Origin of the sequence: Pseudochelatococcus sp. G4_1912 (assembly GCF_047501465.1) — a bacterium.
Taxonomy (GTDB): Bacteria; Pseudomonadota; Alphaproteobacteria; order Rhizobiales; family Beijerinckiaceae; genus Pseudochelatococcus.
In genome coordinates, this window is record NZ_JAZDRL010000001.1 from 173,015 (window position 1) to 230,685 (window position 57,671).

52 protein-coding genes and 1 tRNA gene (2 of these 53 running past the window's edge) are annotated in these 57,671 nt (G+C 53.9%); 32 read left to right on the forward strand and 21 right to left on the reverse strand.

Annotated features, from left to right (window positions below):
* The 13 genes from VRZ32_RS00780 to VRZ32_RS00840 all read left to right on the forward strand — a co-directional run.
* Nucleotides 1–176, forward strand: partial view of a DUF3168 domain-containing protein gene (locus VRZ32_RS00780; protein ID WP_414523537.1) — the final stretch only. It extends 250 nt beyond the left edge of the window; 176 of the gene's 426 nt are visible here — the last part of the coding sequence; the start codon falls outside the window, past its left edge; its stop codon occupies nt 174–176.
* 11 nt (nt 177–187) lie between these two features.
* Nucleotides 188–598, forward strand: a complete 411-nt coding sequence (locus tag VRZ32_RS00785; RefSeq protein ID WP_414523538.1) for a phage major tail protein, TP901-1 family — start codon at nt 188–190, stop codon at nt 596–598.
* A 7-nt stretch (nt 599–605) separates the two neighbouring features.
* Nucleotides 606–947 carry a gene transfer agent family protein gene (locus VRZ32_RS00790; protein WP_414523539.1) on the forward strand — a complete coding sequence of 114 codons (342 nt, stop codon included), beginning with the start codon at nt 606–608 and terminating at the stop codon, nt 945–947.
* 59 nt (nt 948–1,006) lie between these two features.
* Nucleotides 1,007–1,177, forward strand: coding sequence for a phage tail assembly chaperone (locus tag VRZ32_RS00795; protein ID WP_414523540.1), 171 nt, complete (start codon nt 1,007–1,009; stop codon nt 1,175–1,177).
* Nucleotides 1,178–1,195: 18 nt separating this feature from the next.
* Nucleotides 1,196–1,831: a TIGR02217 family protein gene (locus VRZ32_RS00800; RefSeq protein ID WP_414523541.1), complete on the forward strand. Its 636-nt coding sequence runs from the start codon at nt 1,196–1,198 to the stop codon at nt 1,829–1,831.
* A 12-nt stretch (nt 1,832–1,843) separates the two neighbouring features.
* A complete protein-coding gene (locus tag VRZ32_RS00805) occupies nt 1,844–2,725 on the forward strand; it encodes a DUF2163 domain-containing protein (protein WP_414523542.1) in 882 nt (293 codons plus the stop codon).
* Nucleotides 2,722–3,171 (forward strand): peptidase P60, encoded by a 450-nt coding sequence (locus tag VRZ32_RS00810; RefSeq protein ID WP_414523543.1) that lies wholly within the window; start codon nt 2,722–2,724, stop codon nt 3,169–3,171. The genes VRZ32_RS00805 and VRZ32_RS00810 overlap by 4 nt, the downstream gene beginning before the upstream one ends.
* A gap of 14 nt (nt 3,172–3,185) precedes the next feature.
* Nucleotides 3,186–7,043 (forward strand): baseplate multidomain protein megatron, encoded by a 3,858-nt coding sequence (locus VRZ32_RS00815; RefSeq protein ID WP_414523544.1) that lies wholly within the window; start codon nt 3,186–3,188, stop codon nt 7,041–7,043.
* A gap of 87 nt (nt 7,044–7,130) precedes the next feature.
* Nucleotides 7,131–8,114: a DUF2793 domain-containing protein gene (locus VRZ32_RS00820; protein ID WP_414523545.1), complete on the forward strand. Its 984-nt coding sequence runs from the start codon at nt 7,131–7,133 to the stop codon at nt 8,112–8,114.
* A gap of 17 nt (nt 8,115–8,131) precedes the next feature.
* Entirely contained in the window at nt 8,132–8,521 is a 390-nt protein-coding gene (locus VRZ32_RS00825) for a hypothetical protein (protein WP_414523546.1), read from the forward strand.
* Complete coding sequence (locus VRZ32_RS00830; protein WP_414523547.1) at nt 8,514–10,136, forward strand: hypothetical protein; 1,623 nt, start codon at nt 8,514–8,516, stop codon at nt 10,134–10,136. Before VRZ32_RS00825 ends, VRZ32_RS00830 begins: the two co-directional genes overlap by 8 nt.
* A 2-nt stretch (nt 10,137–10,138) precedes the next feature.
* The gene (locus tag VRZ32_RS00835; protein WP_414523548.1) at nt 10,139–10,678 is read left to right on the forward strand and encodes a hypothetical protein; all 540 of its coding nucleotides are present in this window, start codon (nt 10,139–10,141) and stop codon (nt 10,676–10,678) included.
* A gap of 104 nt (nt 10,679–10,782) precedes the next feature.
* Nucleotides 10,783–11,433, forward strand: a complete 651-nt coding sequence (locus VRZ32_RS00840) for a lysozyme (RefSeq protein ID WP_414523549.1) — start codon at nt 10,783–10,785, stop codon at nt 11,431–11,433.
* A gap of 5 nt (nt 11,434–11,438) precedes the next feature.
* Here VRZ32_RS00840 and VRZ32_RS00845 read toward each other — a convergent pair whose 3' ends face one another.
* From VRZ32_RS00845 to VRZ32_RS00875, 7 genes are all read right to left on the reverse strand, one after another.
* Entirely contained in the window at nt 11,439–13,091 is a 1,653-nt protein-coding gene (locus tag VRZ32_RS00845) for an AMP-binding protein (RefSeq protein ID WP_414523550.1), read from the reverse strand.
* A 108-nt stretch (nt 13,092–13,199) separates the two neighbouring features.
* Nucleotides 13,200–14,492, reverse strand: coding sequence for an OmpP1/FadL family transporter (locus VRZ32_RS00850; RefSeq protein WP_414523551.1), 1,293 nt, complete (start codon nt 14,490–14,492; stop codon nt 13,200–13,202).
* Between the two features lie 116 nt (nt 14,493–14,608).
* Nucleotides 14,609–14,923: an SCP2 sterol-binding domain-containing protein gene (locus VRZ32_RS00855; RefSeq protein WP_414523552.1), complete on the reverse strand. Its 315-nt coding sequence runs from the start codon at nt 14,921–14,923 to the stop codon at nt 14,609–14,611.
* 29 nt (nt 14,924–14,952) lie between these two features.
* Nucleotides 14,953–16,743, reverse strand: a complete 1,791-nt coding sequence (locus VRZ32_RS00860; protein WP_414523553.1) for an acyl-CoA dehydrogenase C-terminal domain-containing protein — start codon at nt 16,741–16,743, stop codon at nt 14,953–14,955.
* Between the two features lie 70 nt (nt 16,744–16,813).
* Nucleotides 16,814–19,156, reverse strand: coding sequence for a 3-hydroxyacyl-CoA dehydrogenase NAD-binding domain-containing protein (locus tag VRZ32_RS00865; RefSeq protein WP_414523554.1), 2,343 nt, complete (start codon nt 19,154–19,156; stop codon nt 16,814–16,816).
* Complete coding sequence (locus VRZ32_RS00870) at nt 19,156–20,292, reverse strand: thiolase family protein (protein WP_414523555.1); 1,137 nt, start codon at nt 20,290–20,292, stop codon at nt 19,156–19,158. The genes VRZ32_RS00865 and VRZ32_RS00870 overlap by 1 nt, the downstream gene beginning before the upstream one ends.
* Before the next feature lie 179 nt (nt 20,293–20,471).
* A complete protein-coding gene (locus VRZ32_RS00875) occupies nt 20,472–20,933 on the reverse strand; it encodes a MerR family transcriptional regulator (RefSeq protein WP_414523556.1) in 462 nt (153 codons plus the stop codon).
* Between the two features lie 314 nt (nt 20,934–21,247).
* Here VRZ32_RS00875 and VRZ32_RS00880 point away from each other — a divergent pair, with 314 nt between their 5' ends.
* The 3 genes from VRZ32_RS00880 to VRZ32_RS00890 all read left to right on the forward strand — a co-directional run bounded on the left by VRZ32_RS00880 (nt 21,248) and on the right by VRZ32_RS00890 (nt 23,004).
* Entirely contained in the window at nt 21,248–22,222 is a 975-nt protein-coding gene (locus tag VRZ32_RS00880) for an NAD(P)H-dependent flavin oxidoreductase (RefSeq protein WP_414523557.1), read from the forward strand.
* 100 nt (nt 22,223–22,322) lie between these two features.
* A complete protein-coding gene (locus VRZ32_RS00885) occupies nt 22,323–22,772 on the forward strand; it encodes a SufE family protein (protein WP_414523558.1) in 450 nt (149 codons plus the stop codon).
* A gap of 145 nt (nt 22,773–22,917) precedes the next feature.
* Nucleotides 22,918–23,004, forward strand: a tRNA-Leu gene (locus VRZ32_RS00890).
* Between the two features lie 1,503 nt (nt 23,005–24,507).
* Here the strand turns inward: VRZ32_RS00890 and VRZ32_RS00895 are convergent.
* From VRZ32_RS00895 to VRZ32_RS00910, 4 genes are all read right to left on the reverse strand, one after another.
* Nucleotides 24,508–25,284 (reverse strand): EAL domain-containing protein, encoded by a 777-nt coding sequence (locus tag VRZ32_RS00895; RefSeq protein ID WP_414523559.1) that lies wholly within the window; start codon nt 25,282–25,284, stop codon nt 24,508–24,510.
* A 109-nt stretch (nt 25,285–25,393) separates the two neighbouring features.
* The gene (locus VRZ32_RS00900) at nt 25,394–26,356 is read right to left on the reverse strand and encodes a glycosyl hydrolase family 18 protein (protein WP_414523560.1); all 963 of its coding nucleotides are present in this window, start codon (nt 26,354–26,356) and stop codon (nt 25,394–25,396) included.
* 14 nt (nt 26,357–26,370) lie between these two features.
* Nucleotides 26,371–27,783, reverse strand: coding sequence for an exopolysaccharide biosynthesis polyprenyl glycosylphosphotransferase (locus VRZ32_RS00905; protein WP_414523561.1), 1,413 nt, complete (start codon nt 27,781–27,783; stop codon nt 26,371–26,373).
* A gap of 130 nt (nt 27,784–27,913) precedes the next feature.
* Nucleotides 27,914–28,312: a hypothetical protein gene (locus tag VRZ32_RS00910; protein ID WP_414523562.1), complete on the reverse strand. Its 399-nt coding sequence runs from the start codon at nt 28,310–28,312 to the stop codon at nt 27,914–27,916.
* Nucleotides 28,313–28,548: 236 nt separating this feature from the next.
* Between VRZ32_RS00910 and VRZ32_RS00915 the strand changes: the two genes are divergently transcribed.
* From VRZ32_RS00915 to VRZ32_RS00930, 4 genes are all read left to right on the forward strand, one after another.
* A complete protein-coding gene (locus VRZ32_RS00915) occupies nt 28,549–29,883 on the forward strand; it encodes a lipopolysaccharide biosynthesis protein (RefSeq protein ID WP_414523563.1) in 1,335 nt (444 codons plus the stop codon).
* A 449-nt stretch (nt 29,884–30,332) separates the two neighbouring features.
* Nucleotides 30,333–32,486 (forward strand): GumC family protein, encoded by a 2,154-nt coding sequence (locus VRZ32_RS00920; RefSeq protein WP_414523564.1) that lies wholly within the window; start codon nt 30,333–30,335, stop codon nt 32,484–32,486.
* Nucleotides 32,477–33,244 (forward strand): polysaccharide biosynthesis/export family protein, encoded by a 768-nt coding sequence (locus VRZ32_RS00925; protein WP_414523565.1) that lies wholly within the window; start codon nt 32,477–32,479, stop codon nt 33,242–33,244. The genes VRZ32_RS00920 and VRZ32_RS00925 overlap by 10 nt, the downstream gene beginning before the upstream one ends.
* A gap of 156 nt (nt 33,245–33,400) precedes the next feature.
* Nucleotides 33,401–34,747 carry a hypothetical protein gene (locus VRZ32_RS00930; RefSeq protein ID WP_414523566.1) on the forward strand — a complete coding sequence of 449 codons (1,347 nt, stop codon included), beginning with the start codon at nt 33,401–33,403 and terminating at the stop codon, nt 34,745–34,747.
* Nucleotides 34,748–34,821: 74 nt separating this feature from the next.
* Here VRZ32_RS00930 and VRZ32_RS00935 read toward each other — a convergent pair whose 3' ends face one another.
* Entirely contained in the window at nt 34,822–35,277 is a 456-nt protein-coding gene (locus VRZ32_RS00935; RefSeq protein ID WP_414523567.1) for a DUF2141 domain-containing protein, read from the reverse strand.
* A 197-nt stretch (nt 35,278–35,474) separates the two neighbouring features.
* Here VRZ32_RS00935 and VRZ32_RS00940 point away from each other — a divergent pair, with 197 nt between their 5' ends.
* On the forward strand, nt 35,475–36,131 hold the full coding sequence (locus VRZ32_RS00940) for a MarC family NAAT transporter (RefSeq protein WP_414523568.1): 657 nt from the start codon (nt 35,475–35,477) through the stop codon (nt 36,129–36,131).
* 130 nt (nt 36,132–36,261) lie between these two features.
* Nucleotides 36,262–36,393, forward strand: coding sequence for a hypothetical protein (locus VRZ32_RS00945; RefSeq protein ID WP_414523569.1), 132 nt, complete (start codon nt 36,262–36,264; stop codon nt 36,391–36,393).
* Between the two features lie 111 nt (nt 36,394–36,504).
* Here VRZ32_RS00945 and VRZ32_RS00950 read toward each other — a convergent pair whose 3' ends face one another.
* Together VRZ32_RS00950 and VRZ32_RS00955 are read right to left on the reverse strand one after the other, a co-directional pair.
* A complete protein-coding gene (locus VRZ32_RS00950) occupies nt 36,505–37,938 on the reverse strand; it encodes an NAD-dependent succinate-semialdehyde dehydrogenase (protein ID WP_414523570.1) in 1,434 nt (477 codons plus the stop codon).
* Nucleotides 37,939–38,146: 208 nt separating this feature from the next.
* A complete protein-coding gene (locus VRZ32_RS00955; protein WP_414523571.1) occupies nt 38,147–39,118 on the reverse strand; it encodes a rhamnosyl transferase in 972 nt (323 codons plus the stop codon).
* A gap of 469 nt (nt 39,119–39,587) precedes the next feature.
* Here VRZ32_RS00955 and VRZ32_RS00960 point away from each other — a divergent pair, with 469 nt between their 5' ends.
* Together VRZ32_RS00960 and VRZ32_RS00965 are read left to right on the forward strand one after the other, a co-directional pair.
* Complete coding sequence (locus tag VRZ32_RS00960) at nt 39,588–40,397, forward strand: ABC transporter permease (RefSeq protein WP_414523572.1); 810 nt, start codon at nt 39,588–39,590, stop codon at nt 40,395–40,397.
* Between the two features lie 6 nt (nt 40,398–40,403).
* Nucleotides 40,404–41,204 carry an ABC transporter ATP-binding protein gene (locus VRZ32_RS00965; RefSeq protein ID WP_414523573.1) on the forward strand — a complete coding sequence of 267 codons (801 nt, stop codon included), beginning with the start codon at nt 40,404–40,406 and terminating at the stop codon, nt 41,202–41,204.
* A gap of 73 nt (nt 41,205–41,277) precedes the next feature.
* On the opposite strand, the gene VRZ32_RS00970 is transcribed toward VRZ32_RS00965, so the two are convergent.
* Nucleotides 41,278–42,729 (reverse strand): mannose-1-phosphate guanylyltransferase/mannose-6-phosphate isomerase, encoded by a 1,452-nt coding sequence (locus tag VRZ32_RS00970; RefSeq protein ID WP_414523574.1) that lies wholly within the window; start codon nt 42,727–42,729, stop codon nt 41,278–41,280.
* 294 nt (nt 42,730–43,023) lie between these two features.
* Between VRZ32_RS00970 and VRZ32_RS00975 the strand changes: the two genes are divergently transcribed.
* From VRZ32_RS00975 to VRZ32_RS00990, 4 genes are read left to right on the forward strand one after another with little or no spacing between them, the layout of a single operon-like run.
* Complete coding sequence (locus VRZ32_RS00975) at nt 43,024–44,514, forward strand: ABC transporter substrate-binding protein (RefSeq protein ID WP_414523575.1); 1,491 nt, start codon at nt 43,024–43,026, stop codon at nt 44,512–44,514.
* A 37-nt stretch (nt 44,515–44,551) separates the two neighbouring features.
* Nucleotides 44,552–45,499: an ABC transporter permease gene (locus tag VRZ32_RS00980; RefSeq protein ID WP_414523576.1), complete on the forward strand. Its 948-nt coding sequence runs from the start codon at nt 44,552–44,554 to the stop codon at nt 45,497–45,499.
* Nucleotides 45,496–46,305, forward strand: coding sequence for an ABC transporter permease (locus VRZ32_RS00985; protein WP_414523577.1), 810 nt, complete (start codon nt 45,496–45,498; stop codon nt 46,303–46,305). Before VRZ32_RS00980 ends, VRZ32_RS00985 begins: the two co-directional genes overlap by 4 nt.
* Nucleotides 46,302–47,903 (forward strand): ABC transporter ATP-binding protein, encoded by a 1,602-nt coding sequence (locus VRZ32_RS00990; protein ID WP_414523578.1) that lies wholly within the window; start codon nt 46,302–46,304, stop codon nt 47,901–47,903. Before VRZ32_RS00985 ends, VRZ32_RS00990 begins: the two co-directional genes overlap by 4 nt.
* Here the strand turns inward: VRZ32_RS00990 and VRZ32_RS00995 are convergent.
* Nucleotides 47,884–48,450 (reverse strand): L,D-transpeptidase family protein, encoded by a 567-nt coding sequence (locus VRZ32_RS00995; protein ID WP_414523579.1) that lies wholly within the window; start codon nt 48,448–48,450, stop codon nt 47,884–47,886. The two genes, VRZ32_RS00990 and VRZ32_RS00995, sit on opposite strands and share 20 nt — an antisense overlap.
* Nucleotides 48,451–48,571: 121 nt before the next feature.
* Between VRZ32_RS00995 and VRZ32_RS01000 the strand changes: the two genes are divergently transcribed.
* Together VRZ32_RS01000 and VRZ32_RS01005 are read left to right on the forward strand one after the other, a co-directional pair.
* Nucleotides 48,572–49,258, forward strand: a complete 687-nt coding sequence (locus tag VRZ32_RS01000) for a response regulator transcription factor (RefSeq protein ID WP_414523580.1) — start codon at nt 48,572–48,574, stop codon at nt 49,256–49,258.
* Nucleotides 49,259–49,307: 49 nt separating this feature from the next.
* The gene (locus VRZ32_RS01005; RefSeq protein WP_414523581.1) at nt 49,308–49,751 is read left to right on the forward strand and encodes a cyclic nucleotide-binding domain-containing protein; all 444 of its coding nucleotides are present in this window, start codon (nt 49,308–49,310) and stop codon (nt 49,749–49,751) included.
* A gap of 59 nt (nt 49,752–49,810) precedes the next feature.
* Here VRZ32_RS01005 and VRZ32_RS01010 read toward each other — a convergent pair whose 3' ends face one another.
* The 3 genes from VRZ32_RS01010 to tesB form a co-directional block, all read right to left on the reverse strand.
* Nucleotides 49,811–51,286: an ammonium transporter gene (locus VRZ32_RS01010; protein WP_414523582.1), complete on the reverse strand. Its 1,476-nt coding sequence runs from the start codon at nt 51,284–51,286 to the stop codon at nt 49,811–49,813.
* Between the two features lie 17 nt (nt 51,287–51,303).
* A complete protein-coding gene (locus VRZ32_RS01015) occupies nt 51,304–51,642 on the reverse strand; it encodes a P-II family nitrogen regulator (RefSeq protein WP_414523583.1) in 339 nt (112 codons plus the stop codon).
* A gap of 219 nt (nt 51,643–51,861) precedes the next feature.
* Complete coding sequence (tesB, locus tag VRZ32_RS01020; RefSeq protein WP_414523584.1) at nt 51,862–52,734, reverse strand: acyl-CoA thioesterase II; 873 nt, start codon at nt 52,732–52,734, stop codon at nt 51,862–51,864.
* A 252-nt stretch (nt 52,735–52,986) separates the two neighbouring features.
* Here tesB and VRZ32_RS01025 point away from each other — a divergent pair, with 252 nt between their 5' ends.
* Nucleotides 52,987–54,264, forward strand: coding sequence for an FAD-dependent monooxygenase (locus VRZ32_RS01025; RefSeq protein ID WP_414523585.1), 1,278 nt, complete (start codon nt 52,987–52,989; stop codon nt 54,262–54,264).
* A 69-nt stretch (nt 54,265–54,333) separates the two neighbouring features.
* Here VRZ32_RS01025 and VRZ32_RS01030 read toward each other — a convergent pair whose 3' ends face one another.
* Nucleotides 54,334–55,959: a phosphoenolpyruvate carboxykinase gene (locus tag VRZ32_RS01030; protein WP_414523586.1), complete on the reverse strand. Its 1,626-nt coding sequence runs from the start codon at nt 55,957–55,959 to the stop codon at nt 54,334–54,336.
* 152 nt (nt 55,960–56,111) lie between these two features.
* Nucleotides 56,112–56,915, reverse strand: coding sequence for a HugZ family protein (locus tag VRZ32_RS01035; protein ID WP_414523587.1), 804 nt, complete (start codon nt 56,913–56,915; stop codon nt 56,112–56,114).
* A 207-nt stretch (nt 56,916–57,122) separates the two neighbouring features.
* Here VRZ32_RS01035 and VRZ32_RS01040 point away from each other — a divergent pair, with 207 nt between their 5' ends.
* Nucleotides 57,123–57,671 carry the 5' portion of a response regulator gene (locus VRZ32_RS01040; RefSeq protein WP_414523588.1) on the forward strand. The gene runs 153 nt beyond the window's last position, so the window shows 549 of its 702 coding nt (coding positions 1–549); the start codon lies at nt 57,123–57,125; its stop codon lies off the right edge, out of view.

Sequence of the window (57,671 nt, forward strand, 5' to 3'; positions counted from 1 at the left end):
AGGTGGCGGCGCGAATTGAGATGTTGCTGCATGACGCGGCGTTGGTGCTCGATGGGCATCGGCTGGTGAATCTGCAGTTGACAGCCTCAGAGGTACGCAGGGATGAGCGCGCCAATCGATCGCGCGTCATTATGCGGCTGCGGGCTGTGACGGAAGTCGTTGTTTCAGATATTTGATGGAGGATCGGATGGGTGCCCAGAAAGGCAAAGACCTGCTGCTGAAAGTGCGCAATGAGCTGGGTGCATTCGTCACCGTGGCTGGCCTGCGTGCGCGGCAGATTGCTTTCAATGCAGAGACAGTGGATGTGACACATGCTGAATCTGCCGGAAGATGGCGTGAGCTGCTTGCCGGAGCGGGCGTGCGCCGGGCCAGCGTGACCGGATCTGGCGTTTTCAAGGATGATGTTTCTGATGCACTTGTGCGCCAGAGCTTCTTCGATGGAACTATCGAAACCTGGCAGGTGATCGTGCCCGATTTTGGCCGGATCGAAGGAGCGTTTCAAGTGACGAGCCTTGAATATCGCGGCGATCATGCGGGTGAGGTTACGTTTGATCTGGCGCTGGAATCTGCCAGCTCTCTCATCTTTACAGCGGCGTGAGGTTGATATGGCCAATCGCAGACGTGGAGAGATTGAAGCCGTTCTTGGCGGTGAAAAATACACGCTTGTGCTGACGCTGGGTGCGCTGGCTGAGCTGGAGAGCGCCTTCGGTGTGGCCGATCTCGCGGCATTGGGCGAGCGGTTGTCATTAGGCAAGTTGTCTGCGCGCGATATCATTTGCATCTTGCAAGCAGGATTGGCGGGCGCCGGTGCTGATGTTGATGTGGCGCGCCTGCCGGTGGCAGCCGCTCTGCCGGAATATGCACGGGCAGTAGCGGATCTGCTGGCGGCGACATTCGGGGTTGTGGAGGCTGCCAGCTCTACGCCGGATTTTACTGCAAACCCCTAGACGTCGCAGACGTAAATGCCGTCAGAACCGGGCCGCGTCCCTTCCCCTGGGAGGAGGCGATGCAGCTCGGTTTTGGCGTTCTGCGGCTGTCTTCACGGGCATTCTGGTGCATGACGCCACGCGAATTGGCGGCTGCATCTGCAGGCGTTTACGGCGTGCCGCGTCAGCCGCTGACACAGACTGATCTTCTTGCGCTCATGGGCGCTTTTCCCGACGATTTTACAAGCTGATACGCAATGAGGTGAGCCATGCCGGCCAGTTTCCATGAAGTGCGCTTCCCGCTCGATGTTGCGCGGGGCAGTCGCGGGGGGCCAGAATGGCGTACCGATATCGTGACGCTCGGCTCCGGGGCTGAGCACAGAAATGCCCGCTGGGGGCAATCACGCCGCCGGTATGATGCGGGCTATGGCATCAAGACGCTCGATGCGCTGCATGCCGTGCTTGCCTTTTTCGAGGAGCGGCGCGGACGACTTCATGGCTTTCGCTGGCATGATCGACTGGATTGCCGCTCGGGAGCGCCGTTGCAAGAGCCAACCTTTGGCGATCAGCAGATTGGTATCGGCGATGGTGAGACGCAAACGTTTCAGCTTGTGAAGCGATATGGCGCGGGCTTCGCGCCATATATGCGGCGTATCGCCAAACCGGTCGCGGGTTCTGTGAAGGTTGGTGTGACAGATACTGAAGTTGCTGCGGAGGCCTTCAGCGTTGATGACAGCACTGGCCTGGTAACGCTTGCGACTGCGCCATTGCCGGGGGCGGTAGTGACGGCGGGCTTTGCTTTCGATGTGCCTGTGCGCTTCGATACTGATGCGCTCGATGTTGATCTTGCGGCTTTTTCCGCCGGCGTCATTCCGACAATTCCACTCATCGAAATCATTGATTGAGGAGAGGCTGCCATGCGCGCTTTATCTGAAGGCTTCAGCTCGCATCTGGGAGAGGGGGTTACCACGCTCTGCCGATGCTGGAAGGTGCTGCGCCGCGATGGTGTGGTTGCAGGCTATACCGATCACGATCGCGATCTGACATTTGCAAATGTGACGTTTCTTGCGCGCTCCGGGCTTGAGGCGGCTGAGGCTTCGAGCGAGCTGGGCTTTGCTGTCAGCGGTGGCGATGTTGCGGGTGTACTTGCCTCTGCCAGTATTTCCGAGGACGATCTGACGCGTGGCAAATATGATGATGCCAGTATTGAGACGTGGCTCGTAAATTGGAGCAATGTTGAAGAACGTGTGCTGCTTGATTTGTCATCGATTGGTGAGATCAAGCGTAGCGAACATGCATTCACCGCTGAGTTGCGCGGGCTGATGCATCGCTATGACGAGGAACGTGGCCGGATTTATCGCGCGGATTGTACGGCTGATCTGGGTGATCAGCGGTGCAAGGTGGTGCTCAATACGCCGGCGCTACGCGCTGATGGTGTGGTAGAGGCGACCGATGGGCGGCTCGGGTTTTCAGCCGCTGTACTGGGTGGTTATGCCAACGGGTGGTTTACTGGAGGTGCGCTCACGTTTGTGACAGGCGCTAATGCCGGGACGACTGTTGAGGTGAAATCGCATGGCGGTGCAACGCTGCAGCTGTGGGTGCCCGCTGTGAAAGAGATCGCTGTGGGTGATCAGTTTGTTGTTACGGCTGGTTGCGACAAGAGCGTGGCGACGTGCCGGGCGAAGTTCTCTAACGTTGTGAATTTTCGCGGCTTTCCGCACATGCCGGGCAACGACTTCATCATTCGCTATCCCCTGCAAGGCGAGCCAGGGCTTGATGGCGGGAGCATGTTCCGATGATTACGCGCGAACTAATCTGCAGGGAAGCGCGCGGGTGGATCGGCACACCTTATCTGCACCAGGCCTCAATCAAGGGTGTGGGGTGCGATTGCCTTGGGCTCGTGCGCGGGGTTTGGCTCGCGCTGTATGATGTTGCGCCGGAAGTGCCGCCACCATACAGGGCCGATTGGGCTGAGGCGGGGGGCATGGAGACCTTGCGCGATGCTGCGACCCGCCATCTCGTGCCAATCCTGCTTGATGAGATTGGGCCGGGGGATGTGCTGTTGTTTCGCTGGCGTGCGCATGTGCCTGCCAAGCATCTCGCTATCGTAACACACGCTGACGCTGATGACGTGCGGATGGTGCATGCCCACGATGGGGCATCGGTGTGTGAGGTGGCGCTTTCTGGCTGGTGGCGGCGACATCTTGCTTACGCTTTTTCATTTCCAAATATTCTTGATCAATAAGAAGGAATACGTCCATGGCGACTTTGGTGCTTCAGGTAGCAGGGGCTGCGGTGGGCGGACTCGTCGGCGGGCCGATCGGTGCCATTGCCGGGCGGGCAATTGGTGGGCTGGCTGGTGCTGTCATCGATAGCCAGCTGTTTGGCGGAGGCGGTGGCACGCAATATCGCGAGGGGCCGCGCCTGACGGATATGGATGGCTTGAGCTCAACAGAAGGTGCACCTGTGCCGCGCGTATATGGACGCGCGCGTATTGGTGGACAGCTGATTTGGGCTACGCGATTTGAAGAGGTCGTGGAGCATGAGATGTCGCGTGCGAAGCGTGGCGGTAAGGGTGGTGTGGTCAAGGGGCCGAAAACCATTACCACGACCTACAGCTATTACGCCAACCTCGCTATTGGCCTGTGCGAGGGGCCTATTGCGCAAGTGCGAAGGATCTGGGCTGACGGCAAGGAACTGAAGCCTGAGATCGATTATCGGGTTTATAAAGGTACTGAAGATCAGTTGCCGGACCATCTGATCATCGCAAAGGAAGGCATGCAACATGCGCCAGCTTATCGTGGATTGGCATATGTTGTGTTTGAACACCTGCCGCTGGCGGAGTTCGGCAATCGGGTGCCGCAGTTCACGTTTGAGGTAATACGCCCAGCAAATGGGTTGGGCGAGCGCATCCGGGCTGTTGAGGTTATTCCTGGCGCGTCTGAGTTTGCCTATGAAACGGCAACCGTGATGCGGATGCTGGGGCCTGGGGTTTCGGCACCGGAAAATCAGCATCAGGGCCAACGCGGCACAGATATGCTGGCATCATTTGATGCGCTGGCTGCTGTATGCCCTAACCTGCAACGGGTGGCGATTGTAACAAGCTGGTTTGGGAATGATTTACGTGCCGGTCAATGCACGATCAAACCGCGCGTGGAGTATAATAATAAACATACATTCGGCGGCACGTGGTCTGTTGCCGGGCTGTTGCGACATCAGGTGGAAGAGGTAAGCCGTATCGATGGCAATCCGGCTTATGGCGGTACGCCTTCTGATGCTTCAGTGCTGGCTATTATTCAGGAAGCCAAGGCGCGTGGATGGCAGGTAACGCTTTATCCATTCGTGATGATGGATGTGCCTGCCGGCAATACCCTGATCGATCCGCGTACGGGAGCCGTTGGGCAACCGCCTTATCCATGGCGAGGGCGCGTTACCTGTGATCCTGCGCCGGGACGCCCGGGAACAGTGGATGGAACGTCTGCGGCGACTGTACAGGTTGCAAGCCTGTTCGGAGCCGCTGATGGCTGGGGATTGCGACGGCTTGTGCGCCATTATGCTGGTCTGGCGGTGCAGGCTGGTGGGGTGGATGCCATCGTGCTTGGGTCCGAGATGATCGGGCTGACGCGGGTGCGTTCAAGCTCTGGCGTTTATCCGGCGGTTGAAGAGTTCAGAGCCTTGGCCGCTGAGGTGCGCGGGATTGTTGGTGGAGATACTTATCTCACTTATGCTGCCGATTGGACGGAGTATGGTGCGCATGTGCTCAATGGTGGGCAGGAAGTGCGCTTTCCGCTCGATCCATTATGGGCTGATCCTAATATTAATGTCATTGGCATTGATTTTTATGCGCCGCTTTCAGACTGGCGCGATGGCACAACTCATCTTGATGCGTCGGATGTAGCTTCAGTTTATGACCTTGATTATCTCACACGAGGGGTAACATCGGGAGAGGCATTCGATTGGTATTATGCGGATGATGCAGCGCGGGCTGCTCAGGTGCGTATGCCTATCATCGATAATGATTATGGCAAGCCATGGATTCACCGCCAGAAAGATTTAGCCGGATGGTGGAGCAATCCGCATATCGAGCGCATGGATGGCCTGGAGATTGGTGCAACCCCCTGGGTGGCGTATAGCAAGCATATCTGGCTGACGGAAATCGGCATTCCAGCAGTTGATCGAGGCACCAATGGGCCGAATGTTTTTCCTGATCCGAAATCTTCTGAATCGGCTTATCCGCCATTCTCGCGGGGGATGCGCGATGATCTTATTCAAAACCGGGGATTGCGCGCGCTGATCAATGCGTATGGATCGGGGCATACGGCAGCTAATCCGCTATCGCCTTTCGATGGGCAGCCGATGGTTGATGCAAGCCGGCTTTATGTCTGGACCTGGGATGCACGGCCTTATCCGGCATTTCCGAGCCTCACCAGCATCTGGCGCGATGGTGACAATTGGGAAACGGGCCATTGGCTAACAGGCCGCCTTGAAGGGCTGACGCTGGAGGCGCTGGTTGCTGCTATCGTTGCCGATTGGGGGCTGGAGGCTGCTGATATCAAGCTTGATGGGGAGCTTGATGGGTATGTGGTGGATCGCCCATTGTCAGCACGGCAGGTGCTGGAACCGCTGGCTGGCAGTTTTGGCTTCCATGCTGTTGCAAGTGCGGGCGTCGTGCGCTTTCGGGGAAATGCAGGACCTGCTGTGCTCGCTGTGACGGCAAATGAGATTGTGCCGGATCGCGATGGCGCAGGTATCACGCTGCGGCGTGCGCAGGAAACCGATCTGCCATCGGAAATCCGTTTGGGCTTTACGGACAGCTATCGGGATTATCGTCGCTCGGCGGCGCTTTCCAGGCGTCTGGCCGTGGGGAGCAAGCGTTCGGAGGGGCGTGATCTGGCGGCCGTCATGCGGCCGGGGCTTGCGCAGCATTTAGCTGATATTGGCCTTCAAGCAATCTGGGTGGGGCGGGAGACAGCAAGTTTCACACTCTCACCACGCCATGCAGGGCTTGAGCCTGGCGATATCATTGCACTGCCGGTTGGGGAGGAGATGCGTCCTTTCCGGGTGTCGCGGATATCGGATGGAGTTGCGCGGCAGGTGGAGGTGCATGCTGTGGCGCCTTCACTTGAGCGTGATGCGGTGCCAGATTTGCCGCGTCCGCTGCCGAGCATTCCACAAGTGCCAGGACCGCCAGCGGTTACGGTGCTGGATCTACCGATCAGTGTTTCTGATCCGCAGCCGCTGCAGGTGATGGCGGTATTTGCTGATCCGTGGCCCAGCGCTGAGGGTATATGGCGCTCAGCTGATGGGGCAAGCTACGATCTGCATACCATTGCTGATCTGCGCTCGATTGTGGGTGAAACAATCACCGTTCTGGGACCGGGGCCAGTCTGGCGTTGGGATGTTGGTAACAGTGTCGATGTGCGTTTGCGCGGCGGGCTTTTGAGCAGCATTTCCGATGCGGCGACATTTGCTGCTGGCAACGCAATTGCGGTGCAGGGAGCAGATGGCCGCTGGGAGGTGTTGTGTGCAGCGCATGCGGAGCTCGTTGGCGATGGTGTTGTGCGTTTATCGCGCTTGCTGCGTGGGCTTGGCGGATCGGAACCCGAGGCCGCGCGTAGCGTGCCAATCGGCGCAAAGGTTGTGGTGCTCGATAGTGCACTGGTGCCGCTGACAACGGAGGTGAGCGATATCGGGCGTCCATGGCGCTACCGTGTGGGGCCAATCGCTAGCGATCACGCAGGGCCGATGGTGGTGGAAGTGACTGCGGCTGCAACTACAGAAACGCTGAAGCCGCTGATGCCTGTACATCTGCGGGCGCGCCGCGAAGGAAGTGGTATCCGTATTTCTTTTATCCGTCGCACGCGGATTGGGGGAGATAATTGGGAACTCTCGGAAGTACCATTATCGGAAGAGCGTGAAGCCTATGAGATCGATATTTTTGATGGTGCAGGCGTGAAACGCACACTCAGCTCCACAGAGCCATTCGTGATTTATGAGAACGCACTTGAAATTGCCGATTTCGGCGCAGCCCAAACATCGCTTCATGTTTCTGTGAGCCAGATTAGCGCGACGGCTGGGCGTGGATTTGAGGCTGTTGCAACACTGAAGGTGCGTTAGGCTATCGGTTATCTATCTGTTTATGCATCATAATTTCCTAATAGGGGTGCCAGTTTTCTGGTTTGATGCAGTATAAGGATCAACATCATGAGTGAGACGACCAAGCTGCGGCTGCCATTTCTGGCAGCGGCGCAGGCGCAGAAACATGTCACCCATAATGAAGCACTGCTGAAGCTCGATGCGCTTGTGCATCTTGAAGTGCTCGACCGTGATTTGAGCGTGCCGCCGTCTAGTCCCCTTGAGGGAGACCGCTATATCGTTGCGGCTGGTGCGTCTGGTGCATGGGATGGTGAGAGCGGGCACATCGCTGCTTGGCAGGACGGTGCATGGCACTTCTATGAGCCGCAAATCGGCTGGCTTTCATTTGTACGTGATGAGGGCACACTTTATGTCAGGGTCTCTGGCGGGTGGGCGGCAGTCAGCGGCGGTGGTAGCGGTGGCGGTGGGCCGCTGCAGGATGTCACGCTGTTCGGTTTGGGTATGGAAGCGGATGCGCTTAATCCATTCTCGGCCAAGACCGAAAACGTGCTCTGGACAACCAAAACAGTAAGTGAAGGTGGCTCCGGCGATCTACGTTATAGCTTCAATAAAGAGGCGCTGGCTAACGTGCTCTCGCTGTTGTTTCATCGCAATTTCTCCGGACGGGTTGAGGTTGGGCTGATAGGCGATGATGACTTTCAGATTAAGGTGTCATCGGACGGCGCGACCTGGCATGAAGCTATGCGAGTGGATGGCGCAACTGGCAGGACCACATTTGCGCAGGGGATAGCCCCGCTTCCATGGGTGGATGTAACCGATGCATCTACGATCGTTATTAACGCTGCATCTGGCGACAAATTTCGAGTGGCATCGAGCGGCACACGTGCGGTGGCCAAGCCCACCAATCTCGTTGATGGGATGCGGTTCTTGCTGCGCATCACCAATAGCGCCGCAATCACGTTGACGCTCAATTCAGCATTTGAGCCACTTTCTGGAACAGCGCCGACTTTACGTCTGGCGTCCGGGCAGATGAACACATTCGATTGTATCTATGACGCCGCCGCCGACAAGGTTTTCTATACCTGGTATTGAAGACGGGAGCTTCACTCATGACCTGCGTTTCAGAGCGCGTGGCACGCCACGATCTTACCATATGCCGAGGTGATAGCACCGCCATTATCATGCGCTTTCGCACACTCTCGGAGAGCGGTGAAACGGTATTTCTTGACCTGACAGGAAGTGATCTCACGCTGACCATTGATTGGCCGGGAGGTCGGTTGCTGCGCCAGTCCAGCGATGGTGGCCTTGTTGTTGATGCCCTTGTGGGCACAGTGACGTGGTCCCCGCAATCTCAGGATACACTTGCAATTCCTGATGGCCGTATCGCCACCTATCGGATGGTTAGGGATATCCTAGGTGGTGAGAGGCGCACATTATTGGAAGGTTTCATTATTGGTATGGGATTTGCCACCGAAGGAGGAGTTTCTAGCGATGTCTGATGTCGAAATGCAACCATATGCAACGGTGGTAGAAGTGCTCATCCCTGGCCCTCAAGGTCCCGGAGGTAATGATGAAATTGGCGGGCATGCAGTCTCGATCGCCAATCTTGAGACTGGCCATATCATCGTGTTCGACGGTGAGGTTTGGCATAACCAGCCACTAGGCTCCGGCGGCGATATGATGCGGGCCGTTTATGATACAAATAACGATGGCAAGGTTGATGTCGCCAAACTTGCTGAGGCTGTTTCCTGGGATGGCATTACGGATATTCCAGCCAGCTTCCCACCAGAGCTCCACGGGCATGCTATCGCTGATGTAACCGATTTGCAGGCAGCGCTGGATGAAAAGGCTGCGCTTACTTCGCCAGCATTTTCAGGCGCTCCAACTGCGCCAACGGCTACAATAGGGACCAATACAACGCAGCTTGCCACCACGGCATTTGTGACGGCAGCGGTAGCTGCTGTTTCTCCCGGGAGTGTGAGCTGGGCAGATGTAGCTGACAAGCCTTCCAGTTTTACACCTTCAGAACACTCCCATGTTATTGCAGACGTTACTGGTCTGAGCACAGCATTAGACGATAAGGCGCCTTTGGCATCACCTGCGCTAACCGGGACACCAACAGCGCCCACCGCACTTGTTGGAACGGATACGGCGCAAGTCGCAACGACAGCATTCGTAAATGCATCTATTGCGGCAACCCCTATGGCAAATCTCCGTAATAAGATCATCAATGGTCATTTCTGGTTGTGGCGGCGGGGAGCAACACAGAGTGTTGTTGGATATAAATCTGCCGATAGATGGTATCTGAATACTGCTGGATCTGGCGTTACTTGTACGCTCTCTCAGCAGGTAATGAATGGAACCGGATGGCCGAAGCAAATATTACAAGATCTATTTTACGCTAGACTGGTGTTTACGACAGGAACAGGATCAGATCGTTACGTACGGCTTGAACATAGAATTGAAGATGTTGTGAGCCTCTCTGGTCAGCAAGCTACTTTAACTTTCTGGGCCCGAGCTGCCACGACTGGATTATCCATTGCTGCCAATCTTTCCCAGGTGTTCGGATCTGGTGGATCCGCAGCGGTGCATGTAAACGGGCAGAAAACATCACTTGGAACGAACTGGCAAAAAGTATCTTTCGTTTTTGATATTCCGGGCATTGCTGGGAAGACGATTGGCGCCAGCAGTTGTCTGAACGCGGTTATCTGGGCTTCTGGCGGTGGCCTGGAATCAGCAATAACTGACAATTTGCCCGCGCAATCCGGAACAATTGATATCTCTCATGTTTCTCTGGTGCCAGGCGATGCAAGGGACGACTATGATGCACTGGAGCCGCGCCACAATCAGCAAGAGATGGCGCTATGTGAGCGGTATTATGAAATCTCAGGGGGCAGTATTACCTGGACGCAGCCTGGGAACGCGGGGGCGATTCAGCAACATATGTCTTGGCCATTTCTTGTTCCGAAGCGAATAACGCCAACTGTTACGGTTACTGCCGAGTTAGGAAGCGCCGAGCTCGTTGCAGCGTCTTCGCGCCATATTAACGTACGGTCGGGGGGGACTGGTGAGCAGCGGAATTCTTTCATTTGGACAGCAGATGCGGAGCTATAAGAATGCAAGTCACGTCAGCAAAATATACTGAAAGCGGTTTCATCATTGCTACAGTGGATGGTGATGAGATGAGCATTCCCGATGATATGGAAAACCGCCATCGCGTTGCCATTGAAGCGTGGGGTGGCGTAATAGAGCCATATCAAGAGCCAGAAGTTCAGCTTGCTGCGCTAAAAATAACCTTGAAAGAGCGCATTGATGTTGAGGCAGAAGCCCAGCGTGGAAAATACATCACCCTTGGTGCCGGACAGGCAATGATCTACCAGGCGAAAGCTGCAGAAGCTATTAAGATATCTATGCTTGATGAGGACGCCCCCATCAACGCTGGTGATTATCCACTATTAGTGACGGAGGTTGGAATTACCGCTCCAACAATTCGTGAGGTGGGTGCCGTGGTGCTGACATTGCATGAACAATGGATTGTCGCAGGAGCTGCCATTGAAGGAGTGAGGCTTTCTGCAAAAGCAGAAATAGATGCAGCGCAGAATGAAGCTGATGCGCGAGCTGTTAGACCCTTATGGCCGCAGATAGCTATGACCTAAATATTGTTCTCGTTAATTCAGCCTATCTGCCCGCTTTGAGCGGGTTTTTTTATGGGCACTCTGTCTGGCACCGCTCAGAGAATGCCAGCTGATGGGAGACTACCATGGTACGTAAAGTAACAGCTCATGTCATTGCCCGTATTAAGCAATGGGAAGGCCTGCGATTAACTGCATATCGCGATGCAGGCGGCGTTCTGACGATTGGTTATGGCCATACAGGCGCTGATGTGAAAGCTGGGCAGAGCATCACACAAATGCAGGCTGATGCACTCTTGCAGCGTGACCTCATACGTTTTGAACAAGCCGTAGAGAAAGCGATTACGGTGCCGCTGACTGATAATCAGTTTGGAGCGCTGGTATCGTTTGCTTTCAATATAGGGGAGACAGCGTTTGTTCAATCAACGCTGGTCAAGAAGCTCAATAGCGGTGATTATAATGCTGTTCCCTCACAGCTGGCGCGTTGGGTAAGCGCGGGTGGTAAGCAATTGCAGGGATTGGTCAATCGCCGGGCAGCAGAAGCTGGTCTTTGGGTGTCTGGTGCGTTTGTGGCGTCTGCGCCTGTTGCGGGTTCTGTGGCTATGCCTGCATTGCTCACCAAGGAGGCTGCAGCTGTCACGACAGGGGTATTATCCGCGATTGCAACGGCTGCCAGCACTCCAGGGCCGATGCAATGGGTTTTTGTCGCGATCCTGGCCGGATCTTATGGGGTCAGCGCGCTACTCTGGCTGCTAGGTCGCCGGGAAGAAGCGCACTGAGGTGTTTATGCATTCTCGCGTAGTTCGCGACGCAGGATTTTGCCAATAGGCGTCTTTGGCAACGTATCACGGAAGATGATGGAACGTGGTGTTTTGTAGGCTGTCAGAAACTGCCTGCAATACCGGATGATGTCATCTTCTGTTACGTTTGGATCATTGCGGACCACAAAAGCCCGTACTGCCTCGCCAGTCGTTTCACTCGGAATGCCCACAACCGCAACTTCTGAGACACCAGCGTATGAGGCGATTACTTCCTCGATTTCAGTCGGATATACATTAAAGCCGGATACGAGGATCATATCCTTTTTACGGTCTACCAGCATGACCCGTCCCTCGTTGGTGAGGCGGGCAATGTCACCTGTTTTTAGCCAACCATCAGGTGTCATGGCCTTGTCGGTTTCTTCCGGGGCATTCCAGTAACCGCGCATGACATTCGGTCCGCGCACCCACAACTCACCTTCAGAGCCCGCCGTGACTTCCTGGCCAGCATCATCACGCAGGCTTATCTCAACCGATGGTACAGGGAAACCAACGGTACCATCAAAATGATGGTTGCCAATGAGCGGGCTAAAAGTGACAACTGGAGAGGTCTCAGTTAGTCCATAGCCTTCTATGATGGCGACACCCGTGCGGTCTTGCCAGCGGGTCGCTACCGGCTCCTGCATGGCCGCGCCACCTGAGATAGTGTGCCTTAGTTCGCTAAAATCAATTTTGCTGAAATCAGGGTGATTAAGCATGGCGTTATAGAGCGTATTAATGCCCATGATCGCCTTGAACTTAAGCTTCGCGATACTCTTGATGAAGCCCTTGATATCTCGCGGATTAGCAATAAGCACTGACATCATACCATATGACATGAACAGAAAGATCATGTTCAGTGCAAAGATATGGTAGAGCGGAAGTGGGACAATAACGCTGCCGCCATCGTGTAGATGTGCAAGAGCACGAACCTGCTCTACATTCGCAATCAGATTGCGATGGGTTAGCATCGCACCTTTTGCGCGCCCTGTGGTGCCGCCAGTGTATTGCAAAAATGCCAGATCTTCACCCATGATATGAACGGGTGTGAATTTATGCTTTGCACCTTCCGATAATACTTTACGGAAGGAGAGAGCATTTGGCAGGCTATAGGGTGGCACGGCCTTGCGCAGTTTTAGTACGAGATTGATAAGCCAGCGCTTGGGGATGGGTAGCAGATCGGGAACATCAGTAATAATGACGGTTTTAACAGCGGTTTGTGCAACCACCTCTTCCAGTGTTGCTGCGGCCAGACTACTGATCACAATGGCTTCTGCGCCGCTATCAATCAGTTGGGATTTCAGTTCGCGTGCAGTGTAGAGCGGATTGACGTTTGTTACGACAAGTCCTGCACGCAAAATACCCAGAAGTGCAACCGGATATTGCAGTAGATTGGGTATCATCATGGCCACGCGCGTGCCTGCGCGCAACTTGAGGACGTTTTGCAGATAGCTTGCGAAATCAATAGAGAGGCGGTCAAGCTCGCCGAACGTCATCTTGACGTCGAAGCTCATGAGTGCCGGATGATCACGGTGACGCGCTACTGCGTCCGCAAACATCGCCGGAATTGAGGAAAAGCGGTCCGGATCGATCGTTTTCGACGTATTCGTTGGATAATGGTCAAACCAGATCGGCTTCATGGCGTTCTCCCCAAAACGCAGGGGGCGCCGATTGATCCGTGCCTTCTCCTGCAGGTCCATAAATGAATAGCCCGGCGGCCTGTTTTCAAGCCGCCGGGTTTTTTAAGTTTACTGGAAGATAGCGACTGGCTTCTTCGGATCATCCCATGCGTAACGCATGCCGACTGAAACGATATCAGCCGATGGCTTCAGGCTTGCCACGAAGGGCAGGCCAACGTAGTCAGGATGGCCGGGTACGATACGGATCGGTGCCGACTTCACGAAAAGATGCGCATAGGACACATCAAACGTGAGCTTGTCATCCCAACGATAGGATGCGCCAAGCGACGTCCAGAGGCGGTTTGCATCAGGAATACGCACGTTACGCACGCTGTCGGAAATTGGCGACCACTCGAGACCCAGACCTGCGCGCAGGGTAAGCTCTTCCGTTGCTGCGTATTCCGCACCAAGGCTTGCGTACCAGCCGTCCTTGTAGTCAAACTTCAAGGCGGTTGCTGGCAGACCGGTGATCTGGTTGGTCACAGCAATACGGCCCAAACGGCTCCAGTTGGTCCATTCCAGACCACCGAGCACTTTCCACTTGTCGTTGATCTTCTGCGTGATGCCCAAGGTCAACACTTCTGGCAGGTTGACCTTTGCGCGCACAGGGATTGAGATGCCTGGGCGAGGAGCCAGTGTGCCATCAAGTTCATGATGGATGCTTGAACGGTAGCCAAGACCAATTACCGTGCCAGCGAGCGGAGTAATCGTTGCACCGAGGGTGTAACCGACGCCCGTATTCTCGCCTTCAAGGTTCACATTGGTTGCACCGAAAGCAACGCCTGATGCCTGACGCAGTGTCACATCAAGATACTGGATCTGCATGCCGGCACCGAGCGACAGCCACTCGTTGACTTTGTAACCAACCATCGGGTTAGCGTTGAAGGACATAACCTTCGACGTACGACCGTAAACCTGGCCAGCCCAGTTCTGGTTTGGCTTCGTTACGAAACCGTATGGCGTGTTGGTCGATAGACCGAGCCAGAGGCTATCATTCAGCTGAAGAGCCGAGGAGCTATAAGGCAATACGCCTGCCTGGCTGATATTGCCGGATCCAACAGGAACGCCGCCAACTGCACGGACGGTCCCGAGGGTGCGTGCGTCAGGCTTGATCTTTGACTGAGGCGCTACCAGCGTGAGGCCGCTTTCGAACGTCAGGCCGGGGTTCATGGTGATGGTTGCCGGGTTCCAGAAAATGGACGACAGACCACCAGAACCTGCGCCAACACCAGCGAAGGATGCACCAAGACCGCGCGTGCTCTGCTCACGCAGGGCAAAAGAGCCTGCGCTAGCGGATGAGGCGATAGCAATAAGCGAAGCAGAGACGGCAAGCACACCGGCAAGCCGCATGGGCGTATTCATATAATCCTCCCAAAAACAATTAATCATGGCGCTTTTATAGCGCTCCTGACTCAAATCTCACATGACATATTTGTATGATCAATCGCAATATGTGCCATGCAAGGAAGTTGTGCACTTCAATCATCACCTTGAAGCAAGCTGACGAGTTTGAGAGCTACGCCCTGTGAGCCTTCAACTTTTAGCCGCCCCGTAGAATAGGCGATCAACGGGTTTAGTTTCCCGTCGATCAGTTTTTGGAGGTTGTCTGAAGAAAGCTTTACGGTGGTATCGGCCTCTTCGCCTCCCTCTTCCACACTCACTCCACCATCGCCATCAGCGATAGTGATCGTGTCGTCGGAGTCTGTCAGTGCAACTACTATGCGGTAGCCAAACTTATCGACTTTGCCGACGCGTGCTTTGATGGCGTCGATGAGATCTTGTGTTTCCACCATAATGCTTTTCCTTTTTTAATTTTTTATTATTAGAACAGGTCTTCGCCCAGCGCCATTGTCGACGCTTTACCACTCTTGATGGCGGCCCAGAGTGCACCTGTCTGTGGCAGCAGACGATCCATGTAGAACCGCGCCGTTACCAGCTTTGCCTCATAGAAGGCTGCATCTTCCTTGGCTGTTTCGCGCTTTTCAAGAGCAATCTTAGCCATGCGCGCCCACATGAAGCCAAGTGCTACAAGGCCAAACAAGCGCAAGAAGTCAGTTGCTGCCGCGCCTGCCTCTTCTGGATCACGCATGCCGGTGGCAGCCACGTGGCCGGTTGCCTGTTGTAGTATGCCAAATGACTTGGCTAGTGGAGCAACAAAATCAGCCATTGCTTCGTCTTCAAGATTTTCATCAATGAAGGCAAGAACCGGATGGAAGAATGTGCGCAATGGACGACCCATGTTCGACGACATCTTGCGGCCAACGAGGTCTAGCGCCTGAATGCCGTTCGTGCCTTCATAGATCTGTGCGATACGCGCATCGCGCACGTACTGCTCCACACCGTGTTCACGGATGTAGCCGTGACCGCCATAGGTCTGGACAGCAAGGTTCGCCACCTCGAATCCGAGATCGGTAAACAGCGCCTTCACGATTGGCGTCATAAGCGCGACGCGATCTTCAGCCGCGGCACGAACGACTGGATCAGGCGAGAGCTCTTGCTCGTCAAGCGCGCGTGCAACCCAGCCGCACAGTGCGCGGCAACCTTCGGTGTAGGCGCGTGCTGTCATCAGCATGCGGCGCACGTCAGGGTGAACGATGATCGGATCTGCTGGCTTGTCAGGATGTTTCGTGCCCGAAAGCGAGCGACCCTGCACACGGTCCTTCGCGTAAGCGACAGCCGCCTGATAAGCTGCTTCTGCAATGCCAAGGCCCTGCGTACCCACAGACACGCGCTCGCTGTTCATCATTGTGAACATGGCGCGCATGCCTTTGTGTGGTTCGCCAACAAGCCAGCCTGTGGCGTCATCAAAGTTGATCTGGCATGTAGCTGATGCCTTGATGCCCATCTTGTGCTCAATACCCGCGCAGCTTACGCCATTGCGTTGACCGAGGCTTCCATCAGCCTTGGGCAGGAACTTCGGCACAAGGAACAAGCTGATGCCCTTCACACCTTTAGGTGCATCCGGAAGCTTGGCCAGTACGAGATGGATGATGTTCTCGGTGAGATCATGTTCACCTGCCGAGATAAAGATCTTGGAGCCTGTGAGTTTGAAGCTGCCGTCTTCATTGGGGATGGCGCGCGTACGCAGCAGGCCCAGATCCGTGCCGCAATGGGCTTCGGTCAGGCACATCGTGCCGCTCCAGGTGCCTTCAACCATTTTGGGCAGATAAGTGTCCTTCAGCTCTTCCGAACCATGGCTCTTGATTGCGAGATATGCGCCATGTGTCAGGCCGGGGTAGAGACCGAATGACAGGTTTGAGGAGCAGATCATTTCTTCAACGAGCTTGTAAACGCTCGCAGGAATGCCCTGACCGCCATAAGCTGGATCGCTCGCAGCCGAGATCCATCCATTCGTGCAGAATTCGTCGTAGGCCTGCTTGAAGCCTTCTGGTGTGCGCACCACACCGTTTTCCCAATGACAACCTTCAAGGTCGCCACTAGCGTTCAATGGGCCAAGCACGCTTTCGGTAAAGCTTGAGGCCTGCTCAAGAATATCATCGATCAGATCAGCAGACAGTTCGCTCTGCCCTTCGAGGGCAGTCAATTCTTCGCTGCCGTGGAGTTCGTGAATGACGAACTTCATGTCCCGTACTGGGGCCTTATAAACCTGCATCTTCTTCCTCCCGGATGAAGTGCCTGCCGTCACTTCAGGACAGCAGGCATTTTTCTCTTTAATGGACGGATCAGTTTCTGAGCGGCTTGCCGGTCAATAGCATGTTCTCGATGCGCGCCAGCGTTCCTGCAGAGCGGGCAAGGCGCATGAACACCTCGCGTTCTTCCCTCAGCACATCCTTTTCAGATGTTGGCGCTGTGGGATCGGTGTTGCCACCAGACAGTACCTCCGCAAGACCGGTCGAGACCACAAGGTCATAATCGGTTGCGATGCCGCGCTTATGGAAACTCTCCGCCGCCATCACCATCGCTGTCTTGCCAGATGGACCAGGAAGCGTGATTTCAACGCGCTCAGGTGCAACGTAGCCTTCGACCAGCTCAAGCGCGCGCGCTTTTGCATCGGCCAGGAGACGATCACGATTCATGGTAATGCGATCACCTTCACGCATGATCAGCATCTCACGAGCCTGCGCTGCCGATCTCGAAACGGTCGCCGTGGAGACCATTTCGAAGACCTTTGCAGCAGCTGGCATCGGACCACGTGGCAGCTTGCCGATGGTGGACCAGCGGTGCAGCATTTCCTTACAGCCGCCCCAAGCTGGTACAAGGCCCACGCCGCATTCCACGAGTCCCGTGTAGGTCTCGGCATGTGCCTGTACTGCATCAGAATGCAGCAACAGCTCACAACCGCCACCCAGCGCCATGCCCGACGGAGCGCTCACGACAGGGAAGGGGGAGTGCTTCAAGGCACCATAGACCTGCTGACCGGTTGCAACGAGCTTGTCGATCTCACCCCATGCCGCGATATTCGCCGCAAAGAGAGCAAGGCCCAGGTTCGCGCCAACAGAGAAGTGCTTGCCTTCGTTGTAGATCACGAGTGCCTTGTAGCTCTTCGTCACCAGCTTGATGGTACGGTCGAGCGCATCGAGCACTTGATCGTCGAGGGAATTGCCCTTCGAGGTGGTCTCGAAGCACACTACACCATCGCCCAGATCCCAGACCGAGGCTGCGCCTGTCTTGAGAACAGGTTTGCTCTTGCGCTTGATGTCCTCCAACAGGATCACGCCTTCAGCGCGCACCACATCGTGGTATTCGCCATCAAGCCCGAAGAACTGCAGCTGACCATTCTCAACGCGGTAGAATTTGCGATCGCCGATCTTTTCCAGGATCGGTGGCACATGAGCGCCTTCCGCCTTCAGACGGTCAACGAGCCATGATGCGCCAACCTTATCGATGAGCGCAAACGGGCCATCTTTCCAGTTGTAACCAAGGCGCATGGCTTCATCGATTGCCACGATGTCATCAGCCGCTTCCGGCACAAGACGTGCAGCATAAGCGAGCGTACGGCCCATTACGCGCCATGCGTAATCGCCAACAGGGCCCGGTGTGTTGAACAGTGCGCGCAGATCGCGGCCTGCTTCCTTCAGCGCCTCAGTGTCAGGCTTGCGCGAGGTGCGGTAGGTGCCTGATGCAAGATCAAGCGTTTCCTTAACCCGGCCACCGTCCGTCTTGTTCAGGCGATAGAAGCCGCCCTTGCCCTTACGACCCGTGTAGCCATCCTCGATCATGCGCTTGATCAGCGGCAGATCGCGGTTGAGCACATGGAACGCATCGTCCTTTGGCAGACTGCCAGCGAGGCTTGCATTGATATGCGGCATCAGATCGATACCAACGAGATCGGCAAGGCCGAAAATGCCGGTCTTCGGAATGCCGAACGGACGCCCCATGATCGCATCAGCATCTTCAATGGCCATGCCAAGATCTGATGCTTCCACGACACCAGCCTGGATCCAGTAGATACCAAGACGGTTGGCGATGAAGCCGGGGCTGTCCTTGCAGTTAACGATGGACTTGCCGAGGTTCACATCAGCAAAGCGCGATACACGTGCAACCTGTGCCGCATCCGTATCCTTGCCAGCGACAACCTCAAGCAACCGCATGTACCGTGGTGGATTGAAGAAGTGCGTGATCAGGAAGTTCTTGCGGAAAGACTCGGAAGTGCCTGCCACCAGATCATTCAGCGGAATCGTCGACGTGTTCGACGACACAGCCGTGCCGGGGCGCGCCACAGCCTCGATCTTCTTGTAGAGCGCTTGCTTGATGTCGAGGCGTTCAATCACGGCCTCGATCACCCAGTCGCACTCATCGATCTTGATGAGATCATCATCGATGTTGCCTGCCTCGATCAGCTTGGCTGCACGATCCGACATCAATGGTGCCGGATCGGTTTTCTTCAGGCGCTCGATAGCAGCGCGCGCAATGGCGCTGCGGTCGCCACCTTCAGCAAGGTTTGGCGGCACGATATCGAGCAGCAGAACTGGCAGGCCAGCATTGGCAACCTGTGCGGCAATGCCTGCACCCATCACGCCAGCGCCGATAACGGCGACTTTCTTGATTGCGTTCTGCTCGGTCATTATACGCGCTCCAGAACAGTAGCGATGCCCTGACCGCCGCCGATGCACTGCGTTGCAAGTGCATAGCGCTTGCCTTCACGCTGCAGCAAGCTTGCAGCCTTACCCGTGATGCGCGCACCGGTTGCGCCAAGCGGATGCCCCAGAGCAATCGCGCCACCATCGATGTTGACGGTCTCTTCGCGGATGCCGAGTTCCTTCATGCAAGCAAGTGCCTGGCTGGAGAAAGCTTCGTTGAGCTCAACGATATCGATGTCATTGATGGTGATGCCTGCGCGCTGCAATGCCTTGCGGCTTGCTGCAACCGGGCCAATGCCCATAACCTCTGGTTCGCAACCAGCTACAGCCACACTGCGCACGTAAGCGAGAATTGGCAGGCCATGCTTGCGGGCGTAATCTTCGCTGGCGACGAGAACAGCAGATGCACCATCAGTCAACGGTGAGGATGTGCCAGCGGTTACCGTGCCGTTCTGATCGAATGCAGGCTTCAGGCCAGCAAGTGCTTCAGCGGTGGTGTCAGGGCGTGGGCAGCCATCACGATCCACCATGCCCTTGCCGGTGTCGATAGCGATGATTTCATCCTTGAAGCGACCAGCGGCCTGCGCTTCTGCCGTCAGACGCTGGCTGCGCAGAGCGAATGCTTCCTGCGCTTCACGGCTGATATCCCAACGCTTCGCAACGTTTTCAGCGGTGTCGCCCATGCCGAGCAGTGCGCCTGGATACAACTTGGTGAACGCGGGGTTTGGCATTGGGTTGAAGCCCATCATCGGCACGCGTGACATGCTCTCAACGCCAGCGGCAATGAATGCCTCGCCAGCGCCAAGCTGGATCTGGCCAGCTGCGATGTGGATCGACTGCATCGACGAACCGCAGTAGCGGTTGACGGTAAGTCCTGCAACAGAAAGCGGAAGACCAGCAAGCAGACCAACGACGCGGCCGATGTTGAAGCCCTGCTCACCTTCCGGGAAAGCGCAGCCCATGATCAGGTCTTCGATCTCGGAGGCATCGATCTTGGTGCGCTCAACGAGGCCACGAACAACCTGAGCCGCGAGATCATCAGGGCGCACACGCACGAGATCTCCCTTGCGGGCAAGCCCGAACGGCGAACGGACATAGCCGGCGATGACGACATTCTTCATTGACGTTGCTCTCCCAAATGCAGGCAGACAAACAGAATTTCTGCCGATTGTTATATTGCTGGAAAACCAGCAGTGATTGCATTTTCAAACCAAACGCACGTTATTTTGCATTCAGAAAATGCATCAACTCAATAGTTTAGGGGCAAAATGCGATACATATATCGGCTTTTCCCCACCTCTTAAACAGCCTTGCGGCCATTCTGGGTTTCGAAGGTTGCCATCGCATCACGTGCTAGTTTTTCGATGGCATCAAGTTCGGTAAGCGCTTCATCCAGGGCTAGGCGCTGCTCCATGAGTTGTGTCCTGCGTAGGGACACGCGCTCAATGAGTAAACGCAACTGCTCCCGTTGGGTTTTATCGATGTCGTAGAGATCGAGGTATTCCTGGATCTCCCGCAGCGAGAACCCTAACCTTTTCGCACGCAAGATGATGATCATTCGGGCGCGGTCGCGGTTGGAGTAGATGCGCTTGTTTCCGGCACGGCGCGGTGAAATTAATCCCCTGTCTTCATAAAAGCGCAGGGTACGCGCTGTCACACCAAGCTCGCGGCCGAGCTCCGTGACGGAATAAAGCTGATCAACCTGCCCGCCCAAATCCTCGCTCCCGGCTCGTGTCAACGAGACGGTTTTTGCAGTCGTCATTTCGGCGGATCCTGTGGCTCATCGCGTTCATCCTCCCTGATGAAACGGCCGCTTATTGCGTGCCGTTACGGTGCGCTGCGGGTCGTTATCGACCTCATTAATTGCACTCCAGAGGGTAGGCTTTCACCTTTCCCTTTACAAGTCATACTTGACGTATACGTCATATGCAATACCAATCTATAGAGGCGCCTTTGGAAAGCCGTGCATCACGATTTTAATACCGGTCAACCGGGCTTAATGAAAAAACCGTCAGTTAACACTTTGCGTGGAAAAGTGTTTGGCATCATAACAAGTTAGGGAATGGAGCGCGTAGTATGAGCTTATTGTCGAAGAACCGGGCGATCCTTGGAGCGGAGCATTTGACATTGCCGGTGATTGCCGCGCCGATGTTTTTGGTCTCGGGGCCTGAGCTCGTTATTGCACAGTGCAAAGCAGGCGTGATCGGCAGTTTTCCCTCGCTCAATGCGCGACCTGTAGAGATGCTGGATCAATGGCTGACGCGCATCTCACAGGAATTGCGCGAGCACGATCTGGCCAATCCCGATAAGCTTTCAGCGCCATTTGCAGTCAACTTGATTGTCCACCGCTCTAATAGCCGGCTGGAAGAGGATCTGGCTCTTGTCGTGAAGCATAAGGTGCCGCTGGTGATCACATCGCTTGGCGCGCGTGAGGACGTCAATGCGGCTGTCCACAGCTATGGTGGCAAGGTACTGCATGATGTGATCAACACGACATTTGCACGCAAAGCGATCGAAAAGGGCGCAGATGGTCTGATTGCTGTCGCGGCTGGTGCGGGTGGGCACGCGGGCACCTGGTCGCCTTTTGCATTGGTTGAAGAAATTCGTGCGTGGTGGGATGGCCCGCTGGCGCTTTCAGGCGCAATTGCCACTGGTCGCGGTGTTTTGGCGGCGCAGGCGGCAGGCGCAGACTTTGCCTATATTGGCTCAGCCTTCATCGCTACCAAGGAGGCGCAGGTATCGCAAGGTTATAAGGATATGATCGTTGCAAGTGGTGCCTCAGATATTGTCTATACGGATATCTTCACAGGCGTATCCGGCAACTACCTGAAGCCATCTTTAGTGGCATCCGGCATCGATCCGGATCAGCTCTCACAGATGACGCCGCAATCGCTGGAAACTTTGTCGGCGAAGGATGGCTCCAAGGCCTGGCGCGATATCTGGGGGGCAGGGCAAGGGATTGGCGCCATTAAAGATGTGCCAACGGTTGCGGGGCTCGTTGTGCGTCTGAAGCAGGAGTATGATGCCCAGCAGGCGTGCTTATCAGCATAGTCCGTAATAATTTAGCGGGCGGTTTTGCAGGTCGCCCGTAAAGTCACCATATTGGCATGGGATAGAGCCCAGCATCGGCAACAGCAAGTGAGACCATGCAATGCAGCCCTCTCTTGAGGAAATTCTCGATAACTTTGCGTTTCTTGACGATTGGGATGACAGATATCGTTATCTCATTGAGCTTGGGCGTATGCTTGAGCCGATATCGGAAGAAGCGCGTACGGAGGCCAACAAGGTCCGCGGCTGCGCTAGCCAGGTCTGGCTTGAGGTGTGCGAGAGCTCTGGTGGGGCAGATGGCGCGCCAATTCTTACTTTCCGTGGCGATAGTGATGCGCACATTGTTCGTGGCCTTGTTGCGCTGGCATTCGCGATTTTCTCTGCCAAGCCGGCATCGGAAATATTGCGCACGGATGCGTTCCCCATTTTCGAACAATTGGGGCTTGCATCCCATCTCACCCCGCAGCGTTCAAATGGGTTACGATCGATGGTGGACCGAATCAAGGCAGATGCTCGAAGCGCGATGGCTAATGCTGCATCAGCAGCTTCCTGATATTTATGTGGTTCAGAAAGTTGTGTGATATCAATATGATCCCCTAGTTTTTCCACAGGCGTTGAGCATCGTTTGCGAAAGATTGCCGGTGCCCATTGACAGTTTGAAGAGGTCTTCGTAAACAGGCGTCCTCGCTTGCGGGCGGGCCCAGGTGGCGGAATTGGTAGACGCACCAGCTTCAGGTGCTGGCGCTCGCAAGGGCGTGGAGGTTCGAGTCCTCTCCTGGGCACCAAATTTAAGTTCTGGATCGACCAATAGGTTCAGGAAAATATGAAAAAAGCCCGGTTTTGCCGGGCTTTTTTCGTTACAAAATATAGATAGACTTGCTAGCCGCGAGTGTATTTTTGAGCTATCCAATTGGTGGTGCGCCACATAATCCTGCTGTCCCGGTGCCTCCAGGCGGACTCCCTTTGCCGGGAGTAGCTGGTGGTGGTATTTCTCATAGACTAGGGTTATTAGACCAAGGTGGAATGGGGGGCAGCTATCGCAAATGCAGGCAATGCTCCTGAAATTTCATTCCAATGCGTCCGCTGGTAGGGATGCAGCTGCCACTGTGAAGCAATTATGGGATGCATTGTGGTTTAAGTTAATATCTGTTTTTGGATGCGTTCCTGAATTTGAGTTTAATGCTAATGTGCTTCAGGACATGCCCCCCTGATGAACAGAAAGAAATTCGGGCTTCTCTTCTGAATAATTTATCGCTTTCTGAAATGCCTGATGGTTATGAGCACCCGTAAATCCTGATGCCTGTTCAGCGATTACAAGCTTTGACTAGAGAGGCGTTTAGAGAAGAGCGCTTGCGACTTCTCCGCAGAACACAAATGAGAAGTATAATATTGGTCACAAAGTCATAGTTGGAGAGACCAGTCCTGATTGCCTGTGGCGATTAGGGATGTGACTTTCTCCTTTGCTCCTGTCCCTTTTGAAATTTCTTCTGGCAGTCAAGGGCAATAGCTACATCAGCCTCACATCTGCGCAACCTAAACGCCAAAATTAAATTGCAGGTCAGATAATGCCGGAAGGCAAAGTTACGGGCACTCTTCTTTTCGCATGAATCTCATGCACAACGCTGCGCAAGCATAAAAAGCAATTCTGATTGAAGCGTTTTGCATTAGAGAAGGGGCGTAAAGGTTTAGGCTAAGCATGCTGATATGATATCGGTTTGTGTAGTCTGATGTCATTAGCGTCGGAACGCTATGATGCCTTATTCATGGGGGCTGGGTGGCTCGGTAGGGGAGAGGTACCTCTACAATCACCAATCGCGCGGATGTCACTTCTGTGCCGGAAAATCCTGTTACCTGACGTCCTGTTTCCAGCATGCCTGCTCATGCTTATAAGGCGCAGAAAAAGAAGTTTCGCGTCTTGCTGGATGGCCGTGCGCTTTTCTCAGGTCGTAGGTGGTAGTTCTTGAATGATGGGAGCTGTGACGTTTTAAGGGTGTGCTCTTGTGCTGAGCATGGCAAGCGATATCAACCCTTGCTCTCTCTGATCATCGAGTTTTGGCCTGAACAGTGGCGCTGTTAAAGCGCGGAATCGCGTCGGAAGGGTTGGCGGTGATACAGTTTATCCCCGACTGCTGCGCCATCGGTTTCCCGGGATTTTTCGTTTTTGGAACGAGTTATGTTGTTGCGTGGGATAGGTCGATAGGGTTCAGGTGCTTTAGATGTGGTGGTGGCATGTTATCCGCCGTTTAGCTCATGTATAAGAAGGCTTGGGCGCATCAAGTACAGCCGTCTTATAAGACAGCCGAGGTTCGATCGCTGGCGAAGCTGGATGCATCAGATTGAGCCATTTCCCGACCATAGTGCCATCCTTGAGCTACCACACAGCCCAATGATTGCAGAATGGTAGCTTGTTCAATGTCTTCTACGCCCTCAGCAATAATCTCCAACCCAAGACTTGTCCCAAGCCCGATAATTGCTGAAACAATTTTCTGGTTGCTGCTCTCGTTGGCGATATTGCGCACAAAACCTCGATCGATCTTCAGTGTTTTGAACGGGAAGTCGCGAAGACGGGTCAGGCTGGCATAGCCAGTGCCGAAATCATCAAGCGTGATAGAAACTCCCGCATGGCCCAAGCGCTCAAGAAGTGCGCGGACAGCGGGACTTTCCGAAATGGCAGCGCTTTCTGTCATTTCTATCCGCACCCTTGCGAGTGGAAATCCGCTTTCTGATACAGCCGAAAATATCATTGAGACTAAATTGCAGTTGTTGAACTGCAGCGGAGAAATGTTGAAAGCGAGATAAAAATCGCCAGGCCAGCACTGCGCCATTTTGCAGGCAGATGTAATGAGATGATAGGTTAAGGCATCAAGAAGGCCATCTTCTTCTGCCCATGGAATAAAGGTATCTGGGGTAATATTGCCATAAACTGGACTATTCCATCGCGCCAGAATTTCAAATCCAATCAGCGCATGATCGTTCATGACTACGATTGGCTGAAATGCGGGCCAAATCTCGTTGTTTTTCACAGCGTCAGAAAAGGCGAGTCGCCGCATGTCGGTGACAGACAATATCAACTCCTCCTCTATCGACGGGGCTTGAGATGCACCGTGATATTCTTTCATTCTTTAGGCAGAATTATGAATAGATTAATAATATTCATTCTCAGTCTTTATATTTCTATGGTACCGGGCTTTCACAATTTTTTGCGCCCATGATCTTGCATAGAGACCGGGATACTTCACGGTAATCAACATGAGGCGCGCAATTAGCCTCTGGCGGGCAGTCACGTAACACATAAAGCATAGCGCCGCCATTCGCATCATGCCGTGCGTGAGCAACTTTACGGTTGATGGTCTCGGGTGTGGCAAGCGTGCCATCAGATATCAGAGGCATGACTGCAATACCGGCTAATAGCGGTCCTTTCCACGCTGTTCTATAAGCAGCAAAGGCGCGGCTGGGATCATAGTCAGGGCCTGCGTCATAAGCCATGATTGATACATAATCGATATAAGGTGCGGCATCCGAGCGAAGCAAATTCAGCATTGATCCAGTCCAGGGACTTTTAGGGCCTTCGTCAGTGAATTCACCTTCGCCGTAAGCGCCAACGCTCCAACCCGGAAGAGTTAGCAGATAGGGACGTGGCATTTGCATGCGCGTACGCTTGACCAGCTCAATCCATGTATCGTCGCTAGCGCAGCTTATACGTCCATTCGGCATAGGCAGGCAGTTGGGCGAGGAGGGTTCATAATCAAGGTCAACGCCATCGGCGCCGACATCTTTTACGAGGCGAGCCAGGGCGTGCTCATTGAAACGGTCCCAGCCTTGCCATCCTGCGCCACCAACAGAGATGATAACCCGTGTGTCTGGATGGCGCTTTTTAAGCAATGCAATCGTATCGCGTAAAATCTCTCCTGAGAAACTGTATTGCAATCCAGTGCGGGAAATATCCAGGTCACCTTCATACACCATATCAGGGCGCGCAAAGGCGAGGGCGACAATATTCATATATCCCGGTAGACGGGAAAGCGTTGTTTGAGAGGCCTCAATAGCCGGTAGTTCATACCAACTGGCATGATAGGCCATAAAAGGCTTCTCGCGAGCACTCGCAAACGGCACAGCTAAAAGAAGCAGTGATGCCACATAGGCTATAAGCCCTAGAAGATATCGTCTCCTGCCATGCCTTTTGTGACTGTCAGCAGCATGATTTTGATGTCGAGCCATAGTGACCAGTTCTCAATATAGTAAAGGTCAAGATTGACGCCCCTGATTGCCCGTTCAGGAGTATGAATACCACCACGCATCCCGCTTATCTGCGCCCAGCCGGTAATACCCGGCTTCATCTGGTAACGGTGTGCGTAAGCCCTTATCGTATCATATCGTCCGATATCGCCAACTTGCATATTCGGCACATGTGGACGCGGGCCGACAACTGACATTTCGCCCCGGAGAACGTTAATTAGTTGTGGCAATTCATCGATGGACAGCTTTCGCAAGACTGCGCCAACACGTGTAATACGCGGGTCATCCCGTAATGTTCCAAGTGAGCCATCATCAGTAGGATCGTAAATCATCGTGCGGAGCTTGAGCACTTCAAAGGGCTTGTCGTTATACCCCACGCGTGTTTGGCGAAACATAATGGGACCGGGTGTTTCCAGCCGGATCGCTATGGCAGAGATAAGTAGAATCGGTGCAACAACAATCATTCCAATTGTCGCCACAACATAGTCTTCGATCATTTTTATGAGATTGAGCGTGCCCTTCAGCGGTCTTCTTATAACCTGCAATACGCCCATGCCAGAAACGGTTGTTACTTGAGAAAAATGCGGATTAAACACAGATTCTTCTAGTGGCACAAAAACATCGATAGAGAACCTGCCAAGCTTTTCGATAAAATCACCCGCAATGGTAGCATGACACCAGGGAATAGCGAGAAATACCATATCTGCTGGCGTTTGGCGCATATATGCAATCAGATCATCGCTAGTGCCAAGCACCGGTACGCCGAGTGAGTTCAGGTTAATATCTGATTTTATTTCATCATCAGGTAGTGTTAGCAGGAAAATGCCGACAATTTGATGCAGTTTTTGTTGCGCTTGTTGCATGTGTGTCATGACGCGCGTGATCTCTGCTGGCGTACCAACGATGACGACCTTGCGTACAAGCAAAGCATGATGGTCTGCCCACCATAAAAAGGCGCGTACAAGAATAAGCCGGCCTGACATGATCATGGCCCAGATAAGAACTATTTGCGAAATGATGCGTGCCCATGAGGCCGAGTTATGAGCCAGCAAAGCGCCATCAATAACGCCCATCATCAATCCAGTCAGGGCTACACCAACCGTGACTTGTCGCAATTGCCGCGGAAAACTAAGGTAATGTTCAAGCCTGTAAGCGCTGCCAACATTCATGATCCATGTGTAGATGATGACATGGAAAATCGCATAAAGGCCAAGATGCAGAAAACTGCCAAAAGGATGCATGAAATGCATGATGATAACGCCGGCCACAATCATGAGGCTGTCGCACATCATAACAAATCTATTGATCAGGCCATGGGTCCAGATCATGCCTGCAGGCTCCTTTAGCAATTTGTCTTGGGCGATCAAGTAATGTTTGAGCGAAGAGTCAGGAGACTATAAGAAAATGGGCTCTATAGGTAGGTCAAGAACAAGGTAGGGCTCAAATCAGGTGGGGAAATCAGGGGCGGCAGATAACGCTGGGCCAGCGTCGGTCCTGATAAAAGGGTTGTAGTTCCAGCGTTGTTAATGCGCTCCAAAGAACATCATCATGTTCAGGGCACATGGCCATGACGGCAGATACCGGATTGCCTCGCCATTCTTTGGGAATGTGAATGAGGACATGAAAAGTATTGAGAAATCCTTCAGGCTCATTCATCCACCATAAAGGCGGTAAGCGCGATATCAGTAGTCTGCGTATTTCACGCCGGGGGTCGTAAGGGTTAGGGTCGATTTCGGGATCCAGAGCCGTATTATTCTGTGATGATATTTGCGCTGCAACCGGGGATGCGTTTAGCATGACACCGACAGGAAGCAGGAACATCTGGGTGCAAAAAACAATCAATGCCCAGTTGCGCATTGTCAGAATAACACCGGCTATTTTATGCCTTACCATAATCCCCCCTCTACCATGCGCTGTTATTTCTTATCCGATGGAGTTTGCGACAGTGTGCGTGTGGTGCAAGGATTGTGCAAGCGCGTGAGTGGTTCTAATCAAAGGCGAAAGCGAACGTCAACTGCTCAGCCTAAGAGGCATGCCTTTATTGTTGCTTTGGTTGCTACTATGTTTCAGGCGTAAAAATCCAGGATATTCCTATGCATGCGATAAAGACGAAGTCTTCACGCCGGGAGCGCTTTGTAGCGCTTATCCCAATGCTTGGGCTTTATGGCGTTGGCATTGGTGTGCGTGGGCTTGAGGTGGGCGGCAAGCTGGGCCTCTACATGCTTGCTGCGCGCATCCTGGGTGCTTACGATGCCGGGCTTTTCTTTCTTGGCCTCACCTGGGCAGGATTGGCTTCTACTATTGCGCGAATGGGTTTGGAACGAGCGCTGACGCGTCATTTGGCGGCGGAGCTTGCGGTAGGCAATCGGCAAGCAGCACGGGCTGATCTGATTACGGCGTTAGTCTGGACAACGCTCGCGGCAGCGTTAATCGCTTTGCTAACAATTATTGGTGCGAGGCCGATTGCGGAGCATATCTTTGCAGAGCCGCCGCTTGCTGTCGCCTTACAGCTTGCTGCACTATCAATCGTTCCGCAGACACTCGCGATTGTAGCCGGCAGTGCGCTTGCTGGTTTCCAGCGTGGAATTTTAGCGCAAATCGTGCAAAACGCGCTGTGGCCGGTTTTGACATTGTTAGCGCTGGTCTTGGGGGCGCATGACCTGCATACATTGCAAATGTTTCTTGCGGGTGCAATGTTTGCATCTGCCGTGCTTGGTCTTGCTATAATCGCTCGTCGTTCTGAGCTTAGACGGGGAAATAGTGCCTCTGAGGCGGAAATATTGCCTGAGGGGCAGGCGAGCTATGACCCGCTTCCAGGTTTGTGGCGCACGGCTATGCCACTGGGAGTTGTCGAGGTCGTGCAGGTCTCCATAAGCTCATTGCCAGTGTTGGCATTGGGTGTTTTTGTTGACCCCGCCACAGTTGGCGCCTTCAGTGTTGCGCAGCGTATTTCCATGCTGATTTGGGTTGTGATTTTGTCGATTGGCACTATTTCCGCGCCTTCCTTTGCAGCGCATCATCGGCGTGGGGATCTGGCGGGGTTGCAGCATGTTAACCGCCGCACCCGAATAATGGTGATGGCCTTTGGCCTGCCACCGGTTGGGTTAATGATGTTCTTTCCCGCAACATTTCTTGAGCTTATCGGGCATGGCTTTGATATTGCTGCTTCTGCACTGGTCATCATGGCAGTGGGGCAGATGATCAACTGCTTGTTGCCATGTCAGGATATTATGCTGGCCATGACGGGCCATGGCGTTGCGTTGCGTGCGCTTAATCTTTTGCAGCTTGGTGTTTGTATTGTACTTGGTGCCATCCTGTTGCCGCTATGGGGGATGACGGGTGCAGCTATCCTTACAGCTATTATTATTGCGCAAGGGGCGATTGGCACGACCTTGGTCTTGCGCCGCGTGATGCCGGGGGCCTTCTAGCCGCGGCTCTAATGACTGAGAATAGGGTGTGTCCATCACGTTAATTTCGATAAGCCAGGCCCGTTTGATCTGTTGAACGTGGCAGGCCATGCCATGCGCATTGTGTTTGATCGGCTGTTGGCGCCCAATCTTTTCCTGCACTAAATGATAGAACATTGTAACCAATAGCGACATAACTGTCTGTTATGACATCGTTTTTGGAGTTTATGTTATTGCCGCCTCTGGCATAAATCTTTTTACAATAATTATTTGCACATTTTGATGCGTATTTTGCATCAACTATTTGAAATTAAAATTTAATAAAATCTTTTGATAATTATATACAGGAAATTAAGTGTTGCTAAATAATCATATCTTGTAAGAAGCATCGTATTCATAAACGTATGCATGTTTCCGTCCGTTGCGAGTCGCGATGGTGGTTGGGCAATCTGATTAGAGGGGAGCGTTCAGTGACAGCCGTATCAGTGCAGGATGCTTCACCGGCCGAATATACATCGTCGGGTACCCCTCGGGGGCGAAGCCGCACACCGTTTACATTGCGAGACCTTTTAATCATCGGCTTTTATCACCGGCGAGCTATTATTCTCTCTGCGTTGATACCGATCCTGATTGGACTCGTTGCGGCGATTGAAACGCGCACCCAATATACCGCAAACGGCCTGTTGATGGTGCTGGTTACACGTGAGTTTGCGGGCAATCAGGATGTTCTCGATACAGGCCCGACTGTGTTGTCAGTTGAGGGGCTGAAGTCGGTAGAGGGGGAGGTCAACATTTTGGGTAGTGCGGATGTCATTCGCAAAACCATTGATGATATTGGCGTTTCCACTTTATTCCCTGATACGGCCCGTTGGTGGTATCCGCAATTTCTGTTTGGGCCACCGCAGAATGTCGGTGACCGGCTTATCAAGCGTTTCCGTGACGCGTTCAGGGCTGAGGTTCAGTCTGACTCGAACATTATTCAGGTGAGTTTTACAAATCCGGATCGTGCGTTGGCGGTGCGCGTTGTTGACAGGTTGATTGCCAACTATCTTGAGCATCGCCGCGCCCTGTTTGCCAATCCACGCTACGCGCCGCTGGCCGAGCACGTTATAAGAGTTACTGCGTTATTGGAGCAGACGGAAGCAGCCATTGAAGAGGCCAAGCGCGCCGCCGATGTAATAGACATTTCGCAAGATCGCTTGCTGGCAGTTAATCAGGTTGATGCGATCATTCAGCGTATCCGGCAAGTGCGAGAGCGCCGTGAGGCGGTGATCGGCCAAATGGAGGTGGCACAGAAAGAGAAGCAGGCGTTGGACGAGACTGTGTTCGATTTCAAGGAGCTCAGCAACGCCGCCACCAACGATGATGACAGCAACTTCCTGACCCGCTTGCAAGCAGAGCGTCAGCAATTGCTGAGCAAATTCGCCCCCACGCACCCGCAGATCCAATTGCTGGACCGCCAGATTGCCACAGTGCGCAACATATTGCGCAATCCTGAGCAGAAGGTGGCATGGACAAGCCGTGACGTGCGCAATCCTGCTGTCAGCTTCATGACCAACATGATTTTGGGACTAAAGGTCGAGTTGGATGCGCTCGATAAGCAGCTTGTTGAGCTGGATGCCCAGCGTGTAAGTGCCGATGCGCGCGTTAATGTGTTGCGAGATGCTGATCGTCGGCTTGCTACTCTGGAACGCCAGCACAGTGTGTTATCAGATGCTTATAAGGAATATGTGCGGCGTGCCGAAGCTGCGCAGATCGAAGAATCTGCAACACAGACACGGCTATCCAATGTGCGCGTGGTGCAGGAAGCGCGGGATGCTGTCACCAGCCGGAACATGGCATTGCCCTATCTGCTGGCTGGCCTGGTTGGTGGTGCATTGGTTGGTGGTGCGGCGGGGCTGTGTGCAACAAGCTTGCGTACAATCTACATCACGCCAGATGAGGCTGCTGCCAGCACAGGCTTGCCCGCGCTCACAAGTTTCACAGAGGAGCTGCCTGATCCAGGAGCGCCACAAAATCGTCAGGCCCTATCTAATCTCGTAACGCATCTGCTCGATATACCGATAGACAATCGTTCCCTTTCAACCTTGCTGATTACTGATGTTTCAGCTCCGCAGGATCGAGAGTTGCTGGTTGATGCTATCGCGCATGAGATCAGCGCTGCGCGCAAACTGCGTACTCTGCTAATCAATGTGCCAGACCATGATACCCATGAAGCCGATACTCCTCCAACTGAAGAGGTTGCAGATAGCAAAGCAGTGTCATGTGCTATCGAGGTGCGTGAGACAGATGTCGCAGGACTGGATATCGCATTGCCCTCTGTTGAATTGCCGTTTGGTGGATCGCGAATTTCAACAACGCGAGCACGTGAGATCCTTGATGAGCTGCGTGAACGCTATGATGTGATCCTGCTATCGGCCCCTGTTTCAACCGAAGGAGCAGCGGCTTTGCGTCTTGCTCCGGTTGTTGATGCTAATCTCATCGTTATCCGGGCAGAACGTTCAAGGGCTTTATCGGTATTGCGTCTACGCGATGCCATCCTTGATGCGGGCGGAGGCCTTGCTGGCTTCGTCATGACCGGTCGTAAATATTACCTGCCAGAATGGATTTACAAATGGGCGTGACGTTACGTTCGGCGGCCAGTCTTGCGCTGTGCATTGGGCTCTCCGCTTGCGGCTCGGCACAGCGCAACGAACAGCCACTCAGCACTGGCCACAACATTAATTTCACTGAAGTAAAGCCTCTTGGCTTTGCCGAATGGGCAAACACGCCGCCCCATTATCGTGTGGGGCCTGGTGATAAGCTCAAGGTCAAATTCTTGCTGACGCAGGAGCTCGATGAAGAGGTAACCGTTGCCCCTGATGGTTATGTTGGTTTGCGGGCAGCTGGGCAAGTCAAGGTTGAAGGCCGCACTGTTCGCGATATTGAACGTGTGGTGCAACGGGCGGCGGCGAAGACAGCAGCAAGCCAGCCCCTCGTCGTGTCGCTTGAAGAAGCGACATCATCGAAGATCTATGTGGGCGGATCTGTAAAACAGCCGGGCCCTTATCGCATTGATAATATGCAGCTGGGCGCTGTTGAGGCGGTTCTATTGGCTGGTGGATTCAGCGATGAAGCACGATTGGGGCAGGTGGCAGTCATCCGCCGCGGCCCCCACGGTAAGCCAATGCTGCGCACCATTGATGTACGTGCCATCATCCAGACGGGCGGCTCCACTGATGTGCCGCTGCGGTCGGGCGATGTGCTTTACGTGCCTCGCAGCTCGGTCGGCGAAGTCAATCTATGGGTAGCCCAGTTTATTGAAGGAGTGGTGCCCTTCCAGCGTAGCTTTACTTATACGCTTGGCGCTTACCGTACCACTTCGGGTGGCTTTATCCCATAAATACCCCTTGCCGGGCGGCGATAGCAAAAGCCGCCCGGATTACATTTCCTGAAAGGGCCATCTGATCGCTCTGTGTTCGCCCCAAATCAAAAAACAGGAGCATGGTCTGCTCAATAATGATCAGAACCTGACCTTGTGGAAGAAGCGAGTGATAAGATGAGAAGGCTCCTGGTTCGAAAATCACCGAATGGTGAAGCATTGGTGGGGGCATCGCAGTTGGTGCGGCATGCGCCACTTCCTCTTTTGATATATCGCACGATCGATAACAGCTTCACCCGAGAAAACATTGCCAGAACACGCCCCGCTGAAACATTCGTTGCAGCGGCAATGATCTTGTCTTTGCTGTTTTTTGGGCAGGTGTTTTATTATCTCAATCAGCTAGAGCCGCTGTATTATTTATCGAAAGCGTGGCCAATCATTGTGTTGCCAATGGCAGCGCTTGGCATGCGGCCTGGTGTTGTTGGGCAAGCAGCTATCCCACTGCGATGGCTGTTTGTGGCAGTCCTTGCCTATACGATTGGTATAACGCCTTTGCTTTCAATGCTCTATCTGGGCAATGGCTTGGTTGATGCGCTGCTGACCACAGTCAAGGTTTTGCCACTGCTATTTTACCCAGCGCTTGTGTTTCAACTTGCCTGGCTAAAGCCCTCAGCTCGCATGTTGCGTAAATGTGTGCTGGGTCTTGGTGTGATGACATTTGTATTGATGGTGATTTTGTGGGTTACAGTGCCTGCAAGCTGGTATTCGACCGACAGTGCCACCAGCAAATTGCTGATCTATGAATTTGAGCGCGGTTATCGCGTATCTATGCCAATGTTCTTTGGCTTGCTTTTAATTTTCTATCTCGGTCGCCAATTCGCATATACGATACGCTGGTATTATATTTTGGCAATTGCTGTGCTGTTTGTGTTGCTATTCCTGATCTACAAACAGCGCACCACTATTGCTATGGCGGCCATAGTGGTTGTCCTCGCATCATGTCCCGAGAAATGGCGGAGATTGGCATTTGCAGGCGGGCTTCTTGCGGCTGCGGGTGCGCTGGTATTTGTGCTGGTGGCGCCATTTATGGAGCAAGTCACCGCCTCATTGGGAGCCTCGCTCTTGATAAGGCTCGATTCCTTGCAAAGGGCCATTACCTTTATTGGAGACAGGCCGCTCAACTGGCTATTCGGTATGGGAGCGGTGACACGCTTCAGCTCGGTCTCGATGGCAAATATTTTGGGAAGTGACTATTTCTTCCTGGCCGATATCGGCTGGGTAGGTGTTATTTTCGAATATGGGATCGTTGGTGCAGTTCTGATAGCGGCGCTTTATATTGCTGCATTTCTGACCGCTGATCATGCAGGGCGAGAGAGCGGAAATGCATTTGCACTGGCCCTCAGTGACTACCTGCTTTTCATGATCTTTTCATCAGCCGTTTATTCGCTGGTTTTTGTGCCGGGAGAGATGGCAACAGTTCTCGCGCTTTCGGTATATCTCAAAAAAATCCCGCAAAGTGGGTAAGCTTTGCGGGAAACAGCCATGCTGAAATAATTGGAGAGCCAGAATAATTAATTTGTTCTGGCTCTTATTCTGAATCAGTAAATCAGTTTTATATCAAGGCTGGCAGGTGCCTGGCCGATAGGGAATGATGCTTTTTCAAAACTTGGCGCACCGAAGGTGATCGAGTGATTGCGCGAGAAAGCAACGCCCTGCTTGGGAATACCAAGAAGTCCGAATTCCACCTGTCGTTCGCCTTGTTCTGCATGGAACAAGGCTACAGCGTAGGTGCCGGGTTCAACATCGGTAAACTGGCAAACTGCCTTGCCATTGCTGATTTTGCCTTCAGCCTTCTTGAACTGTTGCCCTGCCTTGGGCCATCCGTTCGGGGAGTTGAATAGGCCGCAACGAATGACACCATTATCATTGCGAGCACCCGTTACGTTGACGTTGACAGTAGCAGCGCTTGCCAACACGGGAGCTGCCACTACAAAAGCCAATGCCATAGCGCTGGCGCAGGCAAGTGAACGTGCGGTTGCCGATACTTTAAACATGCGAATCCCCCTAAGGTGTTTATGGGTTTATTATTCGTTTTATATATCTTGCTTTTGAATGCTACGGAAGGTGTTAGCAAAACCCTATACAACGAAGCTGAACACTGTTTTTCTGAAATAACTATGCGCATGGGTTTTATCGCGCATTGGGATGTGCATAGGTATTCTAACCTTTTTCAGAGCGGGCATAAGCCGGTATGTATTATTTCGATTACGTTTTGCTGGGCTACTCAGCTCTGTTGCCGATCGCCAACCCGTTGACCAGCATGACATTGCTTCTCAGCTTGGGGAAGGGCTTTACGCCTACGCAGCGAAAAAGCGAGATAAACAAGGCATCTCTTTATGTCTTTGGCATTTTGATTGTCAGTTTTTACGCTGGTACCTTGCTCATGAATCTGCTGGGCATTTCCATTCCGGGCCTGCGTATTGCTGGCGGTTTGGTGCTTACGTACATCGGTTTTACAATGTTGTTTCCCACATCTGTCAATGAAGCTGCCCATCAAACTGAATTAGCCGGGGATATATCGCCAACCCGTCCTGTCAGCATTGCTTTCGTGCCTCTTGCAATGCCGGGTACTGCAGGGCCAGGTACCATTGCCATGATCGTCAGCGGCGCATCGACGCTTAAAAGCGGCGGTGATTTGACGTTTTTTGCCCATTTGGCAGCAATGACAGTATTTGCACTTTTGGCGCTTACGTTCTGGCTATGCCTGCGCAGTGCCAGCAGCATTGTGCGTTTCTTTGGTCAATCTGGCATAGATGCCTTTGCGCGGTTGATGGGCTTTATTTTAATTTGTGTCGGTGTGCAGTTTCTCATCAATGGTGCGACGGAGGTCGTTACTTCCATAAAATGATGTGTCGCTTTCTGCGGTTGTAATCTTGTCAGTTTGCCACCATGCGTGGTAACCGGGATGAGAGATTGCCGTGCGAAAACGTATCGGCGTAAGCAGGGTAGTGCCCGCAGAAGAATCGCAGGAGGCGTTCATGGCTGACAAAAATACGCACGGGACGGAAGTTGGAACCGAAGTGCCAGGTAGTTTTTTCGTCGTTGGCGTAATTATCGCATTTGTGCTGATCGCCCTTGTCACCTACACAAACGTGACCTTAGGTTTATAAGCACTTTTCATTCTGGATGATCCGCTGTGATCATCTACTATGAACCAAAGCCGACGCCAGTAATTACTGGCGTCGGCTTTTTATTGTGCAGCCTCAATAGGTCGCTATTCTCTATAGACTACCCTGCGATACGAACTTCGTGTTGAGGTAGGCCTCGATCGCTTCAAGACCACCTTCTGATCCATAACCTGAATCCTTGATGCCGCCGAAGGGCACTTCAGGGAGGGCGAGCCCCAGGTGGTTGATCGTCAGCATGCCGCTCTCAATTGATTGCGCCAATGCCGTTGCCGTCTTGGCAGATCGGGTAATTGCGTAAGCTGCAAGGCCGTATGGCAGACGATTCGATTCTGCTACTGCATCTTCGAAATCCCTGAATGATGAGACCAACGCCAGTGGGCCGAATGGCTCCTCGTTCATCACGCGGGCACTGGTGGGTACGTTTGCGACAATCGTTGGCTCAAAGAAATATCCCTTATTGCCAATGCGTGAACCACCTGTGACGAGTTCAGCGCCGTGTTGAATGGCATCCTGAATGAAGCTCTCCAGCGCAGGGGCACGACGCTCATTGGCGAGTGGGCCCATGGTAATGCCTTCCTGCGTGCCGTCTCCGACTTTCAGTGCTTTTGCCTTTGCCGTGAATTTTTCGATGAACTGGTCATAAACCTTCTCCTGCACCAGAAAGCGTGTGGGTGCTACGCATACTTGTCCCGCATTGCGGAACTTTGCGGAGGAGAGCATTGTCGCTGCAACATCGAGATCCGCATCATCAAAAACAATAGCAGGCGCATGTCCGCCAAGCTCCATCGTTGCGCGCTTCATGTGCAGGCCGGCCAGCGCAGCAAGCTGTTTGCCAACAGGAGTGGAGCCGGTAAACGAGATTTTTTTGATGACGGGGTGAGGAATAAGATATTCTGAAATCTGTGCAGGTACACCGTAAACAAGGTTCACGACGCCTTCAGGAACGCCTGCATCAGCGAAGGCACGAATGAGTTCAGCCGGCGAGCCAGGTGTTTCTTCTGGCGCCTTGACGATTATCGAGCACCCGGCAGCGAGTGCTGCAGATAACTTGCGCACCACCTGATTGAGCGGGAAGTTCCAGGGCGTAAAAGCCGCAACAGGTCCAACCGGCTCCTTGATGACCAACTGATACACGCCCTCAGAACGCGCGGGAACCACGCGACCATAGGCGCGCCGCGCTTCTTCGGCAAACCAGTCAATAGTATCGGCTGCACCAAGCGTTTCTCCGCGTGCTTCCGCAAGCGGTTTGCCCTGTTCGAGAGTCATTGTCAGTGCGATCTGATCAACCCGTTCACGCAGCAGATCAGCAGTTTTACGCATGATTTTTGAACGCTCAAAAGCTGATACCTTGCGCCAGGTCTCAAAGCCCTTTTCCACTGCGGTGAGCGCCAGATCGAGATCCGGAATTTCAGCGTGAGCGACATGGCCGATCACTTCTTCTGTTGCCGGATTGATGACGGGGATGGTCTTGCCTGAAAGGCTGTCGCGCCATGTACCGTCGATAAAAAGCTGGACGTTGGCATACATTTGGATGCATTCCCTATGATGTCTCCCCGTGAGGACCCATGCCTGATGGCCTGATATCTCCGGGGGCTTCGCTATGGCGGTGTGGGCAATTATTCCGTCAATGATGCCCCAAGTGAATGCAGATTAAGCGATATATGCCCAAAAAGAAAAGGGCGGATGTTGCGGATCTCCGCAACGGGAGACGCATGGGTCATCTGATGCTAAAGCATTATCCGCGAGCGTTTACTTTTACAGGGGGAGCGGAAGAGGGGACACGTCTGGTTGTCGACTTAACCTCTGGCGGTGGGCCAAGCCGTCCTGCAAGCCCGGTAATAAACCCTTTAATGAGTGAATGTGGACGGGCTATATTACCATGATCGGCCAGCCAGTAGGCGAGCATTTGCATCGCCATATATAGGCATATACGGATTTTCCAACGTTTTGGTATGTGGTTGAAGCGTAATAATGCGGCTTGATTGCGCGCATAAGTACCCAAACGTAATGGCGATTGGATGGGTAGTTTCCAGCCGATAAAAGGAACGGTGATATACCCATTCCCAAGCCGATGTGGCATCAGGATGTCATCTGCCATCCAGCATGAATAGCCTGTTGACCATGCACGAAAACACCACTCGATATCGATGGCATCAATGAAAAAGTCGCTGCGGAATGCGCCTACCTGATGAAATGCCGTAACGTCAATAAGGCTACCGGATGAAATCGCGAACCAAACTGCTTGCGAACTGGCGGTTATCCGGCCAGATGAATGCCGATGGATTGTCGGTGGCTTATGCTCAGGCGATGCTGAAATAGGTTTAGGGCCAAGGAGTGCAGGGCGCTCACCCATTTCATGAAGTGTTTCCATACGTGTAGCGAGGGCTGATATCATGCCAATGGACGGACTTGAATCCTGATCAAACAGGATAACGCGTTCTATTTGTTCAAATGCGGCGCCATGCATACCAGCACGTGACATGATGCGCTCATATGCGCCACCCAGTCCGATATTCTCGCCAGGATCGTCAATATGAACCGGCGTTGCGCCCGCTATCTGCTGTAAATAAGCGCTTTCGATCATTTTCATGGGCGAGTTGGCGACGATGACAATTGCCACAACCTCCGATGCGATGGCCGCGATAAGGTCGGCAAGCACTGTCAAATCGGGTTTATAGGTTACGATACCCGCGACAATGTGCTTCATTTCCGCCTACCGTGTTTGGCTAAATAGTATTAAAGAGAATAAATTTGCGAATATATGATATAAATTGATATATATTCGACATATAATTCATTATCAGCATGTTAATTTTGGGTCTATGGGGATTACATTAAATGCAATTCATTTTTGTTCGACAATAATGTCGTTATATACGCATATTTGACGTGTATTCATGCGAATTTATTGCGTCTATGTTCTTTGCCGCAGATGTCTGGTGGGATAAACATAGCTTCGGGGGTTATGGAAAGCGGGACGTGGGCGTTGACCAACCGTCTCGTCTCCGATAATGACAGGGCGCCCGGTTAGCGTTGCTTCCGGTCTTTTTGTGTTAGCTGCTGTGATGATTTTGTGCCGCCATGGCGCATATGGGCCACTGGCGCTGCCAAATATCCTAGTGCGGGCCTCTTTGTAGGCTCGTTTGCGTTCAACCTATGTTGAGTGAACACCTTATATGTCCCTAAATCCCACCGCCAAAGACTGGCGCCTTTCGGCCAATGATTTTGCGCGCGGCATGAAATCCTGGCAGATATGGGCCTTGATGGGCGTCAGTGATATTCGGCAGCGCTATAAGCGCTCACGTTTTGGCCAGTTCTGGATCACGCTGTCGATGGCAGTGTTTGTCGCTGGTATCGGTCTTGTCTTCTCGCTGCTGTTTAAGCAGCCAGTGGCCGAATATGTGCCTTACCTTGCGGTCAACTACATCATTTGGACCTTCATGGCGGGCATCGTGTCCGACAGCTCGACGGCTTTTACACAAGGCACGGTATTCCTGCGACAGGATAATTTACCGAAAACGGTTTTTGTGATGCGGGTGATCGTGCGCAATCTGATTGCGCTGGCTCATAACATCGTGATCGTCCCACCTGTTTTCATCTTGTTCGGAGTGAAGCCCGCATGGGCTACTTTCCTGATGATTCCAGGTTTCATGCTGATGCTGGTTGCGGCGTTTCTGGTTACGATGTTGTGCGGCATTTTGTGTACGCGTTTCCGTGACTTGCCACAGATCATCGCCAATCTGCTGCAGCTTGCCTTTTTCATGACCCCCATCATGTGGCGCGCTGATCAGCTTGGTGAAAATGGCTGGTGGGTAACGCATCTCAACCCGTTTGCAATTTTCATGCGCATTGTTGCTGATCCGATCCGTGGTCATGTGCCAGATGTTGCCGATTATGTATCGGCATTGATCGTCATCGCAGGATTGCTGGCCATAACCTGGCCAATGTTCGCGCGCTTCCGCTCGCGCATTGTATACTGGCTGTGAGGCAAAATGGCGCAAATTGACATCAAAGGCAAAGCGAAGAGCACTATTTTGCCATCCATCAATCTCGTTAACGCGACTGTTGAGTTTCCGATTTACAACGCGCGTGGGCGTTCTATTCGCTCTACGCTGTTGCAGCGTGTTGGCGGCACAGTCAGCACCGAGGCGGATGGCGTTACGGTAACGGCGCTGCGCGATGTAACGCTTTCGCTTAATCATGGCGATCGGCTGGCGATCGTTGGTCACAACGGTGCAGGTAAGTCGACGCTGCTGCGCGTATTTACTGGTGCTTATGAGCCCTCCAGCGGTTCTGCGCAGGTTGTGGGCAAGGTAGCTTCGCTGCTCGACATCACCATGGGCATGGACCCGGAATTGACCGGCGCAGAAAACATCATCCTGCGCGGTGTTTTCATCGGCATGAGCCTTGAAGAGGCGCGTAACTCGATCCCGGAAGTTGCAGCATTTTCCGAGCTTGGGGATTACGTCAATTTGCCAATGCGCACCTATTCAAGCGGCATGACGCTTCGGCTTGCTTTCGCCATTTCGACGGCGAAATCGCCGGACATCCTGCTGCTTGATGAGCTGATCAGTGTAGGCGACAGCGGATTTGCGGCAAAGGCGCGCGAGCGGATTGAGCGGATGATGAATGGCGCCAGCATCCTGGTGCTGGCTTCGCATGATCCCCACACGCTGCGCAAATACTGCAACCGCGCAGTCATGCTATCAGAAGGGCGCATCGTTGCTGAGGGTTCGGTTGATGACGTACTCAAGGCTTATGGCGCTGATGATGAAGTAGACGGCTCGCTATAAGCGCGCTGTTTGCATCTTGCCAATCACGCGCCCCGTCTTCCGGCTGGGCGCGTTTTTACCAGATTTGCCCGCCTTAATTGGCGGGTTTATCGTCTGTGCGGGCGTAAATGTCTTCAATGCGTACGATGTCGTCCTCGCCCAAATATGGGCCGGATTGTACTTCGATCAGATTGAGAGGCAATTTGCCCGGATTTTCCAGCCTGTGGACGCAACCAAGGGGCAGGAAGATTGATTCGTTTTCACGCAACAGCACCTGTTCATCATTGCGTGTAACGAGGGCTGTTCCGTTCACCACAACCCAATGTTCTGCGCGATGGAAGTGCTTCTGCAGTGAAAGTTTTGCGCCTGGGTTGACGGTAATGCGCTTGACCTGAAAACGCTCGCCAGTGTGGATGGACTGGTAGTACCCCCAAGGTCGATGTACCTGAACCGTCTTCGTTGCAGCGGCATGGCCATTCTTGCGCAGACGCTCAACGAGCAACTTCACATCCTGATCGCGGTCCTTGCGTGTCACAAGCACCACGTCCGGCGTGGCGACGACGACGAGATCTTCAACGCCAAGAGCTGCAATCAGCTGCCCTTCGCCGCGGAGATAACAGCCCTTGGCCTCAACAGCGACCACATCACCGACGAGCGCATTATTATCGGCGTCCTTTTTGTCAATCGCCCAAAGTGCCGACCAGCTACCGACATCTGTCCAGCCGCAGTTGGTAGGGGTGACGACGGCAAGTTCGGTCTTTTCCATCACTGCATAATCAATGGCGATGGAGGGGCTTTCCGCAAAGCTGGCCTCATCCAGACGGATAAAGTCGAGATCCTCGCGCGCTCCATCGATCGCCTTGCAGCAGGCTGAGAGCACTTCAGGCGCCAGGCGCTCAAGCTCTTTCAGGAATACATTCGCTGGCAGAAGGAAGATAGCGCTGTTCCATAGATAATCGCCGGAAGCGATGTAGCTACGCGCGGTTTCCGCATCGGGTTTTTCGACAAAGCGCTGTACTGCAAAGGTGCCGGGCACATCAGTTTCACGTGCACTGCGCTGGATGTAACCATAACCGGTGGCCGGCTCAGTAGGCTCTACGCCAAACAGCACAAAGTGCCCAGCCTGGGCAGCGGGCAGACTTTTGCGGATAGCCTTTGTTAGCTTGTCTGGCTCCTGCACAACGTGATCTGCTGCGAGTAGCAAGATCAGGCCATTTTTATCGCGGCGTTTTTCGATGAGCGCTGCGGTTGCCGCAGCTGCAGTGGTATTCCGACCGACAGGTTCGAGCACAATGGTGGCATCATTGATGCCAAGTTCGCGCAATTGTTCTGCAATTACAAAACGATGCTCGACATTGGCAATCACGATGGGAGCATTGAACATTTTGCGGTCAGCAACCCGCAATGCAGTTTCTTGCAGCATGGAGCGATCACTGGCGAGCGGTAGCAATTGTTTAGGAAACGTCTCGCGGGAGAGGGGCCATAAACGTGTTCCCGTGCCGCCAGAAAGAATAACAGGTGTAATCCGCCGCTCAATATCGCTCATGTCGTGCCTGATGTTTGCTGTCAAACTTGTCTCCATGTTTAGCACAGCTTTTGACCTATTGGAGAATCCTGTATTGCATACAATGCCGGATCCAGAGCGTTCTATTTCAATAGGGGTGAGCTTATCTGGGGGTATGCGCTGCTTCAGGATTGTGTGATTATTACAGCTTGCTGCACATAATGGGGCAACAAGTTGCTTGCGTCTGGCTGCCTTTGTCGTGATAACGGCAACCGCAGGATGGCGTGTGATGCGGGGCATGGCGCCTTTATCCGGCGAGAGGTTGGAGAGAGCAGAATGGTAGCATGGCGCGCACTGCGACGGGGGATTGCTCTAACAGTGGCCTTCATGGCGCTGACAATAGGGCCCACTATGGCTCAGCGCAGCGACATCACCATCGGCGTGCGTCTTGAACCCCCCCATCTTGATCCCACAGCAGGCGCGGCAGCAGCTATTGGCGAAATCACTTATGCCAATATTTATGAAGGGCTAACCCGAATCGATCGGAATGGCGAGGTAAAACCGGGCCTGGCTGATCGGTGGGAGGTCTCGGATGATGGGCGCGTTTATACGTTTCATCTGCGCCCAGGCATCTCATTTCATGATGGCAGTTCATTCGATGCGGATGACGCTAAATTCTCGCTGGATCGTGCTACCGCTGATGATAGCGTAAATCCGCAAAAGGCTTTACTTGAGCCAATTGAGGCAGTCGACATTATCGACCCACGTACGTTGCGCATTGAGCTGAAGCGTCCCACCTCACAGTTTCCATTCACACTTGGTCTGCCGGCTCTTGTCATGGTGGCAAAGGAAACTGCTGATAACAATAAAACCAATCCGAATGGAACGGGGCCTTTTCGGCTTGCGCGATGGTCCAAGGGCGATCGTGTGGATTTGGTGCGTAATGAGCGCTATTGGGGCGAAAAGCCAGCGCTGGCACGCGCCACCTTCCGTGTGATCGATGATCCTTCAGCTGCTTATGCTGCGATAATGGCTGGCAATATAGACGCTTACACGAATTATCCTGCACCGGAGAATGTGCCCCAGTTTCAGGCTGATCAGCGTTTTAAGGTTGTTATCGGTAATACTGAGGGCAAAACCGTGCTTGCCATTAACAATGGGCGCAAGCCGTTGGACGATATCCGCGTTCGCCGTGCCATCTCTCACGCTATTGACCGTAAAGCAGTGATCGATGGTGCATTCTACGGCCTCGCGCAGCCTATCGGCTCGCATTATGCGCCGCAAAACAAAGGCTATGTCAATCTGACAGGGCGCTATCCTTACGATCCGGATGCAGCGCGTGCATTGCTGAAAGAGGCGGGCGTTTCAGATCTGCGGCTCCGCCTTGTATTACCACCACCATCTTATGCGCGCCGCTCAGGCGAGATCATCGCCGCTCAGCTGCGGGATGTTGGCATTACAGCGGAAATTGTACCCGTTGAATGGGCGCAATGGCTCTCGGATGTGTTTCGCGAAAAGCGTTATGACCTCAGCATCATATCGCATGTAGAGCCGAATGATCTCGATATTTACGCGCGTGATGACTACTACTTCAACTATCACAGCCCTGCTTATAAGGCGCTTTATGCATCACTGGTTGCCGAGCAGGATGAGGCGAAGCGGTATGATATTCTGCGCCGCATTCAGGAAATGCTTGCAGATGATGCTGTGAATGGCTTCCTGTTCTTGTTTCCCAAAATCGGCATCTGGGACGCTAAGCTGCAGGGTTTATGGGAAAATGCCCCCGTTCCCGCTAACGATCTGACTGAGGTCAAGTGGGAACACTGATCGTATTCGTGTCCATTTCTGAGCCCGGATATCCGTCATGATACGGGTGCTCGTGCGCGGGTTTGCGTCGCTTTTTCTGACACTTGTTGTGGCATCGGGCGTGGTATTCGCGGCCATGCAGGTATTGCCGGGGGATCCTGCTGAGGTCATGCTAGGCACTAATGCGAGCCCTGATACGCTTGCCGCACTGCGTGCCGAAATGGGGTTGGATCAGCCAGCCATCGTGCGTTATGGCGCTTGGGTGATAGGCTTTTTCACTGGTAATTTGGGCATAAGCCACACCTATGCCGTGCCCGTTAGTGAGTTGGTCCGGGAGCGTCTTGCTGTCAGTCTTCCCCTGGCTTTCATGGCCATCATACTTACGGTGTTGATTGCGTTGCCATTAGGAATAGTGGCTGCAGCGCGCCGCCATGGGCTTGTGGACCGTCTGGTGCTGCTCGTGACGCAAATCGGTATTGCTGTGCCTAATTTCTGGCTTGCGATCCTGCTTGTGCTTGTTTTTGCCATTACGCTGCGTCTATTGCCGTCGGGCGGCTTTCCAGGCTGGGGGGCTGGTTTCATACCCGCTTTGGCTGCGCTTGTTTTACCAGCCATCGCATTGGCTTTGCCTCAGGGGGCGATTCTTACGCAGGTAATGCGCTCTAGCCTGATTGACGCGCTCGGTCAGGATTACATCCGCACAGCACGTGCCAAAGGGCTTACGCAGATAGAAACATTGCGCCGTCATGCGTTGCGTAATGCGCTTTTACCTGTGTTGACGGTATTGGGTTTGCAATTCTCGTTTTTGCTTGCTGGCACAATCATCATTGAGAATGTGTTTTACCTGCCTGGTTTGGGACGTCTGATTTTTCAGGCCATCAACCAGCGTGATCTTATTGTGGTGCAGAGTGTTGCGATGCTGTTGGTGGCGAGTGTTGTTATCGTCAACTTCCTCGTCAACCTGACCTATGCACTGGTTGATCCGCGCTTGCGGAGGCTGTCGTGAACCGTCAGCTTTATACGGGATTGATCATTGTTTTAGGGATTGGGGCATGTGCTTTGCTTTCGCTTGCGTGGACCCCCTATAATCCGCTTGTGCTCAATATTCCCGACAAGTTTGCCGAACCAAGCCTTTCCCATTGGTTGGGCACCGATCAACTGGGGCGTGATGTTCTGTCACTGATTATGCGTGGAGCTGTTGGGTCGGTGAGCGTGGCCTTGATTGCGGTTCTGCTTGGTCTGATGGTCGGCGTGCCGCTCGGAATGCTGGCGGCGCAACGCCGGGGTCTGAGTGGTAATATCGTCATGCGCATGAGCGATTTTCTGTTTGCCTTCCCGACGCTTATCACGGCCATTCTGCTGCGTGAGATCGTGGGGCCGGGCGTGATAAATGCGGCGGTTGCGATTGGTTTGTTCAATGTGCCTGTGTTCGCCCGCGTTACCTACAGCGCGGCGCTACCAATCTGGGGCAGTAGCTATGTGCTGGCAGCGCGTGTGGCTGGTCGAGAGAGTATCTGGATTGGAGGTGCGCACGTGCTTCCTAATATCGCCAATACGCTGATTGTGCAGGCAACAATCCAGCTATCTCTGGGCGTGCTGGCGGAGGCCTCATTATCGTATATTGGCCTTGGCGTTCAACCGCCACAGCCAAGTTGGGGGCGTATGCTGTTTGAAGCGCAAACCCTCATGGCGATCAGTCCACGCCTTGCCATTGTGCCAGGGCTTGCCATTGTTATCACGGTTCTGGGCCTGAATCTCACAGGGCAGGGACTGCGCCAGGCGCTCGACCCACGCAGGGAGAGCCGGTCGTGACCATCCTCACCGTCGATGATCTAAATGTTACAATGAGTAGCCGCCCTATTCTACGAAGGGTGAGTTTCACTCTGGCATGTGGTGAGACGTTAGGTATTGTTGGTGCGTCGGGATCAGGAAAATCCATGACAGCCCTGACATTGATGCGCCTGCTTCCGGAAGGCGCGCATGCACAGGGACGCATAACATTTGCGGATGAGGACCTGCTTGCGCTCGATGAAGCTGCGATGTGCAAACTACGCGGCAAGCGCATCGGCATGGTGTTTCAAGAACCGATGACGGCGCTCAATCCCTTGATGACCATTGGTGATCAAGTGGCAGAAGGTATTCGCGCTCATCGTCATGTTTCGCGTGGCGATGCTCAGTTGCAAGCAAATGAAGTGCTGGGCCGCGTTGGGCTTGATCCAGCATATGTGTCGCCGGGACGTTATCCGCATGAGCTTTCTGGTGGGCAGCGTCAGCGCGTTGTGATTGCAATGGCAATAGCCATGAAGCCAGATTTAATCATCGCTGATGAGCCCACAACCGCACTTGATGTTACAACGCAGGCGCAAATTCTTGATTTGTTACGCGATATCGTGCGTACAGAGGGGCCTGGCCTGCTTCTGATCTCCCATGATCTGGCGGTTGTTGGCAGTATGGCGGATCGTATTGCGGTGATGCATGAAGGCGAGATCGTCGAAACGGGAATTGTGAAAGACTTCGCCAGACAAGTGAAGCACCCGGTCACCCGCACCTTATTCGCCTCCGCAAAGTATACGCCCACGTCCTCCCCGCATTTTCTGGTGGGCGATCATGAATCTGTTCCCTTGCTGGAAGCAGAGGGGGTTGTGAAACGATACCCATTAGCCCGGGCACATTTGTTTGCGAAGCGGCCCTACAAGTATGCGCTTGAGGGCGTAAGCCTTTCATTGCATGCGGGCGAGAGCATTGCGCTTATTGGCGAATCCGGCTCTGGAAAATCCACGTTATCGCGGCTTTTGCTTGGCATTGAGACCCCTGACGCAGGCCGTGTTACCTACCGTGGGCAGGCTTTGGCACGGGCTGATGGGGCAACGCTCCGCGCGATGCGCCGGGATGTACAAGCGGTTTTTCAGGATCCATATACTTCGCTTGATCCGCATAAGAGAGCGGGCTGGATTATCGGCGAACCGCTGCACATGGTTCCAGAGTTTGCAGTTGATGCTGAGGATCGTATTGCGGCAGCGCTTACAGAAGTTGGCCTGTCGCCGGATGATGCGCGAAAGTACCCGCATGCTTTTTCCGGTGGTCAGCGGCAACGCATCGCCTTGGCGCGGGCGCTGATTACGCGGCCGCGTTTTCTCATTCTCGATGAGCCGGTGTCATCGCTAGATGTCACTGTGCGAGGGCAGATACTCGATCTGTTAGCTGAGCTACGCGAGCGGCATGCTTTGGGTTACCTGTTCATCACCCATGATTTGCGTGTGGTAGATGCCATCGCCGAGCGCGTTGCTGTCATGTATCGCGGACAGATCGTAGAGGAGGGGGCAGCGAAGGACGTTCTGCGTGCTCCGCAACATAGCTACACCCGCGCATTGCTTAATTCTGTTCCGGATATCAGCCTGATTGCTTCCTGACCGGCTTTGCATCTGAACCGACAATGATTCTGGTGTGTGGTCCTATCACACTTAGAAAACGCTGTGCCAGATGGCGCGGAATGGCGATGCATCCTTCAGTGGGGCCGAAATTATCCTTGGCGATATGCAGAAATATGGCACTGCCACGCCCGTGGATGCGGGGGCGCATATTCCAGCCAAGATCGAGTACAATGTCGTAGAGATGATCGTCGCGCCACATCTTCTCATGCCGGGCAGTGAAGGGCCGTGTAACGTGGCGATTATAGCTGCGATGCGAAACATCATCACACCAGCCATCGGATTGTCGCATCGCACGCATCGGCACGGCGGTGTTGGGTCTGCGCACTTTATCAGCGCGATAAAATCCTAGCACGGGGTGGTGTGTTCCAAGAGGGGTTGCGCCGTCGCCCTCACGTTTTTTATGGGTGGTCGCACCCGCACCCAGCGCGCATGGAATCACCATATTGCCTGCAATGATGCGCCCGCGCCGAGGGTTGGAGACCTCAGGAAACACGTTGATACGTGACAGGGTTCTGGTTTTTAACATTGCATTTGTTCCACGGGTCCGGTTGCCCGATTGAGATGGTAGAGGTATGGATTGTAACGTGCCTTCGTTCAGCCACCCTTAACGGTATTATATTCCTCAAGGTTTTGGAGAACACACGCGGATGCCAAGCGCTTATCAACTGCTGATCGTCGATGATGAAGCCGACCTGCGCGATACCCTGTCGGAGCAGCTAAAGCTGACCGGCGATTTCGATGTCTCGACCGTCGGTACCGCATCCTCTGCGATTGAGGCTGTGCGATCTGATCGGATCGATCTTGTTATTATGGATGTCGGGCTGCCAGATATCGATGGTCGGGAAGCGGTGCGTGTCATGCGCCGGAATGGTTTTCGCGCCCCGATTCTGATGCTGACCGGCCATACAGAAGATGCCGACACCATACAGGGGCTTGAGGCAGGCGCGAACGATTACATCATCAAGCCATTCCGCTTTGCCGTGCTGTTGGCGCGCATCCGTGCGCAGCTTCGCCAGCATGAGGCAAGCGAGGATGCTGTGCTGTCGGTAGGGCAATATACGTTCCGCCCGGGTGCAAAGCTGCTCGTTGATAACAAAGGTTCGCGCCTTAAGTTGACGGAGAAGGAAACTGCCATCCTGCGTTTTCTCTACCGCGCTGAGGATCAGGTCGTGACGCGTGAAACCTTGTTGGCTGAGGTGTGGGGCTACAACGCCAATGTAACCACGCATACGCTGGAGACGCACATCTACCGTCTTCGTCAAAAGATTGAGGAAGACCCCTCTAACGCCCGTATTCTCGTGACGGAACCGGGTGGCTACAAGCTGGTGCCATGAGTGAGTATATGCGCGGTAAAACCAGGTGCGCCATTAAACGAGGCCTGCAATGGCGCTGAATGATGAAGTTGCCTTTCTATCGATGACGCCGGTGTTCAAGGGGTTTGAGCGTGACGCATTGCGTCGTCTTGCGCTTTCTGCGCAAACGCGCCTGCTGCGTGCTGGTGAAGTCCTCTACCGTCAGGGAGACCCTGCTGAGGGTGGCTTTGTGATTATGTCGGGGCGGATTGATATTGAAAGCGCCCTGGACGGAAAAAAATTCCTGGCTGGTGCGGGTGATCTGCTTGGTGAGCTGTCGCTCATCATTGAAACCCAATGGCCCTCTACAGCGATTGTTCGTGATTCTGCATCTGTAATGCGTATTTCCCGGTCGTTGATGCTGCGCATTCTGGCGGAGTTCCCGGCTTCTGCTGTTGCATGCCGTGATGTTTTTGCGCGCCGACTGGGACGCATGTCTTCGGAACTGGAAGAGATCAGACAGGTTCTTCTATAGCATCAAGGGCGGCTGGTTAATGCCGCCCTTGCGCCAACCGTTCCCCTTTTTATAAACGATTACATGTTGTAGGCGCGCTCGCCGTGCTCGGCGATGTCGAGGCCTTCGCGTTCCACTTCCGGGGTTACGCGCAGTCCTACGATCAAATCAACGACCTTGAACAGGATTGCCGAACCAATACCCGTCCATGCAACCGTGAGCAGAACACCCTTAAGCTGGGCAAAAACCTGCGGCCCGATCTCGACCGCTACAGCCACAGCCTCGCCCGGTGATGCCACATAGTCGACAAGCCCGGCGCCGCCTAATGCTGGTGCCACCAGAATGCCCGTGCCTATGGCGCCAATGATTCCACCGACACCATGGATGCCGAACACATCAAGCGAGTCATCATAGCCAAGGGCATTCTTGATGGTGGTGCAGAAGAAGAAGCAGACTGCTGAAGCGATAATGCCAAGCACTGCAGCGCCAACAGGGCCTACGAAGCCCGCCGCTGGCGTTACCGCAACAAGACCCGCGATCGCACCAGATACCATGCCAAGAAGTGATGGCTTGCCCTTGACGCCCCATTCCGCGAACAACCAACCGAGAATGCCGCCAGCGGTTGCAAACAGTGTGTTCACGAATGCCAGTGCTGCGCCACCTGTTGCCTCAAGATTCGAGCCAGCATTGAAGCCAAACCAGCCAACCCACAGGATGGATGCGCCGATCATTGTCATGGTCAACGAGTGTGGTGGAAGGGCTTCCTTTCCGTAGCCAATGCGTTTGCCAACCATGATTGCGCCAACAAGGCCCGCAACACCTGCGTTGATATGCACCACGGTGCCACCGGCGAAATCCAAGGCTCCCCAGCTAAAGATCTTGCCAGCATCAGCTTCTACAGCTGCCAGATGGGCTTGTGCGGCGGCACGTGCGGTGTCATCGGTAGCAGCAGCAACAGCACGCGCTGCATCAGCTAACGCGTCAGGCCCTGCCCAGTACCAGACCATATGTGCCATCGGGAAGTAGATGAAGGTCAGCCACAGTACGGTGAATAACAGCACCGCTGAAAAGCGCGTGCGTTCCACAATGGCACCTACGATGAGTGCGGGGGTGATGCAGGCAAATGTGGCCTGGAAAGCGATATACGCATATTCCGGGATCACAACGCCGTTTGAGAATGTTGCCGCTACCGATGAAGTATCGACGCCTGCCAGGAATAATTTGCTAAACCCGCCGACGAAGCTATTCAAACTGCCGCCATTGGTGAAGGCCAGCGAATAGCCGTAGGTAACCCAGACAATGGCTGCAACCGCAACGATAGCCAGCACCTGTGATAGAACGGATAGCATGTTTTTGGAGCGCACAAGGCCACCATAAAACAGTGCAAGCCCTGGCAGTGACATGAACAAGACCAGTAGGGCGCTCACCAATACAAATGCGGTGTCGCCTTTATCCGGCACGGGGGTTTCTTGTGCCAAAACAGGTGTTGCGGCGCAGACCAGTGCCAAAGCTAGCGGTGCGAGAACACCCGGCGATATGGACCTTAAGAACTTCATTGAGTGAACTCCTCCCATCACAGGGCGTCGCGCCCGGTTTCACCAGTGCGGATGCGGATCGTCTGTTCTATGGGTAAAACAAAAATCTTGCCGTCACCGATCTGGCCGGTGTGGGCTGTGGTCTTGATGGTGTTGATCACGCTGTCCACAAGCTGCGCTTCAATCGCAATCTCGATTTTGAGCTTGGGCACAAAGCTCACGGCGTATTCGGCGCCACGATAGATTTCCGTATGCCCTTTTTGACGGCCATAGCCTTTCACTTCGCTCACTGTTAGCCCGTGGATGCCGAGCGCAGTCAGAGCGTCGCGAACTTCTTCAAGCTTGAAGGGCTTAATGATGGCCACGACAAGTTTCATGGCGTTGTCTCCTGCTGCGAATTCGGCACGCATCATTGCGGCCGATGCTGAGGGTCATACAAGCTTCATGCCAACTTGAGGGAATGAGCAAAAAAGTTAGAAAATAGGCAGATGAAAGCGCTTTGATCAGTTGCGTGGCAGGGAAATCATACAAAATTGCCTGCCACGCATTGATATCGCTGCCTAAAAAATAATCATTGATGAAAAAACAGGCACGAATTAGACATTTTTCTGAAGCGGTCGGATCAAGCCTTCTTGCGCGACACTTGCGATGAGAACGCCGTCACGGCTGAAGATCTGACCGCGGGAGAGCCCGCGTGCACCACCACTGAATGGGCTGTCTTGCGAGTAAAGCATCCACTCATTCGCTTTGAAGGGTTGGTGGAACCACATAGCGTGATCGAGACTCGCGCCCTGGATATTGCCATCAAACACAGAGCGGCCGTGCACCGCCAGGCTTGTATCGAGCAAGGTCATGTCTGATGCATACGCAAGCACACAACGGTGGATGGCCTGATCATCAGGCAATGGGCCGGTTGCGCGCATCCAGATGGCGAAGGATGGTTTACGCGCGGCCTGGGTACCTGGCAGAAAACGGCTGTAGTCAACAGGGCGCAGTTCGATAGGCCGTTCGGCTTCAAAGTACGCACGGATGTGGGGCGGCATGCTTTGCAAGAACGCAGCTTTCAGCTCTTCCGGCACGGTCTCCTCGGGTGGTGGTACGATAGGCATGGGCGGTTGATGGCGTAGCCCAGGCTCGTCAATATGGAACGACGACATCAACGTGAAAATCGTTTCCCCATGCTGAATGGCCTCGACATAACGCGTCGTGAAACTACCGCCATCGCGGATGTGCTTGACCTCGTAAACGATCGGCACTGTAGGATCGCCCGGACGTACGAAATAGCAATGCAGCGAATGTACACTACGCTCTGCTGGCACTGTGCGGGTTGCGGCAACGAGAGCCTGCCCGATGACCTGTCCGCCAAACACGCGCTGCCACCCGGCCTGCGGGCTATTGCCGCGGAATATGTTGTTTTCCAGCTGTTCAAGGTCAAGAATTGAAAGTAGGGCGGCAACAGCAGAGCTCATGAACACATCCTCGCATAAATAAGCCGTATGCGGCTGACCAAACAACAGTTTGTTTTAGCGCTATGCAGACCGAAAACATAGGTTGATAAGCAAATTAGTGCAAAATAAATTACACCATTCTAAAACTCGCAGCACCCTTGCTCTGCTGATACAAGACGTCATCCTTAAGAAACGAGCTTTCATGGGGCATGTTCCAATCTGTTGCGCCGAGTGTATATAGATTGGTTAAGCTGCTGGTGGCGGATTATGGAAATGCAGCCTTTGACTGGTGATGAAGAGGGAGTGCGGCGCATGGCGAGCACGGCAGACAAGCGGGCCATTGTTGTGGCGGGTGGTGGCGCAGCTGGCCTGAGTGCGGGGCTGGCGCTGCGGCAGGCAGTGGGCAAGCGTTATCCCGTCATCGTATATGATCCGGCGTTAGCCCGTGAACCTTTGCATGAAAAAGGACGCGCCTATGCGCTTGCGGAAGGTTCCCGCCGCATGCTCAGTGTGCTCGGCGTATGGGAGCACATTGTTGCTGATACGCAGCCGATTGAGCGCATGTCCATCACCGATAGTCGTCTTGGGGATGTTGTTCGCCAGCCGCTTCTGACTTTTGATGAAGATGCCGGGGCGCATGAACCTTTAGCCCATATGGTGGAAGGTGATATCCTTGTTACTGCGCTACGTGAAGCCTGCAAGCAAGCAGGAGTCGCGCTTGAGCCAACGGCAATTACAGGGCTTCAGATATCTTCGCCCACCAGTCCCGTACAGGTTTCCCTGGCAAATGGGGCGGAGTGTGCGGCTCTGTTTGTGGTGGCGGCAGATGGCAAGAACTCGCCATTACGGCGCAAGGCCGGGATCTCATGGATTGGCCGTCCCTATTGTCAGTCTGGAATAGTAGCTACCATCGGTCATGAGCGTCCGCACGAAGGCGTAGCGGTGCAGCACTTCTTGCCCGCAGGCACATTTGCAATGCTGCCTTTGACGGGCAATCGCTCATCTATCGTTTGGGTGGAAGCAGAAGATGATGCCAAAACTTTAGTGACACTTGATGCGGATGATATCATCCGCGAAATTGAGCGCCGCTTCGGCGCATCGCTTGGCGCGCTCACGTTGCTTGATGCGCCGCGTGCGTTTCCGCTGGCGCGCGGTGTTGCGCGGCGGCTTGTTGGTGATCGGCTGGCGCTTGTGGGAGATGCAGCCCATGTCGTGCATCCGTTGGCAGGGCTGGGGCTGAATGTTGGCCTGCGCGATGTTGCAGCGTTGGCAGAGGCCGTGGCGGACACTGTGCGGCTTGGGCTCGACCCATCGGGCGCTGATACGTTAGAGGCTTACGAGCGCGCGCGCCGATTCGACGTGGTAAGCACAGGATTGGCGATGGATAGCATGAACCGTCTGTTTTCAAACGATATTCTGCCCCTGCGTCTGGTACGGGATTTTGGTCTTGGCGTCGTCGATCGATTCCCGGGCCTCAAGCGCTTGCTTAAGCGTGAGGCCGCGGGTCTGACGGGCTCACCGCCAAGACTGATGCGGGGAGAGATGCTCTAAGCGCATCGCCGTTTTAAATAAAAAAGGCCCACGATTCATCACCGTGGGCCTTTTTACATGCAAATGCAGTTATGCCGCGATCTGTGAACGTGGGCCAGCTGCGCTCACGTCTGGCTCGACGTGCGCTTCGAAAGCCGCAAAGTTTTCGCGGAACATGTCGATCAGGCGTGTTGCGGTCTGAGCGAACTCTGCCTTGCTGGCCCAGGTCTTGACTGGATAGAGGATGTGTGGCTCAACGCCCGGCACTGAGGTTGGCACAGCAAAGCCGAAGTATGGATCAAGCCGGAAATCTGCCTTGTTGAGCGAACCATCCAGCGCTGCTGAAAGCAGGCGGCGCGTAACGCGGATAGGCATGCGCCGACCAACGCCGTATTTGCCGCCGGTCCAGCCGGTATTCACCAGCCAGCAATCCACACCATGGTGCGCAATCAGATCGCGCAGCAGATTGCCGTAAACCGATGGATGGCGTGGCATGAAAGGCGCGCCAAAGCAGGTGGAGAACGTTGCTTCAGGATCTTTAACGCCCTTCTCCGTGCCCGCCACCTTTGCCGTGTAGCCAGAAAGGAAGTGATACATAGCCTGTGCGGCCGTCAGCTTGGCGATAGGCGGCAATACACCGAAGGCATCACACGTCAGCATCACGATGTTCTTTGGCACGCCCGCACGGCCGGTTGGGCTGGCGTTGGGGATGAAGTCCAGCGGATAGGCGCAGCGCGTGTTTTCCGTTTTTGAGCCATCATCGAAATTCGGGATGCGTGTCAGCGGATCAACAATCACATTTTCCAGCACTGTGCCGAACCGCTCAGTGGTTGCAAAAATCTCCGGCTCGGCTTCACGCGACAAGCGGATAGTCTTGGCGTAGCAGCCGCCCTCAAAATTGAAGATGCCATTAGCCGACCAGCCATGCTCATCATCACCAATCAGCGTGCGCTTTGGATCCGCTGAAAGCGTGGTCTTGCCGGTGCCGGACAGGCCGAAAAACACAGCGGAATCATTATTATCCCCTGTATTCGCCGAGCAATGCATGGGCATGACGCCTTTTTCAGGCAGCACGAAGTTAAGGTAGGTGAAGACGGACTTCTTCATCTCACCCGCATAAGAAGTGCCGCCAATCAGCACGATCCGCCGCGAGAAATCGCATGCGATGACAGTTGAGCTGCGCACGCCATAGCGGGCAGGATCTGCCTGGAAGGAGGGCAGGTCAATAATCGTGAGATCCGGCGCGAAACTTGCAAGTTCGCTGCTATCAGGGCGGATCAACAGATTGCGGATAAACTGGGAGTGCCAGGCATATTCGGTGAATACGCGGGTTTTAACCCGGTATGCTGGATCTGCGCCGCCATAGAGGTCCTGCGCAAACAATTCCTTGCCCTTGGCATGCTCAAGAAAATCATTAAGCAGCAGATCGAAATTCTCGCGGGTGATTGCGCCGTTGTTCCCCCACCACACGGTATTTTCGGTCAGTTCATCACGAACAATGAACTTATCCTTTGGGCTGCGGCCAGTGTGAACGCCAGTGTCGGCCAGCAATGCGCCACCAGCTGCAAGGGTTGCCTCACCACGGCGCACGGCTTCTTCGCTGAGCACCGGGGCGGTCAGATTCCAGTAAACGCGCTTCAGATCCTTGAAGCCCACGCCGGCTGAGCCAAATGTTTCAGCATTGGCCGCGCTATTGAATACACCGATGTTCTCCACGAGCTGGTCTCCCCTGATGCTCCGGCATTCTAACTGGTCACCGGTTCGTTACATTAGTTCATGGCAGAGTGGAACCATGCAATTGCGCAAATCCCACCCATACGGCCATATCCACTATGCGCCAGATGCATTCGCTCCAGCTCCAGCTCCAGCTATCTCTCCCGCGCCCGCGCTGCCAATGCCGCGAGGGTAGGACGAAGCTGGGATTTGTCTTCAAGAGGCCGGTCAAACCATACACGCGTCGAGGCATAACCGTCGATCAGGTCAATCCCTTCCGGATCAATCCCGACAGCTTGCCAGTTGCCGCTTTCTGCGCCTGCCAGAACCGTGGCATATAGCAATAATGCATCTTGATGCTCTTCATTGAGATGCGCAATGGCTTCTTCCTCAATCTGCGCAATATCAGATGCGATGTGGCGTTCAGAGAGAATGACATCGGGCGAAAGTGTATGGATGCGGCCAAATCCCGCAATCAGATGACAATGCGTTGGTACGATGCGATAAAATGCAAAATCGGCAAAATCAGCATAGCTGGCTGCTCCGGGATGACGGGCCAGAAAACGTCTGCGATCGTTAGAATCGACGCTTATTGTGGCATGGCCCGACATGCTTACACGCGGTTGTGCTGCAGGATCGTATGAAGGCGCTGACGCGGATGCTTGAGCAAGCAGCAGGGAGCTCCGCGAATCGCCGGTGATGTTCTGGGTATGCACTGCAAGACGCGAGATCAGGATAATCGGCGTCCCATCAATCGCTGTTGCAACGTTAACAAGTGAAGCAAATGGGGCCCCATCAGCACAAAGTGTCGCCATTGATCCGAAGCGCGCACCTCGTAAAAGTTGCTTCGTGCATAAAACAGGATCAAATGCATTGACGTCCGAAGTGCCAGGAAGGGCAGGAAACCCCGGAGAAGCGATTGATGCATCAGCTGTTTTTGATTGTTTATCAATCGACAAAGGTGTAACCTCCGTTCGAGGTGCGGGGTGGTAGACGGTATTTTGTTTGCATGCGCGCACGTGTAATGCTTAGAGAGTAGCAAGCCGCTTCCTGTTAGGAAACCTCACGGTTCAGACATGGACCACAAACGGAAGCTGCAGTTTGACATAATTTGGCCTTTCTCGCTGGGCCACAGTGAAGGTCTGTTCGAAGGAGAGCGACATCGCATGCCCACCATCGCCCTTGTAGACGACGATCGCAATATCTTGACGTCAGTATCCATTGCGCTGGAAGCGGAAGGCTATCGCATCCAAATGTACACTGATGGCGCAAGTGCACTGGATGGTTTGGCTAACGATCCGCCAGACATGGCTATTTTCGATATCAAGATGCCGCGCATGGATGGCATGGAGCTTCTGCGCCGTTTGCGCCAGAGCACTGATTTGCCTGTTATCTTTCTGACTTCGAAAGATGATGAGATCGATGAATTGTTCGGCCTGAAGATGGGTGCGGATGATTTTATTCGTAAGCCATTCTCGCAGCGTCTTCTGGTGGAGCGTGTGCGTGCGGTGCTTCGCCGTGCCGCCCCCCGTGACCAGGCCATGCCGCGTGAAACTGATGCTGCTCGCGTGCTTGAGCGTGGGTTGCTGAAAATGGACCCCGAGCGCCACACCAGCACCTGGCGTAATGAGCCGGTGACATTGACGGTGACGGAATTCCTGATCCTCCAGGCCTTGGCGCTTCGTCCCGGGGTTGTAAAAAGCCGCAACGCCCTG

Excerpts from the sequence above, each read along its gene's own strand:
- VRZ32_RS00975 (WP_414523575.1), top strand. The coding sequence starts at position 43,024 with ATGGTAGCATGGCGCGCACTGCGACGGGGGATTGCTCTAACAGTGGCC.
- VRZ32_RS01025 (WP_414523585.1), top strand. The coding sequence starts at position 52,987 with ATGCAGCCTTTGACTGGTGATGAAGAGGGAGTGCGGCGCATGGCGAGC.
- VRZ32_RS00970 (WP_414523574.1), bottom strand. The coding sequence starts at position 42,729 with ATGAGCGATATTGAGCGGCGGATTACACCTGTTATTCTTTCTGGCGGC.
- VRZ32_RS00820 (WP_414523545.1), top strand. The coding sequence starts at position 7,131 with ATGAGTGAGACGACCAAGCTGCGGCTGCCATTTCTGGCAGCGGCGCAG.
- VRZ32_RS00790 (WP_414523539.1), top strand. The coding sequence starts at position 606 with ATGGCCAATCGCAGACGTGGAGAGATTGAAGCCGTTCTTGGCGGTGAA.
- VRZ32_RS00935 (WP_414523567.1), bottom strand. The coding sequence starts at position 35,277 with ATGTTTAAAGTATCGGCAACCGCACGTTCACTTGCCTGCGCCAGCGCT.
- VRZ32_RS00945 (WP_414523569.1), top strand. The coding sequence starts at position 36,262 with ATGGCTGACAAAAATACGCACGGGACGGAAGTTGGAACCGAAGTGCCA.
- VRZ32_RS00940 (WP_414523568.1), top strand. The coding sequence starts at position 35,475 with ATGTATTATTTCGATTACGTTTTGCTGGGCTACTCAGCTCTGTTGCCG.
- VRZ32_RS01005 (WP_414523581.1), top strand. The coding sequence starts at position 49,308 with ATGGCGCTGAATGATGAAGTTGCCTTTCTATCGATGACGCCGGTGTTC.
- VRZ32_RS00930 (WP_414523566.1), top strand. The coding sequence starts at position 33,401 with ATGAGAAGGCTCCTGGTTCGAAAATCACCGAATGGTGAAGCATTGGTG.
- VRZ32_RS01010 (WP_414523582.1), bottom strand. The coding sequence starts at position 51,286 with ATGAAGTTCTTAAGGTCCATATCGCCGGGTGTTCTCGCACCGCTAGCT.
- VRZ32_RS00880 (WP_414523557.1), top strand. The coding sequence starts at position 21,248 with ATGAGCTTATTGTCGAAGAACCGGGCGATCCTTGGAGCGGAGCATTTG.
- VRZ32_RS00955 (WP_414523571.1), bottom strand. The coding sequence starts at position 39,118 with ATGAAGCACATTGTCGCGGGTATCGTAACCTATAAACCCGATTTGACA.
- VRZ32_RS00845 (WP_414523550.1), bottom strand. The coding sequence starts at position 13,091 with ATGAAGCCGATCTGGTTTGACCATTATCCAACGAATACGTCGAAAACG.
- VRZ32_RS00800 (WP_414523541.1), top strand. The coding sequence starts at position 1,196 with ATGCCGGCCAGTTTCCATGAAGTGCGCTTCCCGCTCGATGTTGCGCGG.
- VRZ32_RS00960 (WP_414523572.1), top strand. The coding sequence starts at position 39,588 with ATGTCCCTAAATCCCACCGCCAAAGACTGGCGCCTTTCGGCCAATGAT.
- VRZ32_RS00870 (WP_414523555.1), bottom strand. The coding sequence starts at position 20,292 with ATGAAGAATGTCGTCATCGCCGGCTATGTCCGTTCGCCGTTCGGGCTT.
- VRZ32_RS01015 (WP_414523583.1), bottom strand. The coding sequence starts at position 51,642 with ATGAAACTTGTCGTGGCCATCATTAAGCCCTTCAAGCTTGAAGAAGTT.
- VRZ32_RS00875 (WP_414523556.1), bottom strand. The coding sequence starts at position 20,933 with ATGACGACTGCAAAAACCGTCTCGTTGACACGAGCCGGGAGCGAGGAT.
- VRZ32_RS01000 (WP_414523580.1), top strand. The coding sequence starts at position 48,572 with ATGCCAAGCGCTTATCAACTGCTGATCGTCGATGATGAAGCCGACCTG.
- VRZ32_RS00855 (WP_414523552.1), bottom strand. The coding sequence starts at position 14,923 with ATGGTGGAAACACAAGATCTCATCGACGCCATCAAAGCACGCGTCGGC.
- VRZ32_RS00805 (WP_414523542.1), top strand. The coding sequence starts at position 1,844 with ATGCGCGCTTTATCTGAAGGCTTCAGCTCGCATCTGGGAGAGGGGGTT.
- VRZ32_RS00915 (WP_414523563.1), top strand. The coding sequence starts at position 28,549 with ATGCATGCGATAAAGACGAAGTCTTCACGCCGGGAGCGCTTTGTAGCG.
- VRZ32_RS00815 (WP_414523544.1), top strand. The coding sequence starts at position 3,186 with ATGGCGACTTTGGTGCTTCAGGTAGCAGGGGCTGCGGTGGGCGGACTC.
- VRZ32_RS00885 (WP_414523558.1), top strand. The coding sequence starts at position 22,323 with ATGCAGCCCTCTCTTGAGGAAATTCTCGATAACTTTGCGTTTCTTGAC.
- VRZ32_RS00980 (WP_414523576.1), top strand. The coding sequence starts at position 44,552 with ATGATACGGGTGCTCGTGCGCGGGTTTGCGTCGCTTTTTCTGACACTT.
- VRZ32_RS00785 (WP_414523538.1), top strand. The coding sequence starts at position 188 with ATGGGTGCCCAGAAAGGCAAAGACCTGCTGCTGAAAGTGCGCAATGAG.
- VRZ32_RS00865 (WP_414523554.1), bottom strand. The coding sequence starts at position 19,156 with ATGACCGAGCAGAACGCAATCAAGAAAGTCGCCGTTATCGGCGCTGGC.
- tesB (WP_414523584.1), bottom strand. The coding sequence starts at position 52,734 with ATGAGCTCTGCTGTTGCCGCCCTACTTTCAATTCTTGACCTTGAACAG.
- VRZ32_RS00825 (WP_414523546.1), top strand. The coding sequence starts at position 8,132 with ATGACCTGCGTTTCAGAGCGCGTGGCACGCCACGATCTTACCATATGC.
- VRZ32_RS00950 (WP_414523570.1), bottom strand. The coding sequence starts at position 37,938 with ATGTATGCCAACGTCCAGCTTTTTATCGACGGTACATGGCGCGACAGC.
- VRZ32_RS00925 (WP_414523565.1), top strand. The coding sequence starts at position 32,477 with ATGGGCGTGACGTTACGTTCGGCGGCCAGTCTTGCGCTGTGCATTGGG.
- VRZ32_RS00995 (WP_414523579.1), bottom strand. The coding sequence starts at position 48,450 with ATGTTAAAAACCAGAACCCTGTCACGTATCAACGTGTTTCCTGAGGTC.
- VRZ32_RS00850 (WP_414523551.1), bottom strand. The coding sequence starts at position 14,492 with ATGAATACGCCCATGCGGCTTGCCGGTGTGCTTGCCGTCTCTGCTTCG.
- VRZ32_RS00840 (WP_414523549.1), top strand. The coding sequence starts at position 10,783 with ATGGTACGTAAAGTAACAGCTCATGTCATTGCCCGTATTAAGCAATGG.
- VRZ32_RS00965 (WP_414523573.1), top strand. The coding sequence starts at position 40,404 with ATGGCGCAAATTGACATCAAAGGCAAAGCGAAGAGCACTATTTTGCCA.
- VRZ32_RS00905 (WP_414523561.1), bottom strand. The coding sequence starts at position 27,783 with ATGATCTGGACCCATGGCCTGATCAATAGATTTGTTATGATGTGCGAC.
- VRZ32_RS00835 (WP_414523548.1), top strand. The coding sequence starts at position 10,139 with ATGCAAGTCACGTCAGCAAAATATACTGAAAGCGGTTTCATCATTGCT.
- VRZ32_RS00810 (WP_414523543.1), top strand. The coding sequence starts at position 2,722 with ATGATTACGCGCGAACTAATCTGCAGGGAAGCGCGCGGGTGGATCGGC.
- VRZ32_RS00830 (WP_414523547.1), top strand. The coding sequence starts at position 8,514 with ATGTCTGATGTCGAAATGCAACCATATGCAACGGTGGTAGAAGTGCTC.
- VRZ32_RS00910 (WP_414523562.1), bottom strand. The coding sequence starts at position 28,312 with ATGCGCAACTGGGCATTGATTGTTTTTTGCACCCAGATGTTCCTGCTT.
- VRZ32_RS00795 (WP_414523540.1), top strand. The coding sequence starts at position 1,007 with ATGCAGCTCGGTTTTGGCGTTCTGCGGCTGTCTTCACGGGCATTCTGG.
- VRZ32_RS00860 (WP_414523553.1), bottom strand. The coding sequence starts at position 16,743 with ATGCAGGTTTATAAGGCCCCAGTACGGGACATGAAGTTCGTCATTCAC.